Origin of the sequence: Enterococcus malodoratus, from assembly GCF_027659535.1 — a bacterium.
Taxonomy (GTDB): domain Bacteria; phylum Bacillota; class Bacilli; order Lactobacillales; family Enterococcaceae; genus Enterococcus_A; species Enterococcus_A malodoratus.
In genome coordinates this window covers 1-49,116 of record NZ_JAQDPG010000019.1, presented here as the reverse complement: position 1 = coordinate 49,116, position 49,116 = coordinate 1, and the positions used below count along the sequence as shown (strand labels likewise).

The window sequence follows — 49,116 nt, the reverse complement described above, 5'->3', positions numbered from 1 at the left end:
GTTTTAACTTAAATAATAGAATGGACTTTCTCATTTACACAAAATATTTTACACTCTCATCAAATCATTAGAATCGTGATAAGACATTGTATTAAATCTAATCCTTTATCCATTTTTTATCAATCTTACTTCGCACCATCTCCAATACTTATTAGTTGCCAGGTTAACTGTTATCAGATCATCTTGCCCGTCTCATTCTCTTTCTCACATTATATTCTCTTCATTTATCGGTAGCTGCTAAGGAATTTACTGATAGTTCTTTCAATATTAAAGTGGTAAATCTTTCTTTGTAAAGATAACATTTGACGCTGCATATAGAACGAAAGCAATGGTTCCTAAAGCAACTAATCCCCAACCAAACTCGCCACTAGCTAATATCGCATCTGTATCAAATAGAGTTGTTATCGTTAGATACTCGAGTATAACTGGAGCATCGTCCATCAGTTGCTGAACCATAGTAAGTAGGAAGAAAGCAAATGGTATCCCCCCACCGATAGCTAAAGCTAATCCTGAGCGGTTAAATAGAGTTGATGCGAAGAATGAAACAGAGCTTATGGCTAGGATTAAGATGAGTAGACCAAGACTTAACCAAAAATAAGTTTCTGTATCAAATTCCAGAGCAGCATCGACAGATCTTGCAGATGATACCATGGCATGGTTTGCCATCGTAATGATTTGTTCTTCATTTAAATCAGTTGCTTCCATAGACGCCTCTAAAGCGGTAGAATCTTTAATTAAACTCAAATTCTCTTTCACTTGGGCACTATTCATATTTAAGGCCTTTGCAGAAGAGTCAATAACAGCCTGTAATAAGAGTTCACCATTGGCTTCCGTAATCATGACAGTTGGCTGAGATTTTCCTTTATTTTCTTCATTCTTTTCAGCTTCAAGTGCAGTTATTTCATCTGCCAGAAATTGACGGTACTCATTAACAGAAATTCCTTGTACACTTGCACCAGCCGTCAATGCGTCATTACTTGTTAATATCATCGCCGGGTTTTCGATCAATTCCTCAGTTGTGATTTCAATATCATCATCTTCCATGTCATCATCATCTTCATAGATATCCCAACGTTCATCGGTGATAATTTCTGCAGCCTCTTCATAGGAGTGATCCTTGATGACCTCTCCTAAGTATATTGAATAGGCGTCCAGATCCATATCGCGAGCTTCAGCAGCATCTCGCATAGCTTGTTCATTATCTTTAATTAAATATAAATGTTCAGATAGATAACCTTCACTTTTATCTAATGTTTCTGATGCTTTTTCTATATCCTCTGTGATTGGATAGCCCGTCACGTTGTTGTACTGTAATTGAGAGGCACCTAAACCGGCTAATGAAACAATGACATACATTAAAATAACCGATAAGATGAGGTAAAGCGATTTGGTAAAAATGACACTTGAACGTTTTATGGGTGTTGATAAAGTATAAGCCATAGATCCAGAGTCTACCTCGCTCACTACAAGAGTATTTGCTGTAAATACAACATAAACAATTCCAAGAATAAGAGCAATCAGTTTATAGAAATTTTCTAAGTTTCCTAAGAGACTGTCCATTGATGAGAGAAGACTGGAAAAAGCGGTTCCTTCCGCTGCAGCGGCAATCGATGCATATCCTGCCGCATCATAACCTATGATGAAACCAGATAAAATGACTGAAGCGACGATTGTGATAATTGCCCATAGCTTCCAATTGGTTTTGATACTTTGCTTAAATATTGGTTTTGAAAACATTTATACTTCCTCCTTAAATATCTCAGTAATATAATCTTCAAATGAGAATTTAATTTCTTTAAAATAGACCAAGTCAAAATCTTTTAAATCTTGAATGAGATAATTAATATTTTTATCATGAATTTGAACGAAAACTTGTAAATCTTCCGCTTTTACCATAGTCAATTGGTAGCCTAAATTTAAGAAACGTTCGAAATCGGCGAGTGATTTAAATTCCATTCGATAACTTTTATTCTCGTTATAACGAATGTCTGCCATATCTGTGATATCAATAATTTTGCCCTCTCGGATGATTGCGACTCGGTCACTGACTTCTTCCACTTCTTGGAAGATATTGCTAGACATAAGAATCGTTTTTCCTTGTTTCTTTTCTTGTTTTAAAAGATCAAGGAAGATGTCACGCATTAGAGGATCTAAACCTGTACTTGGTTCATCCATAATTAAGATATCTGCATTAGATGCAAATGCTGAAACAATAGCTGTTTTTTGTTTCATCCCTTTACTCATGGAACGCACATTGGCCGTCACATCTAATTGAAGAAGATTACTTAACTCTTTAGCACGTTCCCAACTTCCGCGTCCAGATAAATAGATTTGATCTTTTAAAAACTCTTCACCGGTTTTGTTTCCTGGAAAATTGATCTCACCAGGAATATAAGATACATAACGTTTGACTTCTGCACTACTTTTGGTGGCATCAAGTCCATTAATAGTGACGCTTCCTTCATCAGGTTTCAGGAAACCCATCAAGTGCCGGATAGTAGTCGTTTTCCCTGCACCATTGATACCTACGAAGCCATAGTTTTCTCCTTTTTCAATTTCTAAAGATACATCAAATATTCCGTGTCCATTTCCATAATCCTTAGTCAAATGTTTGATATCAATGTAAGCCATATCGCAAATTCTCCTCTCCAGCAGCCACTGTTTTCTTACGATCATAAAAGTCCATAAAGTAATCTTCCAAAGTAAATTTAATTTCTGAAATAAAATTTACCTTTACCTCACTTAATTCTGTAAAAAATTCTTGCATCTTCTGATCCGTTAAACTTAGTTTAACTTGATTTTGTTCAGGTCTTTTAGTTGGAATAGTAAATTCGGTATTTTCTATAAACTTCTGATAATCCTCAAAACTAGCAAACTCAATTTTGAATGATTTATTCGTACTCTGCTTCAATTCATTGGATTCAACTGTTGAAACCACTACCCCATCCTTAATGATGGCAATGCGATCACATGTTGCATCCACTTCAGTAAAGATGTGACTAGATAGGAGGATTGTTTTCCCTTCTGATTTTTCTTTTAAGATAAATTGAATGAAGCGTTCTTGCATAACAGGATCTAATCCTGAAGTAGGTTCATCTAATATCAATATTTTTGGATTATGCATAAAAGCAGTAACGACCGCTAGCTTTCTTTTGGTCCCAAGACTCATTTCTTTAATCTCTTTAGAAGTATCTACTTTAAAGAGCTCTTTAAGCTGCTCTGTCCTTGTCATATCAGTAATTTTTCTTTCATTTGCCATGAACTCAATAAATTGGTCTCCTGTCATTCCTTTTGGAAAAGCCAACTCTCCAGGTAAATAACCAACATCTTGTTTAATATTGGCTGCTGATTTCCAACTATCTTTTCCATTAATAGAAAGTTCTCCCTCATCAGCTTTAGAAAAGCCCATTAAGTGGCGAATAGCTGTCGACTTTCCAGCACCATTCGGTCCCAAGAATCCAAAAGCTTCTCCCTCATTTATCTCAAAAGAAACATCAAATATTCCACGTCCATGTCCATAGTCTTTGGTCACATGTTTCACTTCAATAACTGACATCATATTCCTACCTTTCTTTTAAATATCGATTATAAGATAATTAACAATCGTTTCTTTATTTACAAATGTTATACTAGTCTCACAAAGGAGGACAAGAGACATATTTTCAGGATCTGATAAATAATTTACATTTTTTCGATAATTGATGCTTTCTCTAAAAAGGAGGCCCTATATGCAACAATTAGATTTAAGGGTTCAAAAAACTCATAAGGCACTTATAGAAGCATTTGAAAACTTATTACATGAAAAAGAATTTGAAAATATTTCAGTAACAGAAATATGTGATGCTGCTATGGTTCGACGACCAACTTTCTACAATCATTTCTTGGATAAATATGATTTTATAACCTTTTTTATTAAACATAAAATGAATGAAATATTTGATTTTGCTATCAAAAACTCAAATGAAGAAAAAGACAACTTTTTTATTATTGTTTTTGAACAACTATTGGATCAATTTGATAATCTCTTATATCTCATTTTCAGTATTCAAATGAATGCTAATATCATTTTTGAACTTGAAAGTGTGCGCGAGTACGGGAAGAGCATGCTAGGTAACCGCATAAAAAAAGGAGCTAGTGACGAAGAATTACCCATAGAGCTTAGTTATAAAGGACAGATCATTATGGGGATCACGATTCAATCCGTCTTTTGGTATAAGGAGAAAAGAAATCAAATTAGTCGTGAAGAAATTATTGAACTATATACACAGACTTTAGAAAAATTTAGCTAATCGAAGAATTGAAATGGATTCTATGTCAAGGACATTTTAAAAAAAGAAACCTTATGAAACTAAAATGGATTGAAAAGGACCCTATAAAGGCACTTTTTTTAGTGTCTATTCTATAGGATCCACTTTGATTTATGTTTGCTGCTTTTTTCCATGCATTAACCTATTCAATTGCACAAAAGATTTTTATTTTTTGCAAAAAAATTCAAAAATATAAATTTTTCTGTTTCTCATGTGACTATGCGGGTAAAAATAATGCTTTCATGATACGATAAAGTTATTAAATTAAAAGGAGGTTATTTTTATGGCAAAAGAAACATTTCATGCAGTAGCTCAGTCAATTGGTGGAATGAAAGTTTCATGTACATCCAGGAATTTTGAATTTATTTTGGATGAACCAAAAAATTTAGGTGGATCAGATGAAGGGATGAATCCGATTGAAGCTTTATTAGCCTCTCTTGGAGCATGTAAAGTTATTGTAGCTCGGTCTTTCGCTAAAGTGCAGGGCATAAATTTAAACGATATCCGTGTAGAGATAGATGGAGTATTAGATCCTGATGGTTTTATAGGAAAAAATAAAGCAGCTAAAATAGGCTATTCTGCAATCGTATCTAAATTTTATATCGAAGCTGATAATACTGATGAAGAGATTTCAGATTTTATCGCATTTATTGATCGTACTTGTCCGGTAGCTGATACCATTAAAAATGCACCTACGACTAAATCAGAAATCCATAAATTATAAACTATGAATTAAAAAAGATTCTTCTCATTTTGCACTAAACAGGTATTTCTATTTTATTTCTTGTCTTTTCGAAGGTATACATATCTATAAAAAAGACGAGAGAAAAAAACTAGTTAAATCAAGATTTTAAATACATTATTTTAAGCAATTTCATGTGTTACAACTTAATAGGAATTTAAATTTTATTATTAAATTTTTTAATCATTTACACGAAAATTAATTTTATAAAGAACATACTCTATACTCTTATTTTTTTTTTCAAGAACTCAAAAAAGCGGAAAATCCCAGATTTAAAAATCTGAGTTTCCGCTTTTGTCATTTCAAGGATGGACTATTGTCTCAGCCTCTTCTAATTTATTCTTAAGATATTTTTACTTTCTCTGCAGGTGCTGATACTTCTTTTTGTTCTTTCCGACCTTTCAACTTATACTTCATTAATCTCATGCCATTGAAAATTACCACCAAGATACTACCTTCATGAACCAACATTCCGATAGACATATTCATCCATTCGCTGAAGAAGACGCTGGTCAACAAGACCAACACTACTCCAACTGAAATCACGATATTTTGTTTCATATTATTTGCGGTGGCTTTTACTAATCCTAATGCGTGAGGCAAGTTGCTGAAGTTCGAGTTCATTAAAACGACATCGGATGTTTCAATCGCTACGTCCGTTCCGCTTCCCATTGCGATTCCAATGTCTGCTAAAGCTAAGGACGGACTATCGTTAACGCCATCTCCAACAAAGGCTACAATTTGACCACGTTGTTGAAGTTTTCCGATATAAGCCGATTTGTCTTCCGGCAACATGTGGCCGTGAGCTTCGGTCAAACCAAGTTCGCCGGCGACCACATCAACGGTTCCTTGGTTATCTCCTGAAAGAACGACTAGATTTTTCACGCCCAAGTCTTTTAATTCCTGCAAATTAGCTTTCACACCCGGACGGACTTGATCGCGAATGCCCATCAGTACTTTTAATTCACCGTCGACCGCTGTCAAAACGAGAGAGTTCCCATGTTGTTCAAACCGTTTGACATCTTTTTGCACTTTTTTGCTGAGAGTGACATTTTCTTTTTCCATCAAGGCCACATTCCCAACAGCCACTCTATGTCCAGCTACACTTGAAACGATTCCGCCGCCTTTCACGACTTCAGTTCCTTCAACAGGATAAAAGTTTGTTTCTCCAATTTGATTTAAGACCGCTTTTGCTAATGGATGATCTGATTCTCGTTCCACACTGGCCAGATAGCCAAGCGTTTCAGCAGGATCTTTTTCATACAGTTCAGTCGCTGCAACGGTTGGGTTTCCGACAGTTAAAGTACCTGTCTTATCAAATACAATTGTATCCACATTGCTGAAGTCTTGAATGACTTCACTCCCTTTTAAAAGAACACCGTTACGAGCACCATTCCCAATACCGGCAACGTTTGAGACAGGCACTCCGATAACTAATGCGCCTGGGCAACCTAGAACCAAGATGGTGATTGCTAACTCAATATTTTGACTGAACGCCCATACAACAATTGCCAGAACCAAGACAGCTGGTGTGTAGTATTTAGAAAAGCGATCAATGAACCGTTCCGCTTCGGATTTAGAATCTTGTGCTTCTTCCACGAGTTCAATAATTTTTCCAAATGTGGTGTCCTCACCAACTCGGTCAGCTCTGATTTGAATCGTTCCGTTTTCTAAAATGGTTCCTGCAAAAACTTCTGCGTCAGCTTGCTTGTTGACCGGAACAGCTTCACCTGTAATGCTAGCTTCATTGATATGCCCTTCACCCGTAAGGACTATACCATCTACTGGAACTTTCGCACCCGTTTTAACGAGCAAGATATCCCCTTCATCTATATCATCCACTTCTACTTCTTCAAATTCGCCATTATCCATTTGTTTCAAGGCGCTTTCGGGTGCCATTTCAGTCAATTCTTTGATAGCAGATCGCGTTTGGTTCAATGTTCGTTGTTCCAAGTAGTGTCCGAATAAGAATAAGAACGTGACAATAGCCGATTCTTCATAATTTTGAATAAAAAGCGCACCAATCGCTGCAATACTGACTAAAACATCAATACTGATGACTTTGACTTTCATTGCTTGAAACGCTTGAATGGCAATTGGCATAATCCCAAAGACAGAGGCGATGATCAAAGACCACTCTGAAAGTCCTACGTTTTCTAAAACAAAGTGACTGAAGAAACCGAGTACGATTAACAATCCACTGATGACGGTGATAACATTTTTCTTGCTTAATATATATTGTTGCATGCTTTTTCCCTCCAAATTTAATTTCTCTTTTATTGATAAACACAGTATAAGATAATTGCCTAAGTAATTAATTGACTGACATCAAGTTTAGAAAGTTCTCTTTTATCGTTTCTAAGCACCTCGAATCGGATTGCAACAAAAAAAGCAATCCTGGAAAAATAGCTTTTCTTCCAGAATTGCCTAGTTCATTTAATCTGTTAAGCGGCCTTGACTTTTGCTTTAAGGACCGGATAGCCTACGTTTTCGATAGCTTTTTGAATCTCTTCAATCGAAGTGACAGCTGAATCAAAATTGGTTTTGACTTTGCTGGAGTTGAATAATACTTTAATGCTGTCTTTATCAATACCGTTAACTGATTTCACAGCACCTTCAATTTTTTGCATACAACTTGGACAAGACAACGTTTCTAATTGCAATATAGCTTTTTCCATAATTCCTATCTCCTTTATGTGTTTTTATTTTATCGGCAGCAGATTAATGAACACTGCCTTTTCCTCTTTACAACTGTAGTATAGCTCCCTTTTAGCAAACGAAAATTGACGCATATCAAGTTTTGCACTTCTTTTTATCTTTTTGCTCAATTCACCATCTTAATAGTCTTTTTCTGCCCCTTATTGCCATCAGAATAATAAGAAATTGGTGGATAATCTTGTCTGCGTATAAACCATACTACAATCGCGCCAATAAACAGGGCCAGAGACAAGGCTTGCGAAACGCGGATCCACTCGCCAATCCATAAACTGTCCGTTCGCATACCTTCAATGAAGAACCGACCCACTGAGTACCACAAAACGTAACTCAAAGCGACTTCTCCTTGACGCAAAAGCTGCTTTCGGTTCCGTATAGTGACGATGAGGACAAAGCCCAACAAACTCCACAATGACTCGTATAAAAAAGTCGGATGGTAGTAGGTACCATTGATATTCATTTGTTCAATGATAAATTCAGGTAAATAAAGATTTTCCAAGAATTGACGAGTAACCGGTCCACCATGAGCTTCCTGATTCATAAAATTGCCCCAACGACCAATGGACTGGGCTAACAATACATTGGGCGCTAAAATATCAAGAACGAGTGCCAAAGAAGTACCTTTTTTCTTTGCATACCAATATAGCGTACCCCCTCCTGCAATCAATCCCCCATAAATCGCAATGCCGCCATTCCAAATCGCAAGGATTTGTCCTGGATTTTGCAGATAATAACCAAGTTCAAATAACACATAATAAAGCCGAGCGCCGAGGAGTCCAATCGGAATTGCCCATAAGGCCATATCGATAATGGTATCCTCTTCCAGTCCTTTTTTCTTTGCTTCCTTGGTGCTCAACTGGAGAGCCGCTAATATGCCCACTGCAATAATGACTCCATACCAATGAATCACAACAGAACCAATCTCCACCACATGGGGATTCAAAACGCCTAATACTAATCCCATTCTATTTGCTCCATTTCTTCAATTTTTCGCGTCATTCTAGTCATGGTGATGCTGAACAAGATTCCGGCTAAGCTCCATGGAAACCAAACAGTGAATACACTTTTATCTCCCTGGTCACTCGCTTCGTAATACGCCACTTTTCCGTGTCCGATTACGCCGGCTCCTTTTACAACTTCCTCTTCTTTTTCCATAGCTAACCTATCTGCCTCAACAACGTTAGACGTTTTTGCTTCGCCGCCAATCGTGTTCTTGGTGAAAGGGACGACAAAGAATGCACCCGCTGCTGACAACGTGATGGCAACTATCACCCAAAAATAATGCACATTCACCCCTACTTATTTTTACGTTTTGTTCGACAACCCTATCTTAAAGAAAAATAAAACAAAAAAACTTGAGGGTTATCATGTTTGTGCTTTTATTTTTCCAATGAATGAAGGTCGTTCTGTCTTAAAAAAGCCAAAAACGGACAGATGGAAGCAAAAGCACTGAGTTCTGTCCCGTTGTTAATGAAGAGCGACAGAACACCAACGTGTAGAAAAAAGTGTGTCCGATTATTCGCTGTAAAGCAATAAATCATCTAAATCCTGAATCTTGATCCTTTTCCCAGACAGCTGTTGAATCAATCCCTCGTCCTCCAATTCTCCAAATTTGCGACTGATGGTCTCAGGTGTCGTTCCTAAATAGGAAGCAATGTCCTTTTTTTCCATCGGCAGGGTGATGGTGGGAGAGTTGCCCATTTCAGGTTCCACATTTTCTGCCAAAAACAAAACTAAACGGGTAATGACACTCTCCAAGGCTACTTGTGTCGTTTGACGTTCTGAACTTTCTAACCGTTTAGACATTTCCGCCAATAGTTTTAAAGAAATAGCTGGGTATTGTTCCAGAAAATCTTGGACATCTTTTTGCTGAATCATACAGACAACGGTATCTCGGGTTGCTTCGGCATATTCCTCGTGTACTGCATCCGGGTTGAACAAGGTCCATTCTCCGGTGAAATCACCAGGGTTCAAGATCCGCACTAGCTGCTCTTTGCCAGAGTCTGCCAATCGATAAATACGGATTTTCCCACGATTGATAATATATAAAGTATCCTCTTTTTCTTGTGAACGAAACAGAAACTCTCCTTTTTGATACTGTTTCGTGTGGGCTTTTTCAGCAATGTAATTCATCGCGCTATCCTCTAAGTGATTGAATATTGGAACCAAGCGGATACAGGCTGCGTGGTCGCCAATTTCATGATGGGTATGTTTAGTCAATTCATTCTCCCCCTTTATTTATTTTGTTTATATTCGCTGCTTTTATTATATAAGTCTCTTACTACAAAAAAATTGATGCACATCAAGAAAATGGAAAAAGGACTGGAAAGAATTCCAATCCCTAAATCAGCTTCTACTTTTACCTTAATCTTCATCCTCATCAAGAGCGTCATCATCTTCTAATGCTTCTTTACCAATGAACGCTTGCAGCATCCAAATGTTCTTGTCTAAGTCATTTTTAAAAGCAATCAATGTATCTTCTAAAGCATCGTCACCCTCGTCTTGAGCTAAACGAATCGCGCGAATAGTTAGGTCACGAGTGCTTCTGAAGTCCTCGATAATATTTTCAACCATGTCTTCTGCTTTAGCGTATTTATTAACTGCATCTTCCGAAAGCATCGAATATTTTTCAAATTCAACCGTTGTCGAAGCAGGTTTATGCCCAGAAGTAATTAGACGCTCCGCAAGTTTGTCGAACCATTTTTCATTTTCGTTATACAACTCTTCAAATTTTTCATGCAACGTAAAGAAATTGGCTCCTTTTACATACCAGTGATATTGGTGCAGTTTCACATGTAATGTATGCATGTTGCCTAAAAGATGATCCGCAATGGCCGCTGCATTAATTTTCGTATGATGAACATGTTCCTTGTGTTCTTGTTCTTCTTGCAATCTTTCTTGGGGTGTTCTTTCTTGAGTAGCTTTATTTTCAGTCATGATTTATTCCTCCTATAATTTTGGTTTGTTTAAAATAGCTTTCTTTGATTCCTCCTTTTTCTTTACTGAATTTAGTATAGGATAGATTTCCGTTAAAAAAATTGACGCTCATCAAGAAAAGTATTTCTTAATAGACGCCAGGCTTCTCTATTAAATTCAACTGAAATAATCAAAGGAATGAAGTCGTTCCCTCCAAACAAAAATTTCATTAAAGTAGGGCCTAAAAAAAGAATAGCAACTATACTTTGTCAAGAGACCTGACTGCTATTTTTTTGCTTGTTATTCTTCAATTACCAAATGTCTTGCCTTGCAGTATATTTAATGCTCTTTCTCACTAGTGTTGCATGCAACACTAGTGAGAAAGAGTATTAATAAGATTAACCTAGAAGAATAACTTTACTTTATTTATGTCATACCATAAATAAAAATTGAAAAGAATTTTTTATTTATTTTTAGTAGATCGATTAATAGGAGTTTTAGCTTGGGAGCGTCAATAATTTTGTGTAAATGGTTCTTTCCTACTGTAGATTGTTTCTAATTCTCCATCGGTTGACTCAGCATTTGTTCGAGCTCGCCTTCGGCCTGTTGGAAACCTTTATGACTGCGACCTAGGAATTTTTGGTTGTGAGTATCAAAAGACGAGACTAAGAAACGTTCCATCGACTCTTCATTTTGGAACTGTTCCTTGCGGTGGCTGTATTTCTTGATTTGCTTATTAAAGGATTCAATCAAGTTCGTAGAGTAAATAGTCTTGCGTATGGCTAATGGGAAATCATTTCAGCACTCGTTAAAAGGTGCTGACTTTCAACTGCCTGGCACAATAATTTTCCTTTTTCAGTTACAACAAGTTTATTCTTAATCACTTGGATATATTCTTTTTGTTTTAACGCTTCAATAATACTTGCTCTTGTTGCTTCTGTTCCAATCCCCTCAACTTCTTGTAAAATTTTTATTGCTTCTTCATTATCAACCGTTTTATTCGCCGTTTTCATAGCGGTTAAAAGTGTACCCTCTGTAAAAGCTTTTGGCGGTTGCGTTTCTTTTTCAACACTCTTAACATCAACTTCGGCACGTTCGCCAATGATACTACATAAAATTGTAACCACTGGTTTTAAGAGTAGTGTATCATCCCAAATCATATAATTAATTGACTGCGATTGTTATAAAACTCACGGTAAGCCATATAACTAGCAATAAACGAAGAAATCGCAGTAACTGAAATCAACATAAACATCACAACAATTTGGTAACGAATCGCTTGAACAGGATCAATTCCCGCAAAAATCAACCCTGACATCATACCTGGTAGGCTGACAAGTCCAACCGTTTTTGTTCGGTCAATAGAAGGAGCCATGCCCGTTTTGACGCTTTCTCTTACAATACTCATGGACGCTTGTTTTTTATTGGCTCCCAATGCCAATTTTTCCAATACCTGTTGGCGTTGGTCCGTAAATTTTGAATTCAAAGACCGATAGGTCACTCCAATCGCAGTCATGGCGTTGCTGGCAATCATGCCTGTAATTGGAACGATTTGGGAAGGGGACCAGTCAATGACTCCTGAAAAAACAAGAATGAGTAAGGACAAGGCTGTTCCTACTCCAATAGCCGTCGTTGAAATTTTAAAAGAGCGGTTGATCCCCTCACTGCGTGTATGGGCGTTATAAGAAGCGTTGAACACAATGAACAAAACCATCGCTAAAGTGAGAAAGTTGTTATCCACTCGTAATACGTAGCTCAATACATATCCAATAAGGAATAATTGAACGACAGCGCGAATTCCCGCAATAAAAATGTCGTTTCCTAATCCCAATTTCTCTTTGTAATCAATCAACAAGGCAACTATCAAGAGGACAGAGGATAAAAGCAAAGAAAGATTACTGATTTCCAAATTGTTTGTCATTTCGATTCCTCCATTTTTCCACCTTTGATAGTAATCAGACGAGAAGCTTGGTCGATTTCTTCCTGGTTGTGAGTGACGGCCAACACCGTAGTTTGTTGGTCTTTCATCATGTCTCGGACTAAATCAAGGACAATCGCTCTGTTTTCTTGGTCCAATGAACTGGTAACTTCATCCAGGAGCAACACTTTCGGTTGATACATCAAATTTCGGACCAATGCAACCCGTTGTTTTTCCCCTCCTGATAGTTCCTTGACCTCTTTCGATAAGTAAGTTTCAGGTATTTGAACTCGTTCTAACAATTTTTTTGCACGTTCCCGATCAAATCCTTCTTCTCTTATGCGGGCAGGAAAAGACAAGTTCTCTTGAACTGTCTCATCGAATAGAGAAGCGTTTTGAAAGAAATAAGAGACTTCTTTTCTATACTCCACAGGATCGATTTTTTGCAGATCCGTACCTCGATAATAAATTTTTCCGGAAGTTGGGGAAAGCAGCGTACCAATTAATTTCAAAAGGGTACTTTTTCCACTTCCAGAAGGACCAGAAAAAACAATCACTTCCCCTTTGTTTACTGTAAAAGAGATATCTTGAAGGATTTGGTTTCCGTTTGCCTGAAAACCAACCTTCTCTAATTTAAACAATGAATCACTCATACCACTTCTCTCCTTTATAAAAAAGCCCTGCACCAGTGGACCATCCATACGGGTGCAGGGCTTTTGTTTCATCCTAGTGTACCTCAGTGTTCGTTTGGATCGTTTTTGGCGTCTTCATGAGTAGGGTGAACCGTTCCTTCAAGGTGATCTGGACCAGCATAAATGGTATACAGTCTGAGCGGCTTATCACCGGTGTTTTCGATGTTGTGCCACATGTCCGCCGGAACAAATACGGCGTCATCATCCATCACTTTTTGTTGAACATGTAAGTTATCTTTAGAAGGCCCCATTTTACACACGCCTTCTCCTTCTTCAATACGGATAAATTGGTCAATGCCTTCGTGCACTTCCAAACCGATGTCATCGCCCGGTTGAATGGACATTACGGTGACTTGCAGTTTACTGCCTGTCCAAATGGTCGTCCGGTAATTATCATTTCCTGTGGTGGCGTCTTCAATATTAATGATATACGGCTTCTTCCCATGATCCTTGTAGTCTATTTCCATCTTCCATTCCTCCTAGTCTTTTTACTAAAACAATGATACCTACTTCTTATTTATAATAATTCTAATTAATGGTACCACATCTAAAATTCTATGCAAAAAATTGGCTTTTTGGAGAGCGATTCTAAACAAAGACCATATAACGCGCAATTACAATTGGTACCCCTTAATCCTCAGCACATAAAGGAAAAAATATGGAATCAAAAAATAACCGATATGTACTCTGGTTATGACTTGAATCAGGGAGAATTTCAGAGACGACACATCATACTTTTTTAGTTTGCACTTGTAAACTAACTAGCGTACATTAAGTTTATGCTCACTATCAAGCGTTGTCAATCCTTTAGAATCTTATCAATTTCGAAAGAAAGTAGCAAGGTTATTGATTGTGACTGTAAAAGTGGGGTGTTCCTATAAGCACATTAAACTATCTTCTCTAATTTATCATGCTATTTAAATTCTGTTTTTTCATGAGAATTTTTGTCCAAAACTTGTTAAAATGATTTTAAAAAATACTTACATACACAATCCCCAAAAAACACTAATGTCATTTCAGTCAAAAAAGATACCGCAGAAAATTTCCACCTGAGATTCAATACGATATTACTCTCTTGACAGCCAGCTTAATTCCTTAGTTGAATAGATTATTAAAGTGCACAAAAAAACAATGCGGCGTTTGTTATATTTTCTGGTATAAGCGACGGTGCTATAAACTTTTTTGCAGATTAAAAATCATATGAATTTAACTCCAGTAATAAGAGTTTAAGTGCCAATGCATGCATGATTCTTTCAATTTCCGTTTTATGAGTAGACAGAGCGATTCCTTCATTGCATTGGAAAATGAGTTTGTTTCTCGTAATATGTATGCTCTCATTTTTGGTTGCATAGTATTCTCTCCATTCGTCTTCATACATAAGAACGCCTCCTTTGATCATCCTATATTTAAGTCCTTCGTTATTAATATACGTAAAAAGTTGGTATTTTATTTTTATTTTCTCTCTCTTTAAAAAAACTGAAAGAAGAGCGGTTTACAGGCATTTTCATGGATAGTTACCCATAGATCAATCTGAAATGAGCGTAGAACTTCCCTCTCAAACACTGGTTTTTTAGAGAAATACGAAATATTAGGGTTATTTGCAGAATAGCTACTTATTCTTACAAAGCAACAAGCGAGCAAAAGAAAAATTCCTTTCAAGCGTTTTTTGGCGGTACACTATTTTAGCGACAGGCAAGATAGCAAATATTTTTTACAACTGGTTTGACTGTCGGCGACGACAGCCCACAGCCAAAAATAAAGAAGTCAAGGACTGTGAGGGTGGAGATTTTTTGGTGGTCTGCCAAAAAATACTTACCCGTTTCTTGACTTATTTAAGTGTTATTCAGTTTTAGGCTATTACAACTGGGTGACTGAGACGATTTTGGGGGCTTGCCCCTTTTTTCCAAAAGGGGCAAGGTCTAGATCTTGTGTTTTTATTTTTTTGGAAATTCAAAAGCTAATTTCATTTCGTCATTCAGTGTTAACTTTGCCGAGAAATTGCTTCCTTTTTTACTTTTGAACCCTTTGATTAAACTCGTTTCTCTTTTGCTTAATAAATCTTGGACATTTTTCTTTGTGAGTGCTTTTTGGCTCCATCTTTTAGGAAGCGTAAATTTGCAACCGTCTTTGTAGCCCGAACAGCCATAAACTTTTCCTTTGTCTAGGTTTTCGAGTGTATCAAACCGCTCTTTGTATTTCCCTTTGTACTTACCATTCGAGTGTGTGAAAGTGGCATACAACTCATAAAATGGCTTGCTGACGAAATGTTTGATTTCTTCGTTGCGTTGGTAAATCAAGAACAAAGTCGGGGTTTGGACGCGTCCAACGCTAAACACGCCTCTCATGCCGTTTTTCTGCATATAAAGCGTGTAAAGACGGGTGAGATTGATTCCTACCAGCCAATCAGCAATTTGTCGGGTTTCTGCTTCTTTGTAAGTGGAATAAAACGCCTGTCCGTCCTTCAGATTTTGAAATCCTTTTTTGATTTCGCTAGTTTCAAGCGAGTTGATCCATAAACGTTTAATGGTTTTCCGGCTATTTCCCGAAAGGTTGATAATCAAGCGGGCGATTGCTTCACCTTCTCGGTCGCTGTCGGTCGCAATCACGATTGTTTCCGCTTCATCTAAATGCTTTTTGACGATCTTGTATACCTGTCAATACGGATTGAACTGTTGTTAATGCTCCGGAAATTCTTCCTTGAATATCTCCTGCAGCTGCACCTAAATATAAAGTTTGGAAATTATTTTGTAGAAAATTCATAGCTCACTCTCCTTTATTTTTCTTCTTCTCTTTGTAAAGCTATTGTTTGTTCTTGCTTTTGTTCTCTAGCCTTGAAATTGTTTATTTGAGTAATCTTTGAGCTCTTCAACTGCTTCAGCTGTCAATCCACTTTTCTGTTCAATCTGATAATTGACTTGTTACAAGTGCCTTTAAGAAACTAAAAGAATACGGCTTTTATCAAGGGACAGAACATCGTACCATTAAATACCTGAATAATTTGATTGAACAAGACCATCGTTCAGTAAAGAGACGCAATAAATTCTATCGAAGTTTACGCACTGCCTCTACCACGATTAAAGGCATGGAAGCCATCCGAGGATTATATAAGAAAACCCGAAAAGAAGGCACTCTCTTCGGGTTTTCGGTCTGTACTGAAATCAAGATATTATTGGGAATCCCAGCTTAAATCATAGATACCGTAAGGGATTTTATTCTTTATTTAAAACTTTGCAACAGAACCTTTTTTATTTTTTCACTCACTAGCTCCCACCGCCCCCGCCGCTTAGTGGTTCAAAAATAAACGGGCGGCTCGCCCTGGCTGAACGAAAAAGAAAAGGCTGCTGAAAGAGGCCGGGTCATTTGTTACTTCTTATTCACACCATGCTCAGGACGATTCTTCTCTTCTGGTTTTTCTGCCACATATCGGATTTCACGATACGCTTCAATCTCTCCAACGATTTCTTCAAAGCGATCATTTAGGCCTTGACTGTTCCATTAGGTAAGGCATCTTCAGGAGCGAACCTTTTAGGTTCGCTTCTTTTTTTTCTTTAAATCCAACAAAAAAAGTACGCGTGAGAGACACACGTACTCATGAATAGTTTTAGCTCATTGTCCTTATTTTATGTGATAAAATGAAGCGTCGCCTTCCTACAAGTCTTAGCGACTGAAGGAGGTGTTTTGAATGTTCGACGTGTTCGTTTGCCCCCTTCTTGTCGGAATAATCGTTTCCTTATTCAGTTATTGGCTGAATAACCGAAGCAAGAAGTAAAACTAAAAAAGGCGACATCAGCCCACGAAAAAAGCCCTGGAGAATCCTACCTCTCCAGGGCTTACGTGTTTCAAATGTTCGATCGTTTGCCCCTTCAGTATAGCACGAATGTAGTTAATTCTCAATTATAGGATTTCTATTTCATCCTTGGGCTTTCATTAACCGCTCGTTTGTCTGTTGACTTCTCAACGTTCTTTTCGATCAACTTATTCAACTCAGTTGCTTTCATGACTCTTTCTTCAAACTTATTCTTAGGCCTAGAACTTTGTTGTTCATGCGGCAAAGGTTCGTCTGAAGGAGGACGTGTAAGGTTTCGATTTTCGGTTCTTCTTTTGGTGTTTCAGGAATTTCAGGTGTTACAGTTTGCTCTTTGTTGGTTAAATCCACGTGCTCAGCTGCTTCTTTTTCTTTATCTGATTCATCTAGTTCAGCCAGTTTTTCAGTCCACACATAAGACGTATTTTTATCGTCTTTCGATGTGTCTACAAGCGTTTCAATGACTTTTTCCATTGTCTCTGATTTAGCAACAAAATCTTCGTCTGCTTGATAAACTGGTGTAGCATTCTTAATATCACCATTTTGGATTCTCCAAAGTGTAATCTCTTTAAGGCGATACTTCTGTCCTACCTCAAGACCGGTCAGTTTTGCCACATCTTTCATTGGCGTATCTTTCCCTGGTGTGAATGTATCCTTACCGTTGACTGTCGCTTGTGTAGAGATTTCAGGTGCTTTGACTAAATTATTCGTGATCATGAGTTTCCCTAAAGAAATTTGATTCGAACCTTCGTTGATCTTGCTTGACTTGTTGTTTTAATTTGAACGTTCTTATCTTCTTTTGCTTGGGCAGTTCCTTGGAATAAAAAGCTGCTTATTCCAATTAAAATTAAACTAAGTAATCCTGCTAATTTGAATCTCTTATTTTTCATCTCTTTCCCTCCAAATAAAAAAAAGCCACCTCTTTTGAGTTAGCTTAGTGTCAGTCATAAATATCCTTTATGAGCTATCAAAATAAATTTTATTGTCCATCATTATTCCTCCCTATAAAATATTTATATAAAAAAGACCTTGTAGAATAATTTCTACAAGGTCTGAATTATCGTTTGTAATTAGATTTGTCTATAACCAAAGCCTGTTGATCCGGTTGGTGTCTCTCTTGCGTATTTATCAATAAACGCTTTTGCTTCACCTTCAGTTGCAAATTTCTTTTGTCCTGGTTTCAGGGCATAGGATTGATCTTCATCAGCAGGAACGTTGTACCAGACGGTCCAGGTTAATTGTTGTGATCCGCCACCGTTTCCTCCATTGTTACCGCCAGTGTTAGGAGTATCTTTCCCTGAGTAGAAAGCCACACCTTCATATCTCCAGCCAGCCCTAACCAAGTTGTTTTTCTCACTTGCTAATATGGTGAAATGATGGGTACCTGATTTCGCATTTGGGTTATATAAACGATAAACCGGTGTCGAACCACCAGATTTCCACGATTCCCCTTCATAGCGCCAGCCTTTTCCTTTTAACATATTTACTTCGTTCATGTTCAAAGTGTAATGATGATCTCCCCCGTTATTCGGGTTAAACATCCGATAAACTCTTGCTCCTTGACTAGGTGCTTCCCATGCTGTGCCTTCGTTGCGCCACCCTGCGCGAACCACGAATGGGATCTCGTTGCCATTTTGGGTATACAAGTGTTCTCCTGTGTTTGGGTTATACGCACGATACAACGTTGATGCCTCAACGTCTGTGGTACTTGCCAAAGCAACCCCTGTAAATCCTAATGCCACTACTAAACCAACAATCCACTTACCTAAACGACTCATTTTCATTTTGAAATCTCCTTCTTAACTATTTTTTTGAAACACGGCTCTTACTTTTTTTAAAAGTTCGATCACAAGCACGTCATTTGCCTTTTCCAAGAACAAACACTCTCTTGCTTCATAATCAATCGTTGTTAATTGATCCAGCATTACCTTACCTGTTGTTTTCATCCCTAGCTCTTTGGGAATAGCCACGTAAAGTGGATATACCCGCTTTGTTGTAGTTATTGGCGCAACGATGACTACATTACTATTTGCTGCAACAATATTGTGACTTAGAACAATATACGGTCTTTTTCCTGTCTGCTCATGTCCAGCTCTCGGCGCTGCGTTCAACAACAATATGTCTCCCTGTTTAGGTACATTTACCATTTCTCATTACCTACGGCTTCTCCAAGATCTTGTAAATCAACTTTTTGTCTTCCACCGTGATAGTTTTCAAAGAGTTCTTCAATAGTTGGGTCTTTCGCTTCGTTTTCAGATTGAATCACTAAACGTCTTCTACCGTCAACCACTTCAATTTCCATCTGAACCTGATCGTTTTCGTGGAGATTCATTGTTTTCATAATGCTTTTCGGAATTCTCATTCCACTACTGTTTCCCCACTTGAGAATTTTTAGAACTTCCATACACGTGTCCTCCTTTGTTGATACTTACAGTGTATCATAAACAAAAAAGATTGTATAGCCATAATTATACTTTATTGAATTGTTACCGCACGCCCGTCGCGTTCGGCATTGAATTGCCCCATCGTAACCCAGGCTCTTGCGCCTCGATCGTATAACATATTTTTACCACCACTGCCTGCGCCTGCATTTGCTGAATAATACAATGGATCATAGACTAAGAATTTCCCGTTATTGTACCCAGCGATCACTTTTGCATGATTTCTATTCTTATCGGAATTCTTCTGGTACGAAGAAAAGCCATAATATAGAACGGGTTGACCATTCAACACACGATTAATAATTTGTACGGTATTTGATCCTGAAATATCTACTGTATTTCCGCCATAGGTTTTACCATATGCTGCTAACGCATTCGGTTTGATCACCCAACCGAAGCCAGCGCCAGTATACACATTTCCTTTTTGGCCATTCGGATTACTTGGATACATTGGCAAGCGGTCTTGCATCGTTCTTAGGTTTGGTCGGATATTCTTTGATCCAAGGATCATTGCTAACGAAGCAGACGCACATCCCCAAGGCGCCTTCACAGGTGTGTATTGGCTAACATAAGGAACACTATTGATGATGTTCGTTGATTTAGCAGGAACCGCGCCACCAGTGACAGACCAAGAAACGCCTTCGTACCGCCACCCACGTCTGACCAAATCACTTTTTTCAGATTCTAACAACGTATAATGATGGCTGCCAGCGTCTCGTGCATTTGGATTGAACACGCGATAAACTTTTTGGCCGCCGTTTGGTACTTTCCAAGCGACACCTTCATAGCGCCAGCCGGCACGTTTGATTTTGTCGATTTCCTTCGAATCTTTGGTATAAAAATGCTCGCCTGAGTTCGGGTTATAGGCACGGTACAGATTACTACCGCTGCCATCAATTTGCATACTAATGCCTTCATAGACCCATCCTAATGACATTAGATTGTCTTTTTCGCCACCGTTTAACGTGTGTAAGTGTTCTCCTGAATTCGGATTGTACACGCGGTAAACAGGTTTTAGACTTGCTGCTGCATACGCTTCGACAGGAAGTGACGCGCTGCGTGCATCTTCTTCGGCAATCTCACCAGTTTCTGGATTGGGAGCCATAACCTCTTGTTCAGGTACCGCCCTTACAGCAGGATTGAGATTGGTCACATCTGGAGTTTCGGGTTGTTCAGCTTTCGGCTGGTCGCTTTCTGACTGGCTTGATTGCGTTTGACTTTCTTCGGTTCTATTTTTTCGAGTTTCGCTTGTTTCAGTCGTACTGGTTTCTGATTGGACTGTTTGAGACGATTGTTCAAGGACATTTTCCGCCTGAACAATTCCTCCCAGCCCTAAGGGAACCGTTAACAAACCAATAACTAATAACTTCCAACACTTCTTTTTCATATTCTCCCTCTTTCCTAATACCATGACCTTACTGATCGTTATTTCAAAAAAATCTTTTTATTCAATTTGTTACTTTCTTTTAGCTTTGAAGTAGAAACTACCGATCACGCTAGAAGCTATCACTCCTAAGAAAGTACACATCAAAGACTCTCTGAAGCATTCACCTGTCTGAAAAGTAATATAGGATAATAAACCACATAAGCTTGTAAGAATTAAAACTTTTCTCAGGTCATTTCTTAATTCATATACACTCAAATTATTCAGGTTTTCATTTTCCGAATGTTTCTTTAATCTCGTATACATGACTGCCAATTACCTCCGATACATTACAAGTAAAAATTTTCATTTTTGCTCTTTCACTTATTCTAACTGTTGTCCTTCAGTAAGCGGCGCTTACTTTCTTTCATAAAAATCATTTAGGGTAATAAGTCCTTATAAAAACTTTATTGTGCAGTTCAATGCTAGATACGACCTTATGAATGTATTCATCTGACTCGTACTGTTCATTAACAATGTTAAGCGCTTTATAAGAACTATTGGCCAATACATTGGAAACGGCAATTTGCTTCCATCCATTTGTTGTCTTCGTTGATTCTCTCGTCTCAATGATGTATAGTTTCATGCTCAATCACTCTTCCTAAGATAAAAAAGATCAAAAACTCCTAACATTAAGCTTAAAGAAAGCGGATAGCAATTGATAGGCCCATACCCTGAACGGTGAATAATTCAATACAAATGGTCATTATGCTCACTCATTTCTATATTAATTATCCTCTTTATTTGTAATCGTTAATGTTGATTATTACTTCTTATTTTGTCTTCTATTGGTGTTAGTATCAAATCTTAGACAACTTTTCGTGGAGACAGAAATAAATTAAACTTATCTACGAGAGGATGAATTTTATGAACCGATACGAAGAAAATTTCAAACAGATAATTGTTGATCTGAATCAAACTGGACGTTCTGTTCGAGGGCTAGCGAAAGAATATGGCTTATCTGAAGCAACGATTTACAAATGGAAGAATTTATATTTACCTAATCAGTCCACAGGACTGACTGGAAAAGAAGTGGCTGAATTGAGAAAAGAAAATGCTCGTTTAAAAGAGGAACTTGAAATCTTAAAAAAAGCCGCAGCCATATTCTCTCGAAAGACCTAAATTCGCTTGTTCAATTTATAGAAAAATGGTGTAAGGATTACACTGTTTCTTTGTTGTGTCGGTTATTAGAAATTCCCAGAAGTGTCTATTATTTCTATAAAAATAAACCTTTAACTGCTACGCAAATAAAAAATAATTTCTTGAAACGGAAAATTACTGATATCTTTTTTGAAAACAAACAGCGATATGGTGCGACAAAAATCTATCATGTATTGCTCAAAGAAAACATTTCAGTTTCACTTAGACACGTACAAAAACTAATGCGACAACTGAGTTTACGTTCTATTACTATTAGAAAATACAAACCACAAAGTAATAAACAAGCAGTGGTATCCAGAGTAAATATCTTAAACCAAGATTTTTCTACTAAAACGATTTGTGAAAAATGGGTGGCTGATATCACTTACATTCCTACCAAGAAAAATAGTTGGTGCTACTTGTCTTCAATCATGGATTTACATACTAAAAAAATTATTAGCTATACATTTTCAAAACGAATGACTGTAGATTGTGTGATCCAAACATTGAATAAAGCAAAAAAGCATTATCCCATTCCAGAAGGAATGATTCTACACACTGATTTAGGCAGCCAATATACAGCAATTGACGTGGAAAACTGGCTTAAATCCAACAAAATAAGACATTCCTATAGCCTAAAAGGAACGCCTTATGATAATGCGGGAATCGAATCTTTCCATGCCTCATTGAAAAAAGAAGAAGTATATACGACTACTTACTCAGATTTTGAAGAAGCAAATCGGTCGTTATTTAGCTACATTGAAGGATTCTATAATCGAAATCGAATCCATAGTTCGATTGGTTATCTAACTCCACAGGAGTTTGAAGATCTGTCAAGAGAGGAAATGGCATAGCCGTCTCTACTAAAATTTGTCCAAGATATTGACTCAAATCCATATATTCATGATTATTTCCAATCCAACCTCTTTATCTTGTCTATAATTTTTCGTTAGAATATAGTGATAACTAATATATGAGACAAATATTGCTTGCGTTAATGCTGTTGTTCCGTTATTTTGAACCACCTTAATGCCTCTATTTACTAACCAATTGTTGAAGTCCTTAAAAGTAAAACTCTTACCAAAGTGATTGCTGCAATACTGATCTATTAGCCTTGTGTACCCTCTGCTATCTGTTTTGATTGTTTTAACAGATACCTCGTCTTTGGGATTAACCATTAATACCCTTTTATCATTTAGTAATTCATTATTCGATTGGACAATACTTTCTTGTTTCATTCTTTCCCTCCTTGAAGTTTTACGCTTGCTAGCTAAGTTGATAATTCATCTAAGTTTTTCAATATTTTTTCCTCTACTAAATCAATTTTATATCCAAGTAACTGAACTATCTCTACAAACTCCCTATCTCAGCCTTCGGGCATCAAAAACTGTTTACGATTTTTGTCGATAATTCCGCTCATTTTCTCTATAATCTCTTGTCTCTTAATTTCATCTCTAGTTTGCTGATACAATCGGTAGTAACCTCGTAAATAGAGTAATGGATGACCCTACGTGGATCCAACTAGACTTTTCATTGCTAAATCTCCTTTCCTCCGTTAGCGGACGTATCCTCTCTGAACGTTAAAATTCCACCTCAAAACTGTGTTAGACTTAAGATGTACGAAAACAGCCTCATGAAACATTTCTCTGAGAACAAATCTATACAAAAACTAAAATTGAAATGGAGTTGGAATTATGAAATTAGGTTTTATAAAGTCAAATTTTCCAAATGAGCGTCGCGTCCCTTTGTTACCTGAACATATCAAGCAATTCGCCAATTCAATTTATATCGAGAATGGTTTTGGTGACTCGCTAAGTATCCCTGATGATAATTATCGAAAAGCAGGTTGCACTATTGTAACCCGTTCTGAAATTTTTGCCTCTTGTGAGGGAATCTTCTCTCTCAAACTCCTCCAACCATCTGATTACGACTTGATTCGTCAAAATCAGATGATTATTGGTTGGACTCATCCACTGGGATCAGGTAAAGAATTTATGGAGACTCAAGCAATTCCTAAAAATCTCTATATTCTTGATATCGATAATCAAAGACCCATGATGTACTATCAGGAAAATGCTTATCCTACACAGTTGATTCCTAGAAACTTCGTTTATCAAAACAGCTTCTATGCTGGTTATGCCGGAGTATTACATGCTCTCTTGAATTTTGGCTTATTACCAAATAGTAATTGTGAGATTGCTATTTTAGGGTCCGGAAATGCAGCTCAAGGTGCTTTCCATGCGATCTCAAAAATTTCTTCTTCTGTCCGACTTTTTTATCGAAAAACACTTCCGCAATTCAAACAACAACTTTCTAAATACTCGATTATCATTAACGGCATTGAAGTGGGCGATTCGGGTAAGCCCATTATGACTATTGCAGAGCAAGGGCAGTTAAAAACGGGGGCCTTTATTATTGATATAGCAGCGGACGCTGGAAATGCAATTGAAGGAAATCAGACAACGACCGTACCTGATCCGATCTATCAAAAAAATGGTATTTATTACTATACTTTACCTAACACGCCTACCTTCGCTTACCGAAATGTCAGCCAAATCCTAAGCGAACAATTTAGTAAGTACATTTTCAAAAATGATATTTCAGTCTTCATTGATGAAATTGAAGACAAATAGTAATGTTGAACAATAGTTCAACTCCACTGGCAATATTTTTCAAATCTTATTTCAGATATTATTGCTAGGTTGAGTAGCCGACTCATCTGATGTTCGTTAGAACATTTATAAACTTCTCAAAAATATACGTGTTATACTAATGCAGAGCTAAAGAAACAGTCGAAGTACATCATTTTAGCTCTAAGCCAGTTGCGGAAACAGCTGGTTTTATTCATCCTTCATGGTCCTTATTACGTTTTACTTACGTTGTTCCTCGTATTCACATTAAAGGGCTTTTTAATGTTATGGTTATTGAATACCACGAGGATGTGAAAACAATGATTAACTTTTATCCTGTACACGTTTATGTTTCTAATTACCGAATGTACTCTTCCCTAGAAAAGGCCCACTTCAATAATTCTAAATCCAAAAATATTACAAGTATATTTGCCGTTTTAAATTTGAAGGAAATCAAATCAATGAAAATGAATCTGTTTATCTACGACATTGATATCAATAGTTTTGATACAATGAAAAGCGCTGTGAATAATTGTAAAAAAATTATGAATAAATAGGTCCTGTCTTTTACACTGAGTTAACTGCTCAGTGTTTTTTCTTCAATAAACTGAGTTAGTTGGTTTATTAAAACTATCTTTTTACCCCTTTAAAAAAATTGCTTGTGGTAAAAATAATTCGCAGAAGGTGAGTATCTGTGTCCATTGAATTAGAACGTTCTCTTGAATTAAGAAAGATGCACTTAGAAAAAGAAGATCAAGAGTGTAATCATGAGTATGAAAAAGAGGTTTTTAACGATATTCCCACTGGAGATTACGCTTGTAAAAAATGTGGTAAATCTATTTCTAAATCCTTTTACATTGGACTAATGAAGGTTAAACAAGCACTAGATTAGTTTAATGCTTCTTCTTTATTGACTTGGGTTACCGGATAGTTCCAGATAGTTCTATTCAATTATGTTACACTCAACAGAAGAGGTGATTTTTATGTTAAGAACACAAATTGATGTTATTTCTTTAATGAAATCAGTTTCATTGCGCGTAGCTGATTCTTTCGACAGCGCTTCTGTTATTGCAGAATTTAAAACTCCTGAAGAATTGCTAGCATATTCAGAAAAAAATTTTGATTTCTTTTCTGAGGAATTTCTAAAGTCCTTCCGTAAAGATTTTCAAGACGCTTATGTCACTGAGATAATCAAACAATTAAAAGAACAAAGTGTGTCCTTTAATTAGACTCTAAAGCAGAGTCTTTTTTATTTATGCAACTTCTGCCTTGATTCCCGTCGTTACTAGACTTTTTATCCTAATTTGTATAACCTTATTTAAAAGGGAGTGATTCCGTGTTAAAAAGAGTACTAACATCAATTTGGGTAACATTCATCTATCTTTTTGTCTCCAACCTTGGCAATTTGTTCTTCGGAGTTAGCAAAACTTTCAGTTGGACGACAACTCTGTGGGAATCTCTATTTTTCTTTATCTTTGTATTTTTACTTTTGCAGTTTAAAAAGAAGTGATATTCTCCTATTCTCCGTTAGCATACTTTCCATTTAATTTCTGATATCATGTTAGTGAAGGTGTCAATGTGAATTTTTTTTATGTTTTTTTCAGCTTCTTGACTAGTTTAGGTATTCTACTAATGATTTATGCTTTTTATCGTGACTTCAAAAATTTAACTTTACTTCAAAAGATTTCACTCATAATCATTACTATTGGCGGGACAACTTTCCAAAGCTTTGACACTAAATCGTCAAATCGTTCAATCAGATACGCTTCCGTATCGTTTTCTAAAAGCCAATCAATTTCTATTTTCCAAACTGCTCCTTTTTTCGCTGCGTTAAAGATGTGCCCTTGGAAATCTTGTGGAATAGCTATGAAACATTCTTTGAGCTCAACAACAATCGCTGTAAAAACTGTTTCATCTATACCGCAATTCTGTTCATAGAAAACAATTCTGATAATGTCTCCTGACTTAAGTTGTTCACTCTTCGTTAACGCCTGCTGCATCATTCGATTTTCTCCCTCAAATAAAAATCCGTAATTTCTAATTGTAAATGTTTCTCAAACTTCAGCTGAACATAAATCTTGTCAATTTATTTGTGATCTCATAAGAGCACTTTCGATAATCTTTGCGAAAATATAGGACAGGATCGTACAAAAAGCAGAAACTATATAACCCGTGCCGACAAAATACAAACCAATAGTTAAAACAGCGCTAAATACTGATAAAAACTTTGCGTTTCTCAAATCTTTTCTTAACTCCCTCATAGAAACACGATTGATCATTTGAACGAGTTCATGTCTTTCCGAAGGCTTTTTGTATGATGTATGCATTTTCTATCAACTCCTCTACAACTTCATATGGATAAACTTTTTTCTTTGAATTCTTATTCTGTTGATCTACTAACCAATCAAGCTTTTCGCTCGTTCCTTTTTTGAAGACAAATTTCCTTCGCGGATTCTTAGTAGGCAAGGTGGGCCCTCCTTCACTATAGGGTGGCCCCTACTTTTTCTTCTTCATACGAGGTAACACTAATTCGCCACGATTGATATTCACGTCATCAGTGACGTAGCAGCGATAGCTGCCGTCAACTGCTAAAACAACCTGCTTAATAGGGATTTCTGTTTGCTTTTTGTACTTTGTAACTAAAACAATCCTCTCTAAGTTATAAATGGATTGACCGTCTAGTACCTCATTTTCAAATAGTGACAAGCTCATGTTTGGCATGACTTTGATTGCTACCATGATATTCTTTTTATCCCAAATCGGATCGACTGTTTTTCCGATTGGAAGTGTGATCGTTTTTCTTTCTCGCATTGGTATGCTCCCTTCTTAGTATCCTGGATACATAGTGTAGTTAAACGTTTATTGTTTACTAAATAATTGTGTATTCGTAGAACAAAAAGCTTTCGCAGATTTTTACAACCGGAGAAATCTAACTCCTATTGAGGCCGGATATTCGCTCAGTATCGATTATACGTCTTCGCAAATCCTCAAATGTTTGGTGGCTCACCATTCCTTTTGAATGGTTACTCCAAATCCCTTAGTAGCCATGCTGATTAATTTGGAGGGGGTTCTACTTCCCGAACTTCATCTATTCAGTTTTGGTTCCGAAAGCCCTCGTCATCAGCGCTTTTCGGATAATGTGTTAGAAAGATAATTGCTAGTGGTTATCTAGCAAACAATAAACGTTTAACCTTGATTCTTTAATCTTGTTAAGCGATCAATCATTTTTTACTGTAATAATGTGCTAGCATTTGCTTTGCATACTCCGTATCTTCAATCCGCTGGATCATTTGATAAAAATACAACGCACGATTGTTTCCAGAGCCATTCCCTACTGAAAGCCACTTATTTTTTCTAGTCGTTCGTAGCCTTGTGTCTGGACAAGCTCTCTCAGCGATCACTTGATTCTTTTGATCAAAGATAAAACGAATCTTGGGAAATATTTCCTCGACGCTCACACGATCTACCTGAACAGGTACTTTCCGTCCATGTTCAAAGAAATAGCAATACTTCACCGCAAATCCTTCTTCCAAAAACCAAATTTGATTATTCAACAATTTAATTTTTGTACTGACTGTTTCTAAATCTTTTGCTCGTACCTCAATCCCAATTGCACCCATAGGACACCTCCAACTATTTTTTATTAAGAATCAGCTCTTGTCTAAAACAACAAAAAAAGGGATACGTAGTCTACACTACGTATCCCTTACTCGACTCACGGGGCATTTATCCAACATTCGCATTTAAAAAATATCAATAGAAGTCCTATTACTCGAAAATTCGTTCCCTTTTGGGGTGAAATATTCTAACAATACTATTCTAATTTTGATATAATGACGAATGTCTGGAGAAATCCATGACAGCCGAGGGTTAACGTAGTAAGGGTCTTGTCTTACTACCTCAGCTGATCGCTGACGGAGCCTGAGAAACTCCCGAGATCAGTTGAGCCTTTGGTTATTTTTTTCAAACAATATAGCATCCTGCTTGAGAGGCAAGAACTAATTCGCTTTCAGTTTAAGCCTTTCATTCCTGTTAAGTCAAGAAGTAGTTCTAAAAAAGAATCATTCTAACAAACTCTCAAGTATAAATTACTTAGCCAAGCATACTAATTCTCTGTTTTTTTATCCCCTTTCTTTCTGTTCTCTTATTCGATACTTCACATGATCAATTCCCACATAAAACGGCATATTCATCCAATCAACTAGCAAGTCAACGTTATTTATATTTAACCTCGTAACTATATTAAGCACAATAAGAATTTTGAAAAATAAATTGTCAGAATAGTTGCGAATCAGAATATTTTTACATAGACAAATAATCAAAATAGCTTTCAAATGAGATAGACGTCTTAATCTCACAGATAATTATAACAGAGTTCTAACCGAAAGTGAACACATGTTCGGTTTATTTTTTTACCTTTTAGGATTGAAAAACACCCGTTCATGATATTTTTGGAATATCCACGCAAAATGTGCTAAAATCCCGCCTCTCAAAAAAGAGTTATCAGATTCAATTTCACGCCTAATCTTTTCGTTTTCGAATCACAAAATCGTGGACTTCTCGATTGAACTCTTTATCTGCTCCGTCCCTGGCTTTTCCTTTTTTAACGGATTCAGACTGTCTGTTCTCCTTTGGCATGGTTGGCGATTTTGTTTTCTTGACTTCTTTATGCTCCTTGACTACATCTGCGTATTTCATTTTCTTATAGCCCTTTTCCGTCTTTTTATACAACCAACTCACGGGTCTTCGTCTTGTATTCATGAATCGCTGTTTCTGTGACGCATTCTCAATAATCCGTTGAACTAAAACATATAGTTTCTCTTTCCGGCCGTCCTTCGTATGCAATATGATAGGCACAATATCCCCTTTAGAGATCTTGTCATTGATCTTCTCTGAAGACTTGAACTTTAAGTTTTTGTCAGTCCGTTTGAATTTCTTATCAACCAATTCAACAATAATTCCTGTATAAACAACCTTTTCAAAAGCTGACCTTTTTTGCTGCTCGATGGCTTTTTCACCTGACTTTATGGCCGGATCTTCATCAAATATTTTCGTCAAGACCCCAGTGTATGCAGCTTCTTCTTCAGGCGTTCGATCATCGATTACTTCGAGAACGTAAACAAGCTGTCCATCTGAAGAAAAAGCGAGCATTCCAGGCTTTAGATCCTCTGAAATTTTCTGCTGATCCACTCTAAAATAATATTCTGTATTTCTTAATTTAACAGCACCGCTGATCTTTCTCTTTTCAAGAACGACATGTACAGTTTTTGCTAACACTAAAATCACTCCCCCATAAACTATTCTTAAACAACGCTATCTCAACCCTACCCTAGCGATCGCCAGCAGTAAAGCTTAATCAAAAAGTCTAGATATGTTCGCAACGACGAAAAAGTACACGGAACGTCCTTGGGCTGAGGCCCAGCTAAAAATTAGTAAACCCTGATAACTTATGACAGCCCAAATAGTTGCTAAGGCAACCAGCGCTAAGGCGCATACTCAAACAGGCAAAAATCCTAGGACACGTATCATAGATATAATGTATAGGCAGTTTGCGGGTTTAACTTTTAGCCTGATTCTAAACTGATTAGTTCGATTTCTGTGTATGCTTTTTTAGCTGGTAACAACTGATAAAATACCTTTTGAACTAACGTACCTGGCACAAGGAAAGCCTCTCTAATCGCCTCAAAATAAGCCTCACGTACTTCTTTCTTCGTTAAGATGATCGTTCTCATAAGAGCCTTGACTGAAGCGATCATAATTCCTCCGCCGCGGCCACGAGTCACACGATAAAATACCTGGTTCTTTTCCTTCAGCGTTTTAAGCGCTGCGTCGAAAGATCGTTCTGGTACTCCGATTTCTTCGCGGATCTCTTTTTTTGTAGAATAGACAAACGGTTTATACGTATAACTTTGGCTCGACAAATAGGCAAGGATATCTTGCTGCCACTCTTTTGAATGAGATCTCACACGTTCCTTACGATCCTTTTTAAATTTATACCAGCCTTTTGGTTGTGAAAACAACTGATCATCAGTCAAACTCGAATCAATCCAGGTATGGCAGATTTCCCTAATATAGTCTTTTGATGCTGCTTCATACTTCGACGAGTAAGCACTCTTGATAATCCGGTTGATCTCAGACTCCTTGAGTGGATTTTTTAAACGATCATTCAGTAGGATCATGTTGTACTCACACGTCTCAATTGGTGACTTTGAAGCGTAGTACGCCAAAGAAAGGGTAAAAATAGCGTTGTTTCGACCTAGTACACCCTTTGAACCGATTAATTTTTCAGAGTTCATCAATAGATCAACCCACTTTTCATCTAGCTGGCGGATCTCGTTCTTTTGATGGGGAAAAGGAATGACTTCCGCTTTGTTGTCTGCAGCTTGAGTCATTGACCAGTTCAACCACTCCTGAAACGAATAAGAGTACGACTCTTCGAAAAAGAGAACATTGTCATTTCGTGGAATTCTAGCGATTCCAAAATGATTACACCCTACATCGATGCCTGGAAGGTCTTTCGCTAATTCTTTGCGGATATTTTCAGAGATACGTTTTGCAACATTGATCACTTTGAAATTGCTCTTCTTAGTTACGTATGCAGCGTCACTTAATACAAAATACGCTTGATATCCTCCTGGAGTATCTAAAATCATCGTTGGCATCAATCCTAGTCGATCATACGCAGCAAGAACGATTTCACCGTGATTAAATTTTTCGCCGGCAATATCAATATCGACAACAAAAGTGTTGATTTGACGCAGATTATTCTCATTGTGTCCTTTAACAAATTGACGATCTCTGTTGGTGTATGTGCCATAACTGAAGACGTTTGGCGTCCAATGAGTGAATTGATCTTCGTTCTCAGACAAGGCCTCTTCAGAGGTAATCACGACACCTCGGCCCTGGATCATGAGATCCTTCGATCGATAACCGAAAACCGCCCCTTTATTACCTTCAGACGAACCTACAGGCTTGAGTTTGCTGTTTTTATATTTATATTTGCGTAAACCGTTCTTCAACACCGCTGCATAAACACTAGTTAAATTCATTTGGCACACCTCCAGACATAAAAAATAGAGAACACTAAATAATAGTGTTCTCCAAAGTGAAGTAAAAAAGGCAACAAAGTGCATTAGAGCACACTCAAACAAGCCTTCAACTATTGATTTTTTTCAAAAAAGAAGCTATAATTTCTTTACTGAAGTTTATAGCAAAGTGACTACCAATCACTTTCTTTTTTTGAAAAAAGAGAAGAACACAGTTAGACGGGTTAAGAATTTATTGAACTCCAATTCAATAAGTTTCGATTCGTCTTTTTTATTTAATTTTTCTTAAACAGAGTAAACTAATTGAAAAACAAACGCAACTTCTTTTTTTATTGAGTATCATATTATCATATTATCATATTTATCTTTATGATAATAGATATAAAGATATAAATGATTAAATATCTTTTATCATTTATATCTTTTTTTTGCCTCTTCCAATCTCCTTTTCTATTGTCCTCACAACGTTCTTTTCAGCATACAATTTAAATGGTATCTTTTTATCATATTTATCTTTTATCATATTTATCTTTTATCATATTTATCTTTATTCATATAGATTAATATGATAATATGATAATAGATATTTAGATAAATTTGTCAGGAGGAAAAGAAATGGCCATCACATTAACTGTAGGAAACTACAAAGGTGGTGTTGGGAAAACGAAAAATAATATTCTCAATGCTTATGAACTCGCAAAAAAAGGATTTAAAACTTTAGTTGTTGATCTTGATCCTCAAGCGAATGCAACTACTGTTTTACTGAGAACTAAAAAGCTTCACAGCGACGAAGTGTTTAGTTTTGAAAAAACGCTTATGTCTGCAATCAAAGAAGGAGACATTACTTCTATTGAAACAGAGATTATGCCTAACTTGTCATTACTTCCAAGTTACATTGACTTTGCTAATTATAGTACATTTTTAGATCTGACTTACGGACTAGTAGAAGAAACAGATCCTAGATACAGCGAGATAACATCAAATAAAATTAACCATTTTAAATCTCTATTAGCCCCTTTAAAGGAGCAATACGATTACATCTTTATTGACGTTCCTCCTACTAAATCATATATAACGGACAGTGCTGTCCTTGCATCAGACTATGTGCTGATTGTTCTTCAAACACAAGAGTTATCTTTAGATGGCGCTGTTGAATACCTTAGTGACTTACAAAAATTAGCAAATGAATTCAACGGAAATTTCGAAATTGTAGGAGTTTTGCCAGTATTAATGGATGGTAATGCTAGTTTAGATAACTTTGTGCTAGAGAATGCAACAAATATTTTTGGATCAGAGAACATGTTCAATATCAAAATCCCTAACATGGCGCGCCTAAAAAGATTTGATAACACTGGAATTACAGAGTTCGACCGTCACGACAAAAAAGTCATTGATCTATATGATTTAGTTTCCAATGAACTGATAGAAAGAATTAACTATTTTGAAGGAGAATAAAAATGGCAGATTTGGAAAAAAGAAACAGACCATCTGGTTTAATAAAAAATACTAAAATTACACCGAATCAATCCGCTGAAACCACAAGAAGCAATATCCCTACAATGAAGAAGGAGAAAAAAAAGGTAACGCGCAACCAAGACTCGAACATCAAAGTATCTCGTCAGACGAAAGATCAAATAGACTTACTATTGAAACTAACCGACAATAAATTTGCTTACGAGTTAATCGATACAATGATTGATAACTATGTTGATACGGCCCTAGATGCAGACAAAAAACGCGCATTTAAAACCTTAGCTAATTTATGATAAAAGATAAATATGATAATTTATCTTTTATCATATTTATCTTTTATCATTTTCATGAGTAGAAAAGTATACTGGTATACTTTTTTTACTTACTCTTTTTTATAATATCTTGCAAATAGACAACATGTATTTTATAATCTTGCTACACTTCGTACTGAAGTACATCAGAAAAATGCCAGCTCCAAATGAAAATAGGGAGCTGGCATTTTTCTATATTTATCTTTTTATTGGAGAAGATTAATAGTAACAATCAAATATTCTTCTCGCTTCGTCTTTAATGAAATGATCCTTTATTGCTCTTCAATTTGATCTATTATCTTCTCTTTAAGATATAGACCAGTTGATTTATCTAATCCCTCATTTGATATTCTTGGCACGATTTACACATTGCTATATCGTGTCCTTCTTCATGAGGTGCTATAAGTTCACCACACGCCATACATGCCTCATATCCCTTCACGTTAATTAAATACTCTTTCTGTTTTCTTTCGTTTTCTTCTGCTTCTTCATATGCTCTAGTCATTACAAATACCTCCTATTTTTTTTATATGTCAATTATACAACATTATCTTTTAAGATATTCTATTCTTAAAAATTGGTTCAACAACCTACATAATTAAAGATCTACTTACACGCCGTGTTACCTGCTATAAAAATTAATGTATACAGAATGTGAAGTTTGGCTCCACTAGCTCAATATTCCTAATGTTTAATTGTTGATATAATTATAGGTCTAAACTTTGTACGGCCGTGTCCTTATCCTCCTGGGTGATCCCAATATATCGTAAAGTTTCTCGTTGGCTGCTATGGTTTAACAAGTCCTGGATCAACGCGAGATCCGTTCCATTTTTATATAGAAAATATCCAAAAGTCTTTCTCATAGAATGAGGCCCAATTTTATTTAATCCAACACGTTTGGCCGCTTCTGATAAAATTCGCCATTGTTGGACACGATCCAGCGGTTGATCCTCACCTTTCCTGGAAGGGAAGAGGTAACGATCAAAATGATGATTGACCATTTCCATCGGAAAATACTTTATCACATATTCCAGAATGGATTTTCTTAATTTTTTTGAGATCAAAACAGAATTGTGTTTGTTGGTTTTTTGCTCCTTCATTTCCAGACGTTTGCGAACCACGACTTTGTTGCGAGAGATCTCTAAGACGTCCTTCAGCTTCAGTGTCCGCAAATCTGAAATGCGGTAAGCAGTATTGATCCCTAATGTAAAAAGTAGGGCATTGCGATCACCAAATTTCCCAGCGGCCAACATTGCTTTCATGTCCTCAATCTTTTTTTTGTCACGAATAGGCTCGACATAGTTCATATTTTTGTCCTCCTTGCGAATGTAACATAACCGTATTATATCATAGAATATGTTGCGTTCAAAACGAACGAAACAAAAAGCGACCAAAGGAAAAACGCGCTTTCCTTAGAGCCGCAAGGGATAGAGTCATTTTGCCGAAAGTAACACAATCGGTTTGTGTTACTTTCGATAGAGTATCAAAAAGAGATAAAGAAGTTGGATATTCTTTCTCTCTAATATTTTCAAAACTTATTTAGCAGATTCTTTTTTTATTCTTTCACCATAGATTTGTTTAATTACATAAATTGCTATAAACAAAGCAAACATACTCAGTAAGCCAAACATAATTTTTTGACTATTACCTGTTAAATTACTTCCAACATACGAGTAGACAATAGTTGCTGGCAACTGCCCCAATCCTGTAGCAATTAGAAAGGGGATAGGTTTGATCGCTGTTAGTCCAGCAGCATAACTGATGAAATCAAATGAGATAAAGGGCAACAATCGGCAAACAAGTATCGTGTGTTCTCCATAACGATCAAAATATTCATCTAATTTCTGCAATGAAAAATTTTTATTTAGTTTCTCGACAAAATCTCTTCCAGCAATTCGAGCAATGTAGAAGCACAGTAACGCCCCAACCATTGCGCTGCTCCAGGAAAGGATTGCACCTTGCCACCAGCCAAATATCGCTGCGTTTGCGAACGTAATCAGAAATGCTGGCAGAGGAGCTATGACGGATTGAAACATCATTAGTAGAAATGAAATCAGAATTGCCCATGCACCAAATGATTTAATATAACCAATGATACTCTCCACACTCATAGATCGGAACAGCATTAATACCTGAGTAAGCTTTGATTTAATAGCTGGAACATATAGGAAACACACGATACCTATCACTATCAATAAGACTAGAATAATTCTAGCTACTTGTTTTTTACTCAGTTTTTTCATTGTTTCTCTACATCTTCTACTTTAGCCCAACGATAAAATGAGCCATCATAATTCTTAACATTTTTAAATCCGCACATATCCATGACCAATTGTGTATAAGCAGAACGGATACCCGCAGTACAGTAAGTGACAATTTTATCATCTTTCGATAATCCAGCATCTTCAAAAAGTTTAGTTAATTGGTCATTGCTTTTAAGTGTGCCATTTTTATTGAATAGATCAGTATATTTCACGTGAATCGCGCCAGGAAGGTGCCCACCTTTTGCTTCACCATATAATACTTCACCATCGTATTCTTTATCCTCACGAACATCTACGACTTTGTAATCATCGTAATCCGCCTTAAGTTCATCTGTTTTGATCATATGATCTTGATTAATTGAGTCGATCTCAACATCGACAGGTTTTAGTTCTGTACCGCCTTTATTCGTTTTAACTCCGGCATCTTTAAGTGCAGAGAAGCCTCCATCAACCATTTTTACATCTTTATATCCAGCAGCAAGAAGCTCCCATGCAATCCGACCATCATCTCCCCAGCCTTCTTGAGCAGAAGCAAATAATACAACCTCTTTCTCCTTTGCAATTCCTTTCTCACCTAGATGTTCAGCCAGCTTTTTAGGCTCTAATACTAATCCCCAATTCTCATCACCAGAAGCACCATTCTCCACATCCGATAGATATTGCCATGTCATCGGAACAGCTTCTTTCACAGTCCCTTTTTTAGCCGCATCTTCACCGCGTGCATCGATTAAGATAATATCATCTAAATGGTCCTTCACATAATCTGCATCGACAATGTAGTCTCCTTTGAAGCGAACTTCTTCCTTCTTAGATGATTCTTGTCCTGAGTCATCTGTCGCATTATTTGAGTTCCCACAACCAGCGATCCCTAGACTTAACGCGATTAAAGACACTGCTAACAATTTTTTCATTATAATCCTCCTGATATGGTGATTTGAGTATTCAAATCAGCCAAGAATTTTTTCTAATCCAATATGACAAAGAAGCAAATGAAAAACAGTTCCTTCCCAAATAGAAGACACCCCATATAATCTTGCACGCAAAAAAGAAACATACCAAGTAGTATGCTTCTCCAAACTTATCTTCTGAAAGTGATTTTTTTCACATTAATAAAGAAGATAAAAGTGGAGGAATGCATTCATTTACTCTCTTAGAGCCTCTAAGTTTCTTAGACACTCATAGTCATAGATGCAATACAGACATTCCTCTCACCTCCAACTAAATACCACAATGGTAGTCTTCAGTTAAAAGTATATTAAAACGTTTACCACTTTACAATACTATCTAGGTAGTTATCTATTTATACATAATCAATCGAATCTATGCATTGTCTTCTCATAATCTTGTATTGAACAGAGATATGGTGTAACAATAATTTGTAAGTGATATTCTTCAGTAATTTTTTCCTTATATAATTTGAATCATGATATCTAGATTTAATCATGCTGACTATTGATTTCAAGAATCTTTTTCTTAATTATATCTCTGGTTTTCCTAAATTCAGAAAGAATATCCTGATCACTTCCTATTGCTTGTGCAGGATCTTGTAAATTCCAATGATCATGAACAACTCCTTTAGGAATGGTAGGGCACTTATCTTTTGCGTCTCCACAAAGAGTAATGATCAAATCTGCATTCTTAAAATAATCCATGTCTATTAGATCAGACGTTTGATTAGAAATATCCACGCCATCTTCCGCCATTACTTTTACAGCTCTAGGATTTAATCCATGGGTTTCAATACCTGCACTTCTGACTTCGAAAGCTGATTTGGGTAGAATACTATGAGCATAACCTTCAGCCATCTGGCTGCGGCAGGAGTTCCCTGTACACAAAAAGTATAGTTTTTTCATTGCTATTCCCCTCCAATATGTGTTAAATTTGCTGGGCTTTGCATAAACCATTTTTTGGTATTGTTAGACACTTTAACTAAGAGTAACATCACAGGAACTTCAACTAAAACGCCAACGACAGTAGCTAAGGTAGCACCTGATTGTAATCCAAATAAGGAAATGGAGACTGCAACAGCCAGTTCAAAAAAATTACTTGCACCTATCATACCCGCTGGTGACGCTAAATCATGAGGTAATTTCCAAAGTTTTGACCAAGTATAAGCAATCGTAAAAATTAGTAATGTTTGAATTGTTAAAGGTACAGCAATCAACAGAATATGAAGAGGGTTAGCAAGGATTTTTTCCCTTTGGAAAGAAAAAATGATCACCAGTGTAAGGAGTAATCCTATGATCGTTACAGAATCAAATTTCTTTAAAAAGACATTCTCAAAGTAGTCCAAACCTTTATTTTTAATAATTAAGATCCGCGTAATAACGCCCAAAAGTAAGGGTACTACAACAAAAAGTATAGTTGATAATACTAATGTAGCCATCGGTACCACAACGTTATCTACACCTAATAAAAGGGCAACGATTGGTGCGAATAACACGAGAATGATTAGATCATTTACTGCAACTTGAACAAGCGTATACGCTGCATCTCCTTTAGTTAAATGGCTCCAAACAAAAACCATTGCCGTACATGGAGCTGCGCCAAGTATAACAGCGCCGGCTACATATTCTTTGGCCAAGTCTAATGGAATCCAACTCTTAAATACAACATAAAAGAAAAAGGCTGCAATACCATACATAGTAAAAGGTTTAATCAGCCAGTTAGTAACACAAGTAACGATCAGACCTTTCGGTTTTTTTGACACGTTTACGATACTTCCAAAATCAATTTTTAACATCATAGGAAAGATCATTAACCAAATTAAAATGGCTGTTGGAATAGAAACATTATAATACTCAAATTGACTTAGTGTGTCCGGTACTATCGGTAGAAACTTTCCAATTAAAATGCCAAGTGCCATACAAATTATTACCCAAAGAGTTAGATATTTTTCAAAGATTCCCAATCCTTGTTGTTTTTCATTTTTTTTCATTTGAATCCTCCATCATTAAGAAATCAATACATAGATGTACATCTATGTATTGGCAAAAAATTATACCCCTAAAGGGCTAAAGTTCGGTTGCCATTCTTCAACAGCAAATTTTCCTTTTGATAGTTCAGATACTTTTTCTATCCATTCTAATTCATTGAACGAACGTGCTTTTAATACTTTATTTTGTGTATCAGCCGCAAACATACTTTGATTTACTAACCACCAGGTATGAGCGATTTTTGCACGATCCAAATCTTCATCTAAACGCATCGTTTCATAGACTGGTGTCGTTTCTGGTAATGTGACCATAAGCACTTCAGTTTCTTCTTCATTTTGAAGCCGAGGTAACAATTTTTGAATGGAAACAGGAACTTCTCCGGAACTTCTTTCTACTTCTTTTGCATAGCTTTGAGTAGAATCCAGTAAAAGTAATGTATGACCTGTTGGGGCTGTATCGATCACAACAATTTCATTTTCTGATTTGTCTACAATATCCGCAAATGCCCGGAAAACAGCAATTTCTTGCGTACAAGGAGATCGAAGATCTTCTTCAACATAAGCGACATCATCTGCATTCATTGTTTCACGAGCCTTTGAAAGAACTTCCTCTTTGTATGTTTCTAATTCCTTTTCCTCATCGATATGACTGATTGAGATGGGTAAATCACTAGAAATAAATAAGTTTAAATGATCAGCAGGATCAGTTGTAGCTAAATGAACTTTTTTTCCAGATTGCGCTAATTTTTCAGCAATTTTTATTGCAACGGTTGTTTTTCCTACACCGCCTTTCCCCATCGTAAAAATAATTTTCTTATTTGTTCGGATGAACTCATTAACTATTGAATCTAAATTAGGAAAATCAACGCTTTCTTGTTCCTGTTCTACGATAGTAGGCTGTTGATTGTTCAATAAAATTTGAAGCTTATCTACCCCAGTGACATTGTAAGGTCGGAGAGGAATGTAGTATGCTTCAAATTTAGTTAATGGTTTAGGCATGTTGTTCAAGTCACTTTGTTGTTCAGAGTGTATTTCCTCTGAAATAGCATCATCATACACTTCTAGCAAACCATTGACGACTAATTTTTGGTTCTCAATTCCTAATTTTAATAATTCTTCAGACGCTCGCTCTGCTTCAACTAAAGGTGCTTTTTGTGGTCGAGTAACTAAGATTAACGTTGTCTGTTTTTCATCAGCCAAAGTTCCTACTGCTTTTTCATACATATTTTTCTTGTCACCTAAACCTGATAATTGACCTAAACAAGAAACGCCAGTAGTATTTTCGTCAAGAAAATTATTCCAGGCAGAGGGTAGCTGTAACATTCTTAGTGTATGGCCTGTTGGAGCCGTATCAAAAATGACATAGTCAAATTCTTCTGCAACTTCTTTATCAGTTAGAAAGTTTGCGAACTCATTGAATGCTGCAATCTCTACTGTACATGACCCTGACAATTGCTCTTCCATATTTACAAGGGCACTATCAGGAAGTATGCCACGGTATGGCCCAACAACACTCTCCTTGTAATCTTCAGCAGCCGTGATCGGATCAAAATTAGCTACCATTAAGTTATTGATTCCATTTATTGGAGTAGGTTTATTAGTCAACGTTGTCTGAAAGACGTCTTGTAGATTTGAGGCCGGATCTGTACTAACCAGCATTACTTTATTTCCATCTTGTGCTAAAGAAGTGGCTGTCGCACAAGCGGTAGTTGTTTTCCCTACGCCACCTTTACCAGTGAAAAATAGATATTTAGTTAAGCCCATCTTTTGGGGCATATATTGTAACATTTATTCTCCTCCTTACTTAAACTAGAAAAGAGGCTGTTAACAACAGCCTTCGCTTCCATCATTTCCTCCACAGCATCCACCAGAGTTATTAACCGGCTGAGCAACAAAGTGAATCGCACCATATTTTCCAAATTCTTCTAACGTAGGATAAGATCCTTCTTTGACAATTTCTCCGTCTAGCAATGTAACTGGTAAAATATCATTTCCTTTTTCTTGTAACAACTTTAAAATCGTGGAGTTATTAACAAAAGCATCTGGATCACTTGTAAGATTATGACGTGAAGCTTCTACTGAATCTATTCCCTCAAATGTCTCAAAAACTGAAGTCACCATGAGTAATTCTTCGTCTACAGAAGGTCCACACACTCCTGTTGAGCAACACATTGCTGGTTCAAATAGTTCCAATTTTTTCATCTTCTTTTTCTCCTTTACAATTACAGTTTGATGTATCACAAATGCAATTCTCTTCATTAGAAAATAATTGCATCATTGAACCCATAAATTGATCTACAAAGCTATCTGTCAATTGATATCTGTGCCATGTTCCATCTTTGGTAACAAGCACAATACCAACTTTTTCTAATACTTTCATATGGTGTGAAAGGGTCGGTTGAGTAAAATCAAAATGATCTAAAATATCGCATGCGCATAAGCTGCCACAAGACAATATATCAATGATTTTTAACCGTTTTGGATCAGCAAGTGCTTTAAGCATTACTGACATTTCATCATAGTTCATACTTAATCCTCCTAAACATAGACGCTTATCTATGCATTAATATAGATGAATATCTATAAATCGTCAATCGTTTCTGTATTTTTTATGCTTGATGAATAATCAATAGAACCAAAAAAGCATTAACATCGATAATTTTCTTTATCAATGTTAATGCTTCATATTGGTATATCGATCTAATAGATTTAATTCATCAAATGTAACACAATCAGATTATGTTACATTCGTTGATGTCTATCTTTAGGATATTTTCTGCATACATTTTTAATCATTGTTTTACCTCTATTCAATATTAAATAGGGGAGCTCATCAACCCAACATGATTATTTCCTCGGGATATTTTATTTTTGCCTCTTGTTCATTGCTCTTATTGTTTAAAGAGGCTATAACAGTCAAGCTTCCTACTCTTCCGATAAACATTAAGAAAATAATAACGAGTTTACCTACTATAGTTAGCGTAGGCGTTATACCTGCGGAAAGACCTACGGTGCCTAATGCGGATATTACCTCAAAAGTTATCGTAATTAAATTCGACTGCTCGGATACTTCAGTAATAGATAATATGAAAATACTAGCAGTACATATGATTAAAGATAGCGCAAATAAGGTCATAGCTTTTGAAATGGTTGCTTCATTTATTGATCGATAAAATATATCCGTTCTTTCTTTCCCTTTAAAAACACTAAAAACTTTTAGCATTAAGATAGAAAACGTCGTTGTTTTTAATCCACCTGCTGTTGATCCAGATGTTCCCCCAATAAACATTAAAACCATCGTAATCATTAATTCGTACTGTTTAATTGTTCCGTAATTTAAAGTGAAGAAACCCGCTGTTCTTGGGGTTATCGCTAGGAAAAAAATATTTGAAATATTATTGATAATGGAGCCTTGATATTCAATAGTCCTAGAAAAGAATGTACATCCTATTAGGATTAGCATGATTGTTGTTGCTAAAGCTAATTTACTTTGTAAACTCAGTCTCTTTCTTCTTATTTGAAGAAGATCAATCCAAACGATAAAACCTAACCCACCAAAAACTATAAGGAGACTAATTGTCAATAAAACAATTGGCATTTCAGTAAATGAAATCAGACTATTCCCAAACAAATCAAAACCAGCATTACAAAAAGCGGATATAGCATGGAAAATGCCAAATCAAATTCCTTGGGGTATTCCATATTTAGGAATAAATTGAGAAGATAAAATTGTAGCTCCTATAAATTGGATGAGAAAAGAAATTTTGAGGATTGATAAGGCTAACTTAAATTCACCAGACTTGGTTTCTAAATTCATTGAGTCCCTTAATAAAATTCGGGTACTAAAATTGATTCTTTTGCGTCGAATAGAAAAAAACAGTACAGGGATAGACATGAAACCTATTCCCCCAATTTCAATCAAAAATAAAATAACTATTTGACCGAACGCATTGAATTGGTTGTGAATAGCAAGAGGAGATAACCCAGTAACGCAAGTAGCGGATGTTGCAATAAAAAATGAATCTATCCAACTAATGTTTTGTCCGTATTTAGAACTTAGAGGAAGTTTTAATAAAACAGTTCCTATAACAATGATACAGGTAAAAATCATCGTAATTGTTCTAGCTGTAGAATTTTTTTTCTGATTCTCTTTTTTTTATTAGTTCTCATTATTATCCTTCATGTTTAAGAAACTAGGTACATCTAAATATTAATACAAGTATTTTTCACTTATCTACTTTCTATGAAGTATGATTAATACTTATGAAAAGCGTACCATATTTCTGATCAGTTTTGGAGTTAAAAAACACAAAATATCTAGGTAAAAAAGCAATATACTCCTATAATAAGATTAAGAATAAAGTTTCTGCAATCATATTATAGGAGTATATTATCACTACACATAGTTAACTTTAGTAGAGTTTTTTTGTGAAATGCTTTAATAAAAATGGGGAGCATAGTGTTGTAAACAGGATTACCAATATAAAAGCAGAATAATACTCTTTGCTAACTAAATGAGCTTGAACACCCAATTGAACAATGATTAAAGCCATTTCTCCTCGGGAAATCATCCCAGAGCCAACCATCAAACTACTATGATTATTGAATCCTGCTAGTTTCCCTCCGAAGTATCCTCCGAACAATTTTGAAATAATCGCTAAAAGGGTCAAAAACAGGATTAATATCAGTTGCTTTCCAATTCCTGTAAAAGTAACTTCTAAGCCAATACTCACAAAGAAGACAGGAATAAAAACAGCATAACCTATCGCTTCAATATTATATTGAACTTCTTTCCACACCTTTGTTTGCCCAATAGCAACACCTGTAAAAAAAGACCCTATAACAGAACTTAATCCAATAAGATTGGCTAAATAGGACATGCTCAAACACAAAATAAGAGAAACAATAATTACTGAAGATTCAGCTAACAATTTGTTACTTAATCGCATTAGATAAGGCGCGCCCCAACGAATGAATAAATAGATTCCTATAAAGAAGAATACTTGTTCAACTAGCATAATCCCTAGTGTTTGATTGTTATCTCCTGATGCTCCTAAAAAAGACATGCTTAGACTGACAATTAAAACTACTAATATATCATCAACCACAGAAGCTCCTAAGATTGTAGATCCCTCTTTTGTATTAACAACATTTAATTCTTTCAATACTTCTACTGAAATACTAACAGACGTAGCTGCTAAAATCAGACCTAAGTAAAAAGATTCGTTTAACGCAATATGGGAAAAACTACCACCTAATGTTCCTAATATGACCGGAAACAAGATACCTAAAACAGCTACATACATTCCTGGACGAAAATATTTTCGCAGTAAAGAAAGATCACTTTCTAACCCCGCTAGAAACATTAAAAGTATAACTCCGATTTCGGAAAAATCTTCTACTAAAATATCTGGATGAACTATTTTTAATCCGGCGTTACCTAACAAAATGCCCACTAATAACTGTCCGATAACAGCAGGAATGCCCAACCGCCTTGAAAAGTGCCCCGCTATAGTAGTGCTGACTAAGATCAGACATAAAACCCCTATGAACTCCATTATTTTTCATCCTCTTTCTTCTTAAAGTACTCATACTTATTTAGGATATATGATTTAGAATAGGAAATAAAATGTTGTGATTGATCGACTTTTAACCTCAAAAAGGAATGCTTTGTAGTTGCCACTTTTATTTATATTGTAATTTTAGTAAAATCTTTATTCACCATATCTTAATATTAAATAGTTCCTTAATTCCGGACAATATTAGTGTTGGTAATGCAGGAATAAATAAGACTAGTAGATATATAGGAGTGCTTAAAGGCGCGGTCCCCATAACAATATTAAAAAATGGAATTATCGTAACTAAAAATGATGAAATCGCTGCAAAAGATACGGCCAAAATCAAACGTTTATTGCTGAAAGGGTTCCTTCTAAATAAAGTTTTTGAACTTCTTGCATCAAAGACATGCCAAAGTTGACCATAAACAAGAGTTAAGAAGGCCACTGTTTGCGCTTCATTACTAGACAAACCAGATTTGGCAGCAAGCCAAAATCCTAAAAACACCATCAGTCCCATTACTGTTCCTCGTATTAGTACTCTAGACCATGTATAATTAGCCAAAATTGATTCGTTCAAATTACGTGGATGATCTTTCATGATATCAGATTCAGCAATATCATATCCTAAGGAAAACGAAGGGACTGCATCACTAACCATGTTAACCCATAGTACCATTAGAGCTGTTAATGTCGGAGTTGCTCCTGAAACATTACCGATTGTATTAGTAAAGAAGAATAACCCGATAAGCAGGGATAAAACTTCAGCAACATTTGTTGTTAGCTCATGGCGCATAAAGTTTTTTATATTCCCATAAATAGTACGCCCGCTATGGACTGACTTTTCAATTGTAGTAAATTTATCATCTAATAGAATCAAGTCAGCAGAATCTTTCGTAACTTCTGTCCCAGCAATCCCCATAGCAATCCCAATATCAGCTGCACGAAGCGCTGGTGCATCGTTCACGCCATCTCCTGTCATTGCAACAACTTGGTTGTGAGCTTGTAATTGTTTAACAATTCTTTGCTTGTGCTCTGGGGAAACCCGAGCATAGACATTGGTTAATCTAACTATTTTAAATAGATCTTCATCAGTCATGTTTTCTAATTCTATTCCTTTAATTACTGGAGCATTTTTATCAATAACGATCCCTAACTCGTAGGCAATCGCACGGGCAGTTTTTTCGTGATCACCTGTAATCATTACAACTTCAATATTCGCTTCATGAAGCGTTTTTATTGATTCTTTCACTTCTTCTCTAGCTGGATCTATAATCCCCGCCACACCACTAAGGATTAAATTCTGCTCTAATTCTGTAACGTCGGCATTCATAGCTTCTTCTTTAGTTAAAGTTCGATGTGCTACCGCTAAAGTACGTAATGCTTGATCAGCATACTTTTCAATATTATTATTAAATGCTTGTTTAGCTTCTTCCGAATAATCAATAATAGTATCTACTAATACTCCCTTACTGTTTGTTAACAAAATATCTGGGGCACCTTTTGTATATAATTTGTATCCTTCTTCGTTTTTGACAATAATACTCATCATTTTACGACTACTTGTGAATGGCAATGTACGAATGACCGAATACTCTTCAATTAGATCTGATTTTTTGATTCCTGCCTTTTGCCCTAATACCGTTAAAGCAACTTCTGTTGGATTTCCCAAAGGTTTAAACTCTCCCTCGATTTCTCTAACAATTGAATCGTTGCACAAAATGGTTCTGTTGCAAAGTTTTAAATCTACTATCAAATAAGGTAGAATAATAGAAAAAGATAGCAGGAGGAATGACGATGAATCATTTTAAAGGAAAGCAATTTCAGCAGGATGTGATTATTGTAGCCGTGGGCTACTACCTTCGTTATAACCTTAGCTATCGTGAAGTTCGAGAAATCTTATATGATCGTGGCATTAACGTTTCTCATACGACGATTTATCGTTGGGTGCAAGAATATGGCAAACTACTCTATCAAATTTGGAAAAAGAAAAATAAAAAATCCTTTTATTCATGGAAAATGGATGAAACGTACATCAAAATTAAAGGAAAATGGCATTATTTGTATCGAGCCATCGATGCAGATGGTTTAACCTTGGATATTTGGTTACGTAAAAAACGGGACACACAAGCAGCCTATGCTTTTCTTAAGCGGTTAGTGAAGCAGTTTGATGAACCGAAGGTTGTAGTCACAGATAAAGCCCCCTCTATTACAAGTGCCTTTAAGAAACTAAAAGAATACGGCTTTTATCAAGGGACAGAACATCGTACCATTAAATACCTGAATAATTTGATTGAACAAGACCATCGTCCAGTAAAGAGACGCAATAAATTCTATCGAAGTTTACGCACTGCCTCTACCACGATTAAAGGCATGGAAGCCATCCGAGGATTATATAAGAAAACCCGAAAAGAAGGCACTCTCTTCGGGTTTTCGGTCTGTACTGAAATCAAGGTATTATTGGGAATCCCAGCTTAAATCATAGATACCGTAAGGGATTTTATTCTTTATTTAAAACTTTGCAACAGAACCATTTAAGCTAAGCTGCCGATATCACAATCTCATCATCCACTAAATCAGCCTTCAAGTTTTTGACATCTAAGTGGTCAAGGTAAAAATCCGTTACCTTATCACGAATTTGTTGTTCAATTACTCGCCGTAACGGCCGCGCACCCATTGCTTCATCATAGCCTTGTTCCATCAGCCAATCTTTGGCCGCTTTAGTTACCTCAAGTTTGATGGATTTTTTGGCTAAAGTTTTTTGTACATCCGACAACATTAAATCGACAATTTGACTTAAGTCTTGCTTAGTCAGATGTGAAAATTCCACGATTCCATTAAAACGGTTCAGAAATTCTGGGCGGAAAAATGGTGCTAACTTATCCATTAATGACCGATCTCGTTGCTCGTCACCACTTAATGATTCATTACCAAAGCCAGCATTAGAAGTAGCAATAATAATCGTATTTTTGAAATTAATGACATTGCCTTGTCCATCCGTTAAGCGCCCATCATCCATCACTTGTAACAGTAACGTTAATACTTGTGGATCAGCCTTTTCAATTTCATCTAATAATACAATGGAATATGGATTACGCCGAACCCGTTCAGTTAGAGTATTAGCATTATCTTCATAGCCTACGTATCCAGCCGAGGTACCAATTAATTTCGACACAGCTGTACGATCAGCATATTCACTCATATCTAGCCGAATAATCGCATTTTCATTTCCAAACATATCTAAGGCTAATTGCTTAGCTAATTCAGTCTTTCCTACGCCAGTTGGGCCCACAAACAGAAAACTTCCAATCGGCTGATCACCCTCTGAAAAGCCCGCACGGTTACGCCGAATTGCTTTTGCTACCATTTCAACCGCTTCATCTTGACCGATTACCTTACTTTTCAGACGCTTATCAAGATTTTTCAAGCGCTCAATATCATTAGCGCCCATATCAGAAACTGGTATACCAGTTAAACGTTCAACCGATTGTGCCACATCATCAATCGTGGCAGTGATTTTTTCTTTTTGATCCGTTTCTTTAATTTTTTGCTTGGTTTCCTCGATCGACTTCTTGATATCAGCGGCTTTTGTAAAGTCCTCCGCTTTAATGGCGGCCTCCTTAGCTGCCTCTAATTTTTTAAGGCGTTGATCCAATGTCTCAACATCAGTTTGCGAATTTTTAGCCGCTAAATGAGCCGCAGTCATGTCGATCAAATCGATAGCTTTATCTGGCAAAGTGCGTTGTGGTATATATTGGATTGAATAATCCACAGCCGCCTTCAAAACATCATCTGGTAATACAACATGATGATGTTTTTCGTACAGCTCTTTAATACCTTGTAATATACGTAAAGTGTCAGCGGCCGTCGGTTCATTAATCACAACATCATTGAATCGCCGTGCCAAAGCCGCATTTTTCAAAATAGTATTGCGATATTCATCTTGAGTCGTAGCCCCGATTACACTCAGCTCGCCACGTGACAAAGCAGGTTTAATGATATCAGCCAATCCTTTGCCACCATCTTCACCACCAGTGGCACCCGTGCCGAGAATCTGATGAATTTCATCGAAGAATAGAATAATATTACCAGCTGCTTTGACTTCCTCTACCAGCTGTTTAATATTTTCTTCAAAAGAACCGCGATATTGAGTTCCCGCTTCCAAAGACGATAAATCAATCGAATAGATTTCTTTATCTTGAATCGTTTCTGGAACTTTACCAGCCACAATTGCTTGTGCCAGACCTTCGACGACTGCAGTTTTACCTACACCGGCATCACCAACTAAGATTGCATTATTTTTCGTTCTACGACTCAAAATTTCTGCAGTTTCTTGAATCTCATTCTCACGTCCAATCACTGGATCTAGTAAGCCATCACGAGCCTGTTCCGTCAAATTAGTCCCTAACTTTTCTAAAATCCCTCCTTTTTTAACAGCCTGTTTACCATCTTTAGATACTTCTATTGTTTTATTATTTTGGGGTAGCTTACCAGTTGCTCGGTATTGAGTAAACTCATCCGGTGTCAACGATTGTCCATTAACTAAATACCGTGCACGCTCCGAATTTTGATTATCCATGCGCCGAAATAATTGATTGAAAACATCATCCATATCATTGTTGAAAAAAGGATCATTTCCGTAAAAATTTGCCATATTACAACACCTCCATAAAAATTTATATGTTTAACTTAGTGACCATAATATCCTTTAAAACTACAACTGAATTGTATCACAATTTTTATGTGAGAGTGTAAAATATTTTGTGTAAATGAGAAAGTCCATTCTATTATTTAAGTTAAAAC

Annotated in this window: 49 protein-coding genes and 5 pseudogenes; 11 read left to right on the top strand and 43 right to left on the bottom strand. The window is 36.4% G+C overall.

Annotated elements, in window-relative coordinates; all coding sequences use genetic code 11:
- Window positions 1-267 precede the first annotated feature (267 nt).
- From PGP85_RS20865 to PGP85_RS20855, 3 genes are read right to left on the bottom strand one after another with little or no spacing between them, the layout of a single operon-like run.
- Window positions 268-1,737: an ABC transporter permease subunit gene (locus PGP85_RS20865; protein ID WP_270329119.1), complete on the bottom strand. Its 1,470-nt coding sequence runs from the start codon at window positions 1,735-1,737 to the stop codon at window positions 268-270.
- The gene (locus PGP85_RS20860) at window positions 1,738-2,631 is read right to left on the bottom strand and encodes an ABC transporter ATP-binding protein (protein WP_048602892.1); all 894 of its coding nucleotides are present in this window, start codon (window positions 2,629-2,631) and stop codon (window positions 1,738-1,740) included.
- Window positions 2,618-3,556, bottom strand: a complete 939-nt coding sequence (locus PGP85_RS20855; protein WP_137619581.1) for an ABC transporter ATP-binding protein — start codon at window positions 3,554-3,556, stop codon at window positions 2,618-2,620. The genes PGP85_RS20860 and PGP85_RS20855 overlap by 14 nt, the downstream gene beginning before the upstream one ends.
- Before the next feature lie 172 nt (window positions 3,557-3,728).
- On the opposite strand from PGP85_RS20855, the gene PGP85_RS20850 reads away from it, so the two are divergent.
- Together PGP85_RS20850 and PGP85_RS20845 are read left to right on the top strand one after the other, a co-directional pair.
- Window positions 3,729-4,289 (top strand): TetR/AcrR family transcriptional regulator, encoded by a 561-nt coding sequence (locus tag PGP85_RS20850; RefSeq protein ID WP_103892184.1) that lies wholly within the window; start codon window positions 3,729-3,731, stop codon window positions 4,287-4,289.
- Window positions 4,290-4,590: 301 nt separating this feature from the next.
- A complete protein-coding gene (locus PGP85_RS20845; protein WP_002292163.1) occupies window positions 4,591-5,031 on the top strand; it encodes an OsmC family protein in 441 nt (146 codons plus the stop codon).
- Between the two features lie 360 nt (window positions 5,032-5,391).
- On the opposite strand, the gene PGP85_RS20840 is transcribed toward PGP85_RS20845, so the two are convergent.
- The 14 genes and pseudogenes from PGP85_RS20840 to PGP85_RS20775 form a co-directional block, all read right to left on the bottom strand.
- A complete protein-coding gene (locus PGP85_RS20840; RefSeq protein ID WP_270329110.1) occupies window positions 5,392-7,296 on the bottom strand; it encodes a heavy metal translocating P-type ATPase in 1,905 nt (634 codons plus the stop codon).
- Window positions 7,297-7,493: 197 nt separating this feature from the next.
- A complete protein-coding gene (locus PGP85_RS20835) occupies window positions 7,494-7,727 on the bottom strand; it encodes a heavy-metal-associated domain-containing protein (RefSeq protein WP_003103602.1) in 234 nt (77 codons plus the stop codon).
- Window positions 7,728-7,873: 146 nt separating this feature from the next.
- Window positions 7,874-8,728 carry a prolipoprotein diacylglyceryl transferase gene (gene lgt, locus PGP85_RS20830; protein WP_071858786.1) on the bottom strand — a complete coding sequence of 285 codons (855 nt, stop codon included), beginning with the start codon at window positions 8,726-8,728 and terminating at the stop codon, window positions 7,874-7,876.
- Window positions 8,719-9,051 carry a hypothetical protein gene (locus PGP85_RS20825; RefSeq protein WP_270329109.1) on the bottom strand — a complete coding sequence of 111 codons (333 nt, stop codon included), beginning with the start codon at window positions 9,049-9,051 and terminating at the stop codon, window positions 8,719-8,721. Before PGP85_RS20825 ends, lgt begins: the two co-directional genes overlap by 10 nt.
- Before the next feature lie 228 nt (window positions 9,052-9,279).
- Entirely contained in the window at window positions 9,280-9,984 is a 705-nt protein-coding gene (locus PGP85_RS20820; RefSeq protein WP_003125436.1) for a Crp/Fnr family transcriptional regulator, read from the bottom strand.
- A 144-nt stretch (window positions 9,985-10,128) separates the two neighbouring features.
- Window positions 10,129-10,701, bottom strand: a complete 573-nt coding sequence (locus PGP85_RS20815) for a Dps family protein (RefSeq protein WP_002292150.1) — start codon at window positions 10,699-10,701, stop codon at window positions 10,129-10,131.
- 534 nt (window positions 10,702-11,235) lie between these two features.
- Window positions 11,236-11,475: pseudogene (locus tag PGP85_RS20810) on the bottom strand (transposase); the annotation flags it as partial.
- Window positions 11,475-11,792: pseudogene (locus tag PGP85_RS20805) on the bottom strand (DNA topoisomerase); the annotation flags it as partial. The pseudogenes PGP85_RS20810 and PGP85_RS20805, both read right to left, overlap by 1 nt.
- 44 nt (window positions 11,793-11,836) lie before the next feature.
- Complete coding sequence (locus PGP85_RS20800) at window positions 11,837-12,601, bottom strand: ABC transporter permease (protein WP_002318452.1); 765 nt, start codon at window positions 12,599-12,601, stop codon at window positions 11,837-11,839.
- Complete coding sequence (locus PGP85_RS20795) at window positions 12,598-13,251, bottom strand: ABC transporter ATP-binding protein (RefSeq protein ID WP_010742427.1); 654 nt, start codon at window positions 13,249-13,251, stop codon at window positions 12,598-12,600. Before PGP85_RS20795 ends, PGP85_RS20800 begins: the two co-directional genes overlap by 4 nt.
- Before the next feature lie 83 nt (window positions 13,252-13,334).
- Window positions 13,335-13,757: a cupin domain-containing protein gene (locus tag PGP85_RS20790; RefSeq protein WP_002307506.1), complete on the bottom strand. Its 423-nt coding sequence runs from the start codon at window positions 13,755-13,757 to the stop codon at window positions 13,335-13,337.
- Window positions 13,758-14,479: 722 nt separating this feature from the next.
- Complete coding sequence (locus tag PGP85_RS20785; protein WP_002311028.1) at window positions 14,480-14,668, bottom strand: hypothetical protein; 189 nt, start codon at window positions 14,666-14,668, stop codon at window positions 14,480-14,482.
- A 556-nt stretch (window positions 14,669-15,224) separates the two neighbouring features.
- The gene (locus PGP85_RS20780) at window positions 15,225-15,896 is read right to left on the bottom strand and encodes a type IA DNA topoisomerase (RefSeq protein WP_270329108.1); all 672 of its coding nucleotides are present in this window, start codon (window positions 15,894-15,896) and stop codon (window positions 15,225-15,227) included.
- Between the two features lie 13 nt (window positions 15,897-15,909).
- Complete coding sequence (locus PGP85_RS20775; RefSeq protein ID WP_002316998.1) at window positions 15,910-16,050, bottom strand: hypothetical protein; 141 nt, start codon at window positions 16,048-16,050, stop codon at window positions 15,910-15,912.
- 157 nt (window positions 16,051-16,207) lie between these two features.
- Between PGP85_RS20775 and PGP85_RS20770 the strand changes: the two are divergent.
- Window positions 16,208-16,477, top strand: a pseudogene (locus PGP85_RS20770) (DDE-type integrase/transposase/recombinase); the annotation flags it as partial.
- A 495-nt stretch (window positions 16,478-16,972) separates the two neighbouring features.
- Complete coding sequence (locus PGP85_RS20765) at window positions 16,973-17,059, top strand: type I toxin-antitoxin system Fst family toxin (RefSeq protein WP_114526121.1); 87 nt, start codon at window positions 16,973-16,975, stop codon at window positions 17,057-17,059.
- A gap of 225 nt (window positions 17,060-17,284) precedes the next feature.
- Here PGP85_RS20765 and PGP85_RS20760 read toward each other — a convergent pair whose 3' ends face one another.
- The 6 genes from PGP85_RS20760 to PGP85_RS20735 form a co-directional block, all read right to left on the bottom strand.
- The gene (locus PGP85_RS20760) at window positions 17,285-17,812 is read right to left on the bottom strand and encodes a hypothetical protein (protein ID WP_270329107.1); all 528 of its coding nucleotides are present in this window, start codon (window positions 17,810-17,812) and stop codon (window positions 17,285-17,287) included.
- An 8-nt stretch (window positions 17,813-17,820) separates the two neighbouring features.
- Window positions 17,821-17,985 (bottom strand): hypothetical protein, encoded by a 165-nt coding sequence (locus PGP85_RS20755; protein ID WP_270329106.1) that lies wholly within the window; start codon window positions 17,983-17,985, stop codon window positions 17,821-17,823.
- Between the two features lie 180 nt (window positions 17,986-18,165).
- A complete protein-coding gene (locus PGP85_RS20750; protein ID WP_010742448.1) occupies window positions 18,166-18,879 on the bottom strand; it encodes a hypothetical protein in 714 nt (237 codons plus the stop codon).
- A 15-nt stretch (window positions 18,880-18,894) separates the two neighbouring features.
- Window positions 18,895-19,242 carry a type II toxin-antitoxin system PemK/MazF family toxin gene (locus PGP85_RS20745; protein ID WP_010742449.1) on the bottom strand — a complete coding sequence of 116 codons (348 nt, stop codon included), beginning with the start codon at window positions 19,240-19,242 and terminating at the stop codon, window positions 18,895-18,897.
- Window positions 19,236-19,499 (bottom strand): AbrB/MazE/SpoVT family DNA-binding domain-containing protein, encoded by a 264-nt coding sequence (locus PGP85_RS20740; RefSeq protein ID WP_010742450.1) that lies wholly within the window; start codon window positions 19,497-19,499, stop codon window positions 19,236-19,238. Before PGP85_RS20740 ends, PGP85_RS20745 begins: the two co-directional genes overlap by 7 nt.
- 71 nt (window positions 19,500-19,570) lie before the next feature.
- The gene (locus PGP85_RS20735) at window positions 19,571-20,923 is read right to left on the bottom strand and encodes a C39 family peptidase (protein ID WP_114526114.1); all 1,353 of its coding nucleotides are present in this window, start codon (window positions 20,921-20,923) and stop codon (window positions 19,571-19,573) included.
- Window positions 20,924-21,826: 903 nt separating this feature from the next.
- Here PGP85_RS20735 and PGP85_RS20730 point away from each other — a divergent pair.
- A protein-coding gene (locus PGP85_RS20730; RefSeq protein ID WP_270329121.1) for an IS3 family transposase occupies window positions 21,827-22,953 on the top strand; the annotation gives its coding sequence in 2 pieces (ribosomal slippage) (window positions 21,827-22,055 and window positions 22,055-22,953; 1,128 coding nt in all).
- A gap of 33 nt (window positions 22,954-22,986) precedes the next feature.
- Here the strand turns inward: PGP85_RS20730 and PGP85_RS20725 are convergent.
- Window positions 22,987-23,337, bottom strand: coding sequence for a hypothetical protein (locus tag PGP85_RS20725; RefSeq protein WP_071862921.1), 351 nt, complete (start codon window positions 23,335-23,337; stop codon window positions 22,987-22,989).
- A gap of 456 nt (window positions 23,338-23,793) precedes the next feature.
- Here PGP85_RS20725 and PGP85_RS20720 point away from each other — a divergent pair, with 456 nt between their 5' ends.
- The 3 genes from PGP85_RS20720 to PGP85_RS20710 all read left to right on the top strand — a co-directional run bounded on the left by PGP85_RS20720 (window position 23,794) and on the right by PGP85_RS20710 (window position 25,958).
- Entirely contained in the window at window positions 23,794-24,732 is a 939-nt protein-coding gene (locus PGP85_RS20720) for a Rossmann-fold NAD(P)-binding domain-containing protein (protein WP_270329104.1), read from the top strand.
- 691 nt (window positions 24,733-25,423) lie between these two features.
- Window positions 25,424-25,621, top strand: a complete 198-nt coding sequence (locus PGP85_RS20715; RefSeq protein ID WP_010742455.1) for a hypothetical protein — start codon at window positions 25,424-25,426, stop codon at window positions 25,619-25,621.
- Window positions 25,622-25,712: 91 nt separating this feature from the next.
- On the top strand, window positions 25,713-25,958 hold the full coding sequence (locus PGP85_RS20710) for a hypothetical protein (RefSeq protein WP_010742456.1): 246 nt from the start codon (window positions 25,713-25,715) through the stop codon (window positions 25,956-25,958).
- A gap of 447 nt (window positions 25,959-26,405) precedes the next feature.
- Here PGP85_RS20710 and PGP85_RS20705 read toward each other — a convergent pair whose 3' ends face one another.
- The 6 genes from PGP85_RS20705 to PGP85_RS20680 form a co-directional block, all read right to left on the bottom strand.
- Window positions 26,406-26,732 (bottom strand): hypothetical protein, encoded by a 327-nt coding sequence (locus PGP85_RS20705; protein WP_010742457.1) that lies wholly within the window; start codon window positions 26,730-26,732, stop codon window positions 26,406-26,408.
- 286 nt (window positions 26,733-27,018) lie between these two features.
- Window positions 27,019-27,195, bottom strand: a complete 177-nt coding sequence (locus PGP85_RS20700; RefSeq protein WP_016249952.1) for a hypothetical protein — start codon at window positions 27,193-27,195, stop codon at window positions 27,019-27,021.
- 30 nt (window positions 27,196-27,225) lie between these two features.
- Complete coding sequence (locus tag PGP85_RS20695; RefSeq protein WP_010742459.1) at window positions 27,226-27,540, bottom strand: hypothetical protein; 315 nt, start codon at window positions 27,538-27,540, stop codon at window positions 27,226-27,228.
- 410 nt (window positions 27,541-27,950) lie between these two features.
- Window positions 27,951-28,349: a hypothetical protein gene (locus PGP85_RS20690; protein ID WP_177184086.1), complete on the bottom strand. Its 399-nt coding sequence runs from the start codon at window positions 28,347-28,349 to the stop codon at window positions 27,951-27,953.
- Between the two features lie 901 nt (window positions 28,350-29,250).
- Window positions 29,251-30,006: a hypothetical protein gene (locus PGP85_RS20685; protein ID WP_114526113.1), complete on the bottom strand. Its 756-nt coding sequence runs from the start codon at window positions 30,004-30,006 to the stop codon at window positions 29,251-29,253.
- Window positions 30,007-30,293: 287 nt separating this feature from the next.
- Window positions 30,294-31,778, bottom strand: a complete 1,485-nt coding sequence (locus tag PGP85_RS20680; protein ID WP_270329103.1) for a primase C-terminal domain-containing protein — start codon at window positions 31,776-31,778, stop codon at window positions 30,294-30,296.
- 612 nt (window positions 31,779-32,390) lie between these two features.
- Here PGP85_RS20680 and PGP85_RS20675 point away from each other — a divergent pair.
- Together PGP85_RS20675 and PGP85_RS20670 are read left to right on the top strand one after the other, a co-directional pair.
- Window positions 32,391-33,230 carry a ParA family protein gene (locus PGP85_RS20675; RefSeq protein ID WP_090408128.1) on the top strand — a complete coding sequence of 280 codons (840 nt, stop codon included), beginning with the start codon at window positions 32,391-32,393 and terminating at the stop codon, window positions 33,228-33,230.
- Between the two features lie 2 nt (window positions 33,231-33,232).
- A complete protein-coding gene (locus PGP85_RS20670) occupies window positions 33,233-33,541 on the top strand; it encodes a hypothetical protein (RefSeq protein ID WP_090408126.1) in 309 nt (102 codons plus the stop codon).
- Window positions 33,542-33,890: 349 nt separating this feature from the next.
- Here PGP85_RS20670 and PGP85_RS20665 read toward each other — a convergent pair whose 3' ends face one another.
- The 12 genes and pseudogenes from PGP85_RS20665 to PGP85_RS20610 form a co-directional block, all read right to left on the bottom strand.
- The gene (locus PGP85_RS20665; RefSeq protein ID WP_177184085.1) at window positions 33,891-34,064 is read right to left on the bottom strand and encodes a hypothetical protein; all 174 of its coding nucleotides are present in this window, start codon (window positions 34,062-34,064) and stop codon (window positions 33,891-33,893) included.
- Between the two features lie 202 nt (window positions 34,065-34,266).
- The gene (locus PGP85_RS20660; RefSeq protein ID WP_090408124.1) at window positions 34,267-34,866 is read right to left on the bottom strand and encodes a tyrosine-type recombinase/integrase; all 600 of its coding nucleotides are present in this window, start codon (window positions 34,864-34,866) and stop codon (window positions 34,267-34,269) included.
- A gap of 228 nt (window positions 34,867-35,094) precedes the next feature.
- Window positions 35,095-35,802 (bottom strand): TVP38/TMEM64 family protein, encoded by a 708-nt coding sequence (locus PGP85_RS20655; RefSeq protein ID WP_270329102.1) that lies wholly within the window; start codon window positions 35,800-35,802, stop codon window positions 35,095-35,097.
- Window positions 35,799-36,734 (bottom strand): sulfurtransferase, encoded by a 936-nt coding sequence (locus PGP85_RS20650; protein WP_090408121.1) that lies wholly within the window; start codon window positions 36,732-36,734, stop codon window positions 35,799-35,801. The genes PGP85_RS20655 and PGP85_RS20650 overlap by 4 nt, the downstream gene beginning before the upstream one ends.
- Before the next feature lie 525 nt (window positions 36,735-37,259).
- Window positions 37,260-37,676: an arsenate reductase (thioredoxin) gene (arsC, locus tag PGP85_RS20645; protein ID WP_090408118.1), complete on the bottom strand. Its 417-nt coding sequence runs from the start codon at window positions 37,674-37,676 to the stop codon at window positions 37,260-37,262.
- 2 nt (window positions 37,677-37,678) lie between these two features.
- Window positions 37,679-38,761 (bottom strand): ACR3 family arsenite efflux transporter, encoded by a 1,083-nt coding sequence (arsB, locus tag PGP85_RS20640; protein WP_270329101.1) that lies wholly within the window; start codon window positions 38,759-38,761, stop codon window positions 37,679-37,681.
- A 60-nt stretch (window positions 38,762-38,821) separates the two neighbouring features.
- Window positions 38,822-40,546, bottom strand: coding sequence for an arsenical pump-driving ATPase (arsA, locus tag PGP85_RS20635; RefSeq protein WP_270329100.1), 1,725 nt, complete (start codon window positions 40,544-40,546; stop codon window positions 38,822-38,824).
- A 36-nt stretch (window positions 40,547-40,582) separates the two neighbouring features.
- Complete coding sequence (gene arsD, locus PGP85_RS20630; protein ID WP_071862931.1) at window positions 40,583-40,960, bottom strand: arsenite efflux transporter metallochaperone ArsD; 378 nt, start codon at window positions 40,958-40,960, stop codon at window positions 40,583-40,585.
- Window positions 40,938-41,285, bottom strand: coding sequence for an ArsR/SmtB family transcription factor (locus PGP85_RS20625; protein ID WP_071862930.1), 348 nt, complete (start codon window positions 41,283-41,285; stop codon window positions 40,938-40,940). Before PGP85_RS20625 ends, arsD begins: the two co-directional genes overlap by 23 nt.
- 306 nt (window positions 41,286-41,591) lie before the next feature.
- Window positions 41,592-42,893 (bottom strand): annotated as a pseudogene (locus tag PGP85_RS20620) (TrkH family potassium uptake protein); the annotation flags it as partial.
- Window positions 42,894-43,170: 277 nt separating this feature from the next.
- Entirely contained in the window at window positions 43,171-44,316 is a 1,146-nt protein-coding gene (locus tag PGP85_RS20615) for a cation:proton antiporter (protein ID WP_071862929.1), read from the bottom strand.
- Between the two features lie 160 nt (window positions 44,317-44,476).
- Window positions 44,477-46,036 (bottom strand): annotated as a pseudogene (locus PGP85_RS20610) (cation-translocating P-type ATPase); the annotation flags it as partial.
- A 74-nt stretch (window positions 46,037-46,110) separates the two neighbouring features.
- Here PGP85_RS20610 and PGP85_RS20605 point away from each other — a divergent pair.
- Window positions 46,111-46,791: an IS6-like element IS1216 family transposase gene (locus tag PGP85_RS20605; RefSeq protein ID WP_179189013.1), complete on the top strand. Its 681-nt coding sequence runs from the start codon at window positions 46,111-46,113 to the stop codon at window positions 46,789-46,791.
- Between the two features lie 61 nt (window positions 46,792-46,852).
- On the opposite strand, the gene clpL is transcribed toward PGP85_RS20605, so the two are convergent.
- On the bottom strand, window positions 46,853-48,967 hold the full coding sequence (gene clpL / locus PGP85_RS20600; protein ID WP_270329099.1) for an ATP-dependent protease ClpL: 2,115 nt from the start codon (window positions 48,965-48,967) through the stop codon (window positions 46,853-46,855).
- Window positions 48,968-49,116 lie beyond the last annotated feature (149 nt).

Bases quoted from the DNA above. Each gene is read 5' to 3' on its own strand.
- PGP85_RS20865 (WP_270329119.1), bottom strand. From the start codon at position 1,737: ATGTTTTCAAAACCAATATTTAAGCAAAGTATCAAAACCAATTGGAAG.
- PGP85_RS20860 (WP_048602892.1), bottom strand. From the start codon at position 2,631: ATGGCTTACATTGATATCAAACATTTGACTAAGGATTATGGAAATGGA.
- PGP85_RS20855 (WP_137619581.1), bottom strand. From the start codon at position 3,556: ATGTCAGTTATTGAAGTGAAACATGTGACCAAAGACTATGGACATGGA.
- PGP85_RS20850 (WP_103892184.1), top strand. From the start codon at position 3,729: ATGCAACAATTAGATTTAAGGGTTCAAAAAACTCATAAGGCACTTATA.
- PGP85_RS20845 (WP_002292163.1), top strand. From the start codon at position 4,591: ATGGCAAAAGAAACATTTCATGCAGTAGCTCAGTCAATTGGTGGAATG.
- PGP85_RS20840 (WP_270329110.1), bottom strand. From the start codon at position 7,296: ATGCAACAATATATATTAAGCAAGAAAAATGTTATCACCGTCATCAGT.
- PGP85_RS20835 (WP_003103602.1), bottom strand. From the start codon at position 7,727: ATGGAAAAAGCTATATTGCAATTAGAAACGTTGTCTTGTCCAAGTTGT.
- lgt (WP_071858786.1), bottom strand. From the start codon at position 8,728: ATGGGATTAGTATTAGGCGTTTTGAATCCCCATGTGGTGGAGATTGGT.
- PGP85_RS20815 (WP_002292150.1), bottom strand. From the start codon at position 10,701: ATGACTGAAAATAAAGCTACTCAAGAAAGAACACCCCAAGAAAGATTG.
- PGP85_RS20800 (WP_002318452.1), bottom strand. From the start codon at position 12,601: ATGACAAACAATTTGGAAATCAGTAATCTTTCTTTGCTTTTATCCTCT.
- PGP85_RS20795 (WP_010742427.1), bottom strand. From the start codon at position 13,251: ATGAGTGATTCATTGTTTAAATTAGAGAAGGTTGGTTTTCAGGCAAAC.
- PGP85_RS20790 (WP_002307506.1), bottom strand. From the start codon at position 13,757: ATGGAAATAGACTACAAGGATCATGGGAAGAAGCCGTATATCATTAAT.
- PGP85_RS20785 (WP_002311028.1), bottom strand. From the start codon at position 14,668: ATGTATGAAGACGAATGGAGAGAATACTATGCAACCAAAAATGAGAGC.
- PGP85_RS20775 (WP_002316998.1), bottom strand. From the start codon at position 16,050: ATGAATTTTCTACAAAATAATTTCCAAACTTTATATTTAGGTGCAGCT.
- PGP85_RS20765 (WP_114526121.1), top strand. From the start codon at position 16,973: ATGTTCGACGTGTTCGTTTGCCCCCTTCTTGTCGGAATAATCGTTTCC.
- PGP85_RS20760 (WP_270329107.1), bottom strand. From the start codon at position 17,812: ATGATCACGAATAATTTAGTCAAAGCACCTGAAATCTCTACACAAGCG.
- PGP85_RS20755 (WP_270329106.1), bottom strand. From the start codon at position 17,985: ATGAAAAATAAGAGATTCAAATTAGCAGGATTACTTAGTTTAATTTTA.
- PGP85_RS20750 (WP_010742448.1), bottom strand. From the start codon at position 18,879: ATGAAAATGAGTCGTTTAGGTAAGTGGATTGTTGGTTTAGTAGTGGCA.
- PGP85_RS20745 (WP_010742449.1), bottom strand. From the start codon at position 19,242: ATGGTAAATGTACCTAAACAGGGAGACATATTGTTGTTGAACGCAGCG.
- PGP85_RS20740 (WP_010742450.1), bottom strand. From the start codon at position 19,499: ATGGAAGTTCTAAAAATTCTCAAGTGGGGAAACAGTAGTGGAATGAGA.
- PGP85_RS20735 (WP_114526114.1), bottom strand. From the start codon at position 20,923: ATGAAAAAGAAGTGTTGGAAGTTATTAGTTATTGGTTTGTTAACGGTT.
- PGP85_RS20725 (WP_071862921.1), bottom strand. From the start codon at position 23,337: ATGAAACAAGAAAGTATTGTCCAATCGAATAATGAATTACTAAATGAT.
- PGP85_RS20720 (WP_270329104.1), top strand. From the start codon at position 23,794: ATGAAATTAGGTTTTATAAAGTCAAATTTTCCAAATGAGCGTCGCGTC.
- PGP85_RS20710 (WP_010742456.1), top strand. From the start codon at position 25,713: ATGTTAAGAACACAAATTGATGTTATTTCTTTAATGAAATCAGTTTCA.
- PGP85_RS20705 (WP_010742457.1), bottom strand. From the start codon at position 26,732: ATGATGCAGCAGGCGTTAACGAAGAGTGAACAACTTAAGTCAGGAGAC.
- PGP85_RS20695 (WP_010742459.1), bottom strand. From the start codon at position 27,540: ATGCGAGAAAGAAAAACGATCACACTTCCAATCGGAAAAACAGTCGAT.
- PGP85_RS20690 (WP_177184086.1), bottom strand. From the start codon at position 28,349: ATGGGTGCAATTGGGATTGAGGTACGAGCAAAAGATTTAGAAACAGTC.
- PGP85_RS20680 (WP_270329103.1), bottom strand. From the start codon at position 31,778: ATGAATTTAACTAGTGTTTATGCAGCGGTGTTGAAGAACGGTTTACGC.
- PGP85_RS20675 (WP_090408128.1), top strand. From the start codon at position 32,391: ATGGCCATCACATTAACTGTAGGAAACTACAAAGGTGGTGTTGGGAAA.
- PGP85_RS20670 (WP_090408126.1), top strand. From the start codon at position 33,233: ATGGCAGATTTGGAAAAAAGAAACAGACCATCTGGTTTAATAAAAAAT.
- PGP85_RS20665 (WP_177184085.1), bottom strand. From the start codon at position 34,064: ATGACTAGAGCATATGAAGAAGCAGAAGAAAACGAAAGAAAACAGAAA.
- PGP85_RS20660 (WP_090408124.1), bottom strand. From the start codon at position 34,866: ATGAACTATGTCGAGCCTATTCGTGACAAAAAAAAGATTGAGGACATG.
- PGP85_RS20655 (WP_270329102.1), bottom strand. From the start codon at position 35,802: ATGAAAAAACTGAGTAAAAAACAAGTAGCTAGAATTATTCTAGTCTTA.
- PGP85_RS20650 (WP_090408121.1), bottom strand. From the start codon at position 36,734: ATGAAAAAATTGTTAGCAGTGTCTTTAATCGCGTTAAGTCTAGGGATC.
- arsC (WP_090408118.1), bottom strand. From the start codon at position 37,676: ATGAAAAAACTATACTTTTTGTGTACAGGGAACTCCTGCCGCAGCCAG.
- arsB (WP_270329101.1), bottom strand. From the start codon at position 38,761: ATGAAAAAAAATGAAAAACAACAAGGATTGGGAATCTTTGAAAAATAT.
- arsA (WP_270329100.1), bottom strand. From the start codon at position 40,546: ATGTTACAATATATGCCCCAAAAGATGGGCTTAACTAAATATCTATTT.
- arsD (WP_071862931.1), bottom strand. From the start codon at position 40,960: ATGAAAAAATTGGAACTATTTGAACCAGCAATGTGTTGCTCAACAGGA.
- PGP85_RS20625 (WP_071862930.1), bottom strand. From the start codon at position 41,285: ATGAACTATGATGAAATGTCAGTAATGCTTAAAGCACTTGCTGATCCA.
- PGP85_RS20615 (WP_071862929.1), bottom strand. From the start codon at position 44,316: ATGGAGTTCATAGGGGTTTTATGTCTGATCTTAGTCAGCACTACTATA.
- PGP85_RS20605 (WP_179189013.1), top strand. From the start codon at position 46,111: ATGAATCATTTTAAAGGAAAGCAATTTCAGCAGGATGTGATTATTGTA.
- clpL (WP_270329099.1), bottom strand. From the start codon at position 48,967: ATGGCAAATTTTTACGGAAATGATCCTTTTTTCAACAATGATATGGAT.